51 protein-coding genes and 1 riboswitch (2 of these 52 running past the window's edge) are annotated in these 56,968 nt (G+C 72.5%); of the genes, 25 read left to right on the top strand and 26 right to left on the bottom strand.

Annotation, left to right across the window (positions count from 1 at the left end):
• Positions 1–201 carry the 5' end (the start) of a TerD family protein gene (locus H305_RS0125450; protein ID WP_028802891.1) on the bottom strand. It extends 375 nt beyond the left edge of the window, so the window shows 201 of its 576 coding nt (coding positions 1–201); it begins with the start codon at positions 199–201; the stop codon falls past the left edge of the window.
• A gap of 217 nt (positions 202–418) precedes the next feature.
• Here H305_RS0125450 and arfB point away from each other — a divergent pair, with 217 nt between their 5' ends.
• Both arfB and H305_RS47050 read left to right on the top strand, forming a co-directional pair.
• On the top strand, positions 419–856 hold the full coding sequence (gene arfB, locus H305_RS0125445; protein ID WP_028802890.1) for an alternative ribosome rescue aminoacyl-tRNA hydrolase ArfB: 438 nt from the start codon (positions 419–421) through the stop codon (positions 854–856).
• Between the two features lie 109 nt (positions 857–965).
• On the top strand, positions 966–1,871 hold the full coding sequence (locus tag H305_RS47050; RefSeq protein WP_051370953.1) for a sigma-70 family RNA polymerase sigma factor: 906 nt from the start codon (positions 966–968) through the stop codon (positions 1,869–1,871).
• 48 nt (positions 1,872–1,919) lie between these two features.
• On the opposite strand, the gene H305_RS0125435 is transcribed toward H305_RS47050, so the two are convergent.
• Positions 1,920–2,483, bottom strand: coding sequence for a flavin reductase family protein (locus H305_RS0125435; protein ID WP_078629240.1), 564 nt, complete (start codon positions 2,481–2,483; stop codon positions 1,920–1,922).
• 438 nt (positions 2,484–2,921) lie between these two features.
• On the opposite strand from H305_RS0125435, the gene cdgB reads away from it, so the two are divergent.
• Both cdgB and H305_RS0125425 read left to right on the top strand, forming a co-directional pair.
• Positions 2,922–4,649: a diguanylate cyclase CdgB gene (cdgB, locus tag H305_RS0125430; protein WP_028802888.1), complete on the top strand. Its 1,728-nt coding sequence runs from the start codon at positions 2,922–2,924 to the stop codon at positions 4,647–4,649.
• A 105-nt stretch (positions 4,650–4,754) separates the two neighbouring features.
• Positions 4,755–5,723, top strand: a complete 969-nt coding sequence (locus H305_RS0125425) for a carbohydrate-binding protein (RefSeq protein ID WP_028802887.1) — start codon at positions 4,755–4,757, stop codon at positions 5,721–5,723.
• 85 nt (positions 5,724–5,808) lie between these two features.
• Here H305_RS0125425 and H305_RS0125420 read toward each other — a convergent pair whose 3' ends face one another.
• The 4 genes from H305_RS0125420 to H305_RS0125405 all read right to left on the bottom strand — a co-directional run bounded on the left by H305_RS0125420 (position 5,809) and on the right by H305_RS0125405 (position 9,436).
• On the bottom strand, positions 5,809–6,162 hold the full coding sequence (locus H305_RS0125420; protein ID WP_028802886.1) for a hypothetical protein: 354 nt from the start codon (positions 6,160–6,162) through the stop codon (positions 5,809–5,811).
• Positions 6,163–6,257: 95 nt separating this feature from the next.
• Positions 6,258–7,187 carry a 1-phosphofructokinase family hexose kinase gene (locus H305_RS0125415; RefSeq protein WP_028802885.1) on the bottom strand — a complete coding sequence of 310 codons (930 nt, stop codon included), beginning with the start codon at positions 7,185–7,187 and terminating at the stop codon, positions 6,258–6,260.
• A gap of 144 nt (positions 7,188–7,331) precedes the next feature.
• Positions 7,332–8,477, bottom strand: a complete 1,146-nt coding sequence (gene nagA / locus H305_RS0125410; protein ID WP_028802884.1) for an N-acetylglucosamine-6-phosphate deacetylase — start codon at positions 8,475–8,477, stop codon at positions 7,332–7,334.
• Positions 8,477–9,436 (bottom strand): ROK family protein, encoded by a 960-nt coding sequence (locus H305_RS0125405; protein ID WP_037765244.1) that lies wholly within the window; start codon positions 9,434–9,436, stop codon positions 8,477–8,479. The genes nagA and H305_RS0125405 overlap by 1 nt, the downstream gene beginning before the upstream one ends.
• A gap of 193 nt (positions 9,437–9,629) precedes the next feature.
• Here H305_RS0125405 and H305_RS0125400 point away from each other — a divergent pair, with 193 nt between their 5' ends.
• The 3 genes from H305_RS0125400 to otsB all read left to right on the top strand — a co-directional run bounded on the left by H305_RS0125400 (position 9,630) and on the right by otsB (position 12,279).
• Complete coding sequence (locus H305_RS0125400; RefSeq protein WP_051370951.1) at positions 9,630–10,859, top strand: ABC transporter substrate-binding protein; 1,230 nt, start codon at positions 9,630–9,632, stop codon at positions 10,857–10,859.
• 194 nt (positions 10,860–11,053) lie between these two features.
• On the top strand, positions 11,054–11,281 hold the full coding sequence (locus H305_RS0125395) for a DUF3263 domain-containing protein (protein ID WP_028802881.1): 228 nt from the start codon (positions 11,054–11,056) through the stop codon (positions 11,279–11,281).
• Positions 11,282–11,424: 143 nt separating this feature from the next.
• The gene (gene otsB / locus H305_RS0125390; protein ID WP_028802880.1) at positions 11,425–12,279 is read left to right on the top strand and encodes a trehalose-phosphatase; all 855 of its coding nucleotides are present in this window, start codon (positions 11,425–11,427) and stop codon (positions 12,277–12,279) included.
• Here otsB and H305_RS0125385 read toward each other — a convergent pair.
• Complete coding sequence (locus H305_RS0125385) at positions 12,267–13,760, bottom strand: alpha,alpha-trehalose-phosphate synthase (UDP-forming) (protein WP_028802879.1); 1,494 nt, start codon at positions 13,758–13,760, stop codon at positions 12,267–12,269. The genes otsB and H305_RS0125385 overlap by 13 nt on opposite strands.
• Positions 13,761–13,868: 108 nt before the next feature.
• Positions 13,869–14,840 (bottom strand): glucosyl-3-phosphoglycerate synthase, encoded by a 972-nt coding sequence (locus tag H305_RS0125380; protein ID WP_028802878.1) that lies wholly within the window; start codon positions 14,838–14,840, stop codon positions 13,869–13,871.
• Between the two features lie 204 nt (positions 14,841–15,044).
• Positions 15,045–15,203: riboswitch (SAM riboswitch) on the top strand.
• Positions 15,204–15,220: 17 nt separating this feature from the next.
• Here H305_RS0125380 and thrC point away from each other — a divergent pair.
• The 5 genes from thrC (at position 15,221) to H305_RS0125355 (ending at position 20,827) form a co-directional block, all read left to right on the top strand.
• The gene (gene thrC / locus H305_RS0125375; protein WP_028802877.1) at positions 15,221–16,507 is read left to right on the top strand and encodes a threonine synthase; all 1,287 of its coding nucleotides are present in this window, start codon (positions 15,221–15,223) and stop codon (positions 16,505–16,507) included.
• A complete protein-coding gene (locus H305_RS0125370; protein ID WP_028802876.1) occupies positions 16,504–16,779 on the top strand; it encodes a MoaD/ThiS family protein in 276 nt (91 codons plus the stop codon). The genes thrC and H305_RS0125370 overlap by 4 nt, the downstream gene beginning before the upstream one ends.
• A 496-nt stretch (positions 16,780–17,275) precedes the next feature.
• On the top strand, positions 17,276–17,482 hold the full coding sequence (locus H305_RS0125365; protein WP_005486335.1) for a cold-shock protein: 207 nt from the start codon (positions 17,276–17,278) through the stop codon (positions 17,480–17,482).
• Between the two features lie 334 nt (positions 17,483–17,816).
• Positions 17,817–19,439, top strand: a complete 1,623-nt coding sequence (gene groL / locus H305_RS0125360; protein WP_028802875.1) for a chaperonin GroEL — start codon at positions 17,817–17,819, stop codon at positions 19,437–19,439.
• Positions 19,440–19,705: 266 nt separating this feature from the next.
• A complete protein-coding gene (locus tag H305_RS0125355) occupies positions 19,706–20,827 on the top strand; it encodes an NADH:flavin oxidoreductase (protein WP_028802874.1) in 1,122 nt (373 codons plus the stop codon).
• A 115-nt stretch (positions 20,828–20,942) separates the two neighbouring features.
• Here the strand turns inward: H305_RS0125355 and H305_RS0125350 are convergent, their stop codons facing one another.
• From H305_RS0125350 to H305_RS0125325, 6 genes are all read right to left on the bottom strand, one after another.
• Positions 20,943–21,206: a DUF397 domain-containing protein gene (locus H305_RS0125350; protein ID WP_028802873.1), complete on the bottom strand. Its 264-nt coding sequence runs from the start codon at positions 21,204–21,206 to the stop codon at positions 20,943–20,945.
• Entirely contained in the window at positions 21,187–22,032 is an 846-nt protein-coding gene (locus H305_RS0125345; protein WP_028802872.1) for a helix-turn-helix domain-containing protein, read from the bottom strand. The genes H305_RS0125350 and H305_RS0125345 overlap by 20 nt, the downstream gene beginning before the upstream one ends.
• Positions 22,033–22,160: 128 nt before the next feature.
• Positions 22,161–22,748: a hypothetical protein gene (locus tag H305_RS0125340; protein ID WP_028802871.1), complete on the bottom strand. Its 588-nt coding sequence runs from the start codon at positions 22,746–22,748 to the stop codon at positions 22,161–22,163.
• Positions 22,745–24,199: a PTS transporter subunit EIIC gene (locus H305_RS47045; protein WP_037765240.1), complete on the bottom strand. Its 1,455-nt coding sequence runs from the start codon at positions 24,197–24,199 to the stop codon at positions 22,745–22,747. The genes H305_RS0125340 and H305_RS47045 overlap by 4 nt, the downstream gene beginning before the upstream one ends.
• A gap of 16 nt (positions 24,200–24,215) precedes the next feature.
• Positions 24,216–25,163: an N-acetylmuramic acid 6-phosphate etherase gene (gene murQ, locus H305_RS0125330; protein WP_028802870.1), complete on the bottom strand. Its 948-nt coding sequence runs from the start codon at positions 25,161–25,163 to the stop codon at positions 24,216–24,218.
• A gap of 116 nt (positions 25,164–25,279) precedes the next feature.
• A complete protein-coding gene (locus H305_RS0125325) occupies positions 25,280–26,206 on the bottom strand; it encodes a MurR/RpiR family transcriptional regulator (RefSeq protein WP_028802869.1) in 927 nt (308 codons plus the stop codon).
• 56 nt (positions 26,207–26,262) lie between these two features.
• Between H305_RS0125325 and H305_RS0125320 the strand changes: the two genes are divergently transcribed.
• Both H305_RS0125320 and H305_RS0125315 read left to right on the top strand, forming a co-directional pair.
• A complete protein-coding gene (locus H305_RS0125320; protein WP_028802868.1) occupies positions 26,263–26,646 on the top strand; it encodes a hypothetical protein in 384 nt (127 codons plus the stop codon).
• On the top strand, positions 26,643–26,906 hold the full coding sequence (locus H305_RS0125315; RefSeq protein WP_028802867.1) for a DUF4031 domain-containing protein: 264 nt from the start codon (positions 26,643–26,645) through the stop codon (positions 26,904–26,906). Before H305_RS0125320 ends, H305_RS0125315 begins: the two co-directional genes overlap by 4 nt.
• A 170-nt stretch (positions 26,907–27,076) precedes the next feature.
• On the opposite strand, the gene H305_RS0125310 is transcribed toward H305_RS0125315, so the two are convergent.
• The 3 genes from H305_RS0125310 to H305_RS0125300 all read right to left on the bottom strand — a co-directional run bounded on the left by H305_RS0125310 (position 27,077) and on the right by H305_RS0125300 (position 30,290).
• The gene (locus tag H305_RS0125310; protein ID WP_051370940.1) at positions 27,077–28,165 is read right to left on the bottom strand and encodes a GNAT family N-acetyltransferase; all 1,089 of its coding nucleotides are present in this window, start codon (positions 28,163–28,165) and stop codon (positions 27,077–27,079) included.
• 20 nt (positions 28,166–28,185) lie between these two features.
• The gene (locus H305_RS0125305; RefSeq protein ID WP_028802865.1) at positions 28,186–29,400 is read right to left on the bottom strand and encodes a Cmx/CmrA family chloramphenicol efflux MFS transporter; all 1,215 of its coding nucleotides are present in this window, start codon (positions 29,398–29,400) and stop codon (positions 28,186–28,188) included.
• A 194-nt stretch (positions 29,401–29,594) separates the two neighbouring features.
• Entirely contained in the window at positions 29,595–30,290 is a 696-nt protein-coding gene (locus H305_RS0125300; protein WP_028802864.1) for a hypothetical protein, read from the bottom strand.
• Between the two features lie 123 nt (positions 30,291–30,413).
• On the opposite strand from H305_RS0125300, the gene H305_RS0125295 reads away from it, so the two are divergent.
• The 3 genes from H305_RS0125295 to H305_RS0125285 all read left to right on the top strand — a co-directional run bounded on the left by H305_RS0125295 (position 30,414) and on the right by H305_RS0125285 (position 33,487).
• The gene (locus H305_RS0125295) at positions 30,414–31,088 is read left to right on the top strand and encodes a maleylpyruvate isomerase family mycothiol-dependent enzyme (RefSeq protein ID WP_028802863.1); all 675 of its coding nucleotides are present in this window, start codon (positions 30,414–30,416) and stop codon (positions 31,086–31,088) included.
• A 250-nt stretch (positions 31,089–31,338) separates the two neighbouring features.
• Complete coding sequence (locus tag H305_RS0125290) at positions 31,339–32,034, top strand: copper homeostasis protein CutC (protein ID WP_028802862.1); 696 nt, start codon at positions 31,339–31,341, stop codon at positions 32,032–32,034.
• A gap of 238 nt (positions 32,035–32,272) precedes the next feature.
• Entirely contained in the window at positions 32,273–33,487 is a 1,215-nt protein-coding gene (locus H305_RS0125285) for a trypsin-like serine peptidase (RefSeq protein ID WP_028802861.1), read from the top strand.
• A 54-nt stretch (positions 33,488–33,541) separates the two neighbouring features.
• On the opposite strand, the gene H305_RS0125280 is transcribed toward H305_RS0125285, so the two are convergent.
• Positions 33,542–35,599, bottom strand: a complete 2,058-nt coding sequence (locus H305_RS0125280; RefSeq protein ID WP_028802860.1) for a HelD family protein — start codon at positions 35,597–35,599, stop codon at positions 33,542–33,544.
• A gap of 338 nt (positions 35,600–35,937) precedes the next feature.
• On the opposite strand from H305_RS0125280, the gene H305_RS0125275 reads away from it, so the two are divergent.
• Positions 35,938–36,132, top strand: a complete 195-nt coding sequence (locus tag H305_RS0125275) for a hypothetical protein (protein WP_028802859.1) — start codon at positions 35,938–35,940, stop codon at positions 36,130–36,132.
• Positions 36,133–36,835: 703 nt separating this feature from the next.
• A complete protein-coding gene (locus H305_RS0125270) occupies positions 36,836–37,891 on the top strand; it encodes a glycosyltransferase 87 family protein (RefSeq protein ID WP_078629243.1) in 1,056 nt (351 codons plus the stop codon).
• On the opposite strand, the gene H305_RS0125265 is transcribed toward H305_RS0125270, so the two are convergent.
• Both H305_RS0125265 and H305_RS0125260 read right to left on the bottom strand, forming a co-directional pair.
• Positions 37,849–39,492 carry a DNA repair helicase XPB gene (locus H305_RS0125265; protein ID WP_028802857.1) on the bottom strand — a complete coding sequence of 548 codons (1,644 nt, stop codon included), beginning with the start codon at positions 39,490–39,492 and terminating at the stop codon, positions 37,849–37,851. The two genes, H305_RS0125270 and H305_RS0125265, sit on opposite strands and share 43 nt — an antisense overlap.
• A 92-nt stretch (positions 39,493–39,584) precedes the next feature.
• The gene (locus H305_RS0125260) at positions 39,585–42,128 is read right to left on the bottom strand and encodes a helicase-associated domain-containing protein (protein WP_028802856.1); all 2,544 of its coding nucleotides are present in this window, start codon (positions 42,126–42,128) and stop codon (positions 39,585–39,587) included.
• Positions 42,129–42,428: 300 nt separating this feature from the next.
• Between H305_RS0125260 and H305_RS0125255 the strand changes: the two genes are divergently transcribed.
• Positions 42,429–43,445: a hypothetical protein gene (locus tag H305_RS0125255; protein ID WP_028802855.1), complete on the top strand. Its 1,017-nt coding sequence runs from the start codon at positions 42,429–42,431 to the stop codon at positions 43,443–43,445.
• A 29-nt stretch (positions 43,446–43,474) separates the two neighbouring features.
• Positions 43,475–44,101 (top strand): HAD family hydrolase, encoded by a 627-nt coding sequence (locus H305_RS0125250; RefSeq protein WP_028802854.1) that lies wholly within the window; start codon positions 43,475–43,477, stop codon positions 44,099–44,101.
• Between the two features lie 59 nt (positions 44,102–44,160).
• Here H305_RS0125250 and H305_RS0125245 read toward each other — a convergent pair whose 3' ends face one another.
• Positions 44,161–44,412, bottom strand: a complete 252-nt coding sequence (locus tag H305_RS0125245) for a hypothetical protein (RefSeq protein WP_028802853.1) — start codon at positions 44,410–44,412, stop codon at positions 44,161–44,163.
• A 196-nt stretch (positions 44,413–44,608) separates the two neighbouring features.
• Here H305_RS0125245 and H305_RS56105 point away from each other — a divergent pair, with 196 nt between their 5' ends.
• Positions 44,609–44,992 (top strand): cold-shock protein, encoded by a 384-nt coding sequence (locus H305_RS56105; RefSeq protein ID WP_028802852.1) that lies wholly within the window; start codon positions 44,609–44,611, stop codon positions 44,990–44,992.
• A 37-nt stretch (positions 44,993–45,029) separates the two neighbouring features.
• Here the strand turns inward: H305_RS56105 and H305_RS0125235 are convergent, their stop codons facing one another.
• The 4 genes from H305_RS0125235 to H305_RS0125220 form a co-directional block, all read right to left on the bottom strand.
• On the bottom strand, positions 45,030–45,884 hold the full coding sequence (locus tag H305_RS0125235) for a 1,4-dihydroxy-6-naphthoate synthase (RefSeq protein ID WP_028802851.1): 855 nt from the start codon (positions 45,882–45,884) through the stop codon (positions 45,030–45,032).
• Positions 45,868–46,662 carry a futalosine hydrolase gene (locus tag H305_RS0125230; protein WP_078629239.1) on the bottom strand — a complete coding sequence of 265 codons (795 nt, stop codon included), beginning with the start codon at positions 46,660–46,662 and terminating at the stop codon, positions 45,868–45,870. Before H305_RS0125230 ends, H305_RS0125235 begins: the two co-directional genes overlap by 17 nt.
• Entirely contained in the window at positions 46,626–47,117 is a 492-nt protein-coding gene (locus H305_RS0125225; RefSeq protein WP_051370938.1) for a hypothetical protein, read from the bottom strand. The genes H305_RS0125230 and H305_RS0125225 overlap by 37 nt, the downstream gene beginning before the upstream one ends.
• A gap of 83 nt (positions 47,118–47,200) precedes the next feature.
• Positions 47,201–48,625 (bottom strand): MFS transporter, encoded by a 1,425-nt coding sequence (locus H305_RS0125220; RefSeq protein ID WP_028802848.1) that lies wholly within the window; start codon positions 48,623–48,625, stop codon positions 47,201–47,203.
• A 524-nt stretch (positions 48,626–49,149) separates the two neighbouring features.
• Between H305_RS0125220 and H305_RS0125215 the strand changes: the two genes are divergently transcribed.
• The 3 genes from H305_RS0125215 to H305_RS0125205 all read left to right on the top strand — a co-directional run bounded on the left by H305_RS0125215 (position 49,150) and on the right by H305_RS0125205 (position 54,913).
• Positions 49,150–50,076: a DUF3027 domain-containing protein gene (locus H305_RS0125215; RefSeq protein WP_028802847.1), complete on the top strand. Its 927-nt coding sequence runs from the start codon at positions 49,150–49,152 to the stop codon at positions 50,074–50,076.
• A gap of 527 nt (positions 50,077–50,603) precedes the next feature.
• Entirely contained in the window at positions 50,604–53,759 is a 3,156-nt protein-coding gene (locus H305_RS0125210; protein WP_028802846.1) for a sacsin N-terminal ATP-binding-like domain-containing protein, read from the top strand.
• Between the two features lie 221 nt (positions 53,760–53,980).
• Positions 53,981–54,913: a hypothetical protein gene (locus H305_RS0125205; protein WP_028802845.1), complete on the top strand. Its 933-nt coding sequence runs from the start codon at positions 53,981–53,983 to the stop codon at positions 54,911–54,913.
• Positions 54,914–55,058: 145 nt separating this feature from the next.
• Here the strand turns inward: H305_RS0125205 and H305_RS0125200 are convergent, their stop codons facing one another.
• A protein-coding gene (locus tag H305_RS0125200; RefSeq protein WP_028802844.1) for a cation-translocating P-type ATPase crosses the window boundary here: on the bottom strand, positions 55,059–56,968 show its 3' portion. 490 nt of this gene lie beyond the right edge of the window; 1,910 of the gene's 2,400 nt are visible here — the last part of the coding sequence; its start codon lies beyond the right edge, outside the window; it ends in the stop codon at positions 55,059–55,061.

Raw genomic sequence — 56,968 nt, 5'->3', positions numbered from 1 at the left:
CTGCTTGTTGTTGAAGAAGACGAAGTGGGCGTCCGAGTAGACCTTGCCCTGCGTGTTGACCGCGATGGCCGAGGCGTCGAGGTCGAAGTCGGTACCCGTGGTGGTGCGGACGTCCCAGCCGAGGCCCACGGTGACGGCGGTCAGGCCCGGAGCCTCCTTGGTGAGCGAGACGTTGCCACCCTTGGACAGGCTTACAGCCATTGTTGGGAGTCCCTTCCCTCGTTGCGTACGCGGTGCTTGTGCCTCGTACGTATGGGTTTCGAACGGCTTCGTACGGTCACGAAGCTACAGCTACCCCTATGAACGCCGAGAGGGGTACGGAAGGTTCCAGCTCTCTTTACTTTCTTTACCTTCGGTTCGCTCCGACGGCGCAGGCGAGCGGAAAAACGGGTGACGCGGACCGGACATCCGCGCGACCATGAACCTCATGTCCGGTCCCTATGTCGTCCGTGGCTCCGTCTCCCTTCCCGAGGCCGAGCTGATGTGGCGTTTCTCGCGCTCCGGCGGGCCCGGAGGACAGCACGTCAACACCAGCGACTCGCAGGTCGAACTGCGCTTCGACCTGGCCAGGACCGAGGCGCTGCCGCCCGTGTGGAAGGAGCGCGCCCTCGCCAGGCTGGCCGGGCGGCTCGTCGACGGGGTCGTCAGCGTCCGGGCCTCCGAGCACCGGTCCCAGTGGCGCAACCGCGAGGCCGCCGCCGTGCGGCTCGCGGCCCTGCTCGCCGAGGCCACCGCTCCACCGCCCAGGCCTCGCCGCGCCACCCGCATCCCCCGCGGCATCAACGAGCGGCGGCTGCGCGAGAAGAAGCAGCGCTCGGACACCAAGCGCGGGCGCTCCGGGCGCGACTGGTCCTGACCCCCGCCGGGTCCCGGACGCACGGCCCGACGGCCCGCGTCACATTCGCGTCCCGCGATCCGTCATGTCTGTGACGGACCGCGACGAGGAGATGGGGCCCATGGGCGAGATGAGCGAAGCCGGCGAGCCGACCGGGCCGGCCCCCGGAGGGAACGAGTTCCTCGCCGAGCGGTTCGAGGCGCACCGCGGTCATCTGCGCGCGGTCGCCTACCGCATGCTCGGCTCGCTCACCGAGGCCGACGACGCCGTGCAGGAGGCCTGGCTGAAGCTCAGCCGGGCCGACGCGAGCCATGTCGACAACCTCGGCGGCTGGCTGACGACCGTCGTCGGAAGGGTCTGCCTGGACATGCTGCGCTCCCGCCGGGCCCGCGGCGAGGAGCCCCTGGAGGACCGGCCCGGGGTGCGCATGCCGGAGCCGGTGCTCAGCCCCGTCAGCGGCGTCGACCCGGAACAGCAGGCGCTGATCGCCGATTCGGTGGGCATCGCCCTGCTGGTGGTGCTGGAGACGCTGACGCCGGCCGAGCGGCTCGCCTTCGTGCTGCACGACCTGTTCGCGGTGCCGTTCGAGGAGATCGCGCTCCTCGTGGGCCGTACGCCGGCGGCGTCCCGGCAGCTCGCCAGCCGGGCCCGGCGTCGGGTGCAGGGCGGGGCGCCCGCGCCCGACGCCGACCTCGCACAGCAACGGGAGGCCGTCGACGCGTTCCTGGCGGCGGCGCGCGGGGGCGACTTCGACGCGCTCGTCGCGGTGCTCGACCCGGACGTCGTGGCGCGGTCGGAGGGCGGTGTGACGACCGGTGCGGTCGCCGTGGCCTCGGGCGCCATCGGTTTCGCCCATCTCGCGCACTCCGCGCGGCCCGCCCTCGTCAACGGCGTCGCGGGTGTCGTGGGCATCACCGACGGGCACCTGACCAGTGTTCTCGCCTTCACAGTCGTACACGGCCGGATCGCCGTGATCGACATCCTCAACGACCCGGAGCGGCTGGCCGCGCTCGACGTCACCGTCCTGGAGCGCTGACCGTCCCGCCCGTGCGGTGGGCGGACGGCGCCGTCCGCCGCGCGGGCGCTAACCCAGCTGCCGGTAGCGGCCCCTGAAGTACGTCAGCGGTCCTCCGTCGGCGCTCGGCACCTCGGCCGTGAGGACGCGGCCGATGACGAGGGTGTGGTCCCCGGCGGCCACCCGCTGCTCGGTGCGGCACTCCAGGGTCGCCAGGGCGCCGCCCACCAGCGGTGCCCCGGCCTCCTTGCCGCGCACGTACGGGATGTCCGCGAAGAGCAGCCGGTCGCTGATGCGGCCCTTCATGGCGAAGCGGCCGGCGATGTGGCGCTGGCTCTCGGAGAGCACGGAGACCGCCCACATCGGCTGTTCGGCGAGCAGGTCGTCCATGCGAGAGCCCTCGCGCAGGCTCACCAGGACCAGGGGCGGGTCCAGCGAGACGGACATGAAGGCCGTCGCGGTCATGCCGACGTCCTCGCCGCGCGGTCCGTCCGGGTCCAGTGCGGGCTCGTGGGCGGTCACCAGGACCACGCCCGCGGCCAGCCGGGTCATGGCGGCGCGGAACTCGTCGTTGCTCACCCCCTCAGCATGCCCGGATGCGGAGGGGGGAGCGGAGGGGGAAGTCTTCAGCACGCCGAAACGCTAGTCTCCGTTTCCCGGGCGGCGCATCGGCCCCCGGCCCGAGGCAGGTCCTAGGACCGGAGACGGAGATCGCGACCGCACACGTTCGCGTGGCGTCCGGCCACAATCGCTCACAGTGTCCGCACAGCTCCCCACCATGCGTTCAGTAAACGCACGGTGAAAATGCAGAAACCCCACTCAATTGTTCAACTTCAGCTGTGACTTGAGTCACAGGGGCCATATTTTGTTGACCCTGTGTACCGAGTGGGGAGCGCGCTGTGATTCAGTGGCGGGGAAGCTGAGCATGAAGCTACCAAGCAGTACGCGGGAAGGCACCCGGCAGTCCACCGAGCGGTACACCCAGTCGTAAGCGCGAGAGCAACGAAGAGCACCTGGTACGCCGAGAGAACCCTGGAGTTGCTGCGAGGTCTCGACGAGGGGGGAGGGCGAATGGAGACCGAGTCGGAGCCCTACGTCCGTCTGGCGACCCTGCGGCAGCTGCATCAGGTGATGGCGGACATGAACACCGCCCGCAGCCTGGCCGACACGCTGCAGACCGTCGCGGACGGCGTGGTCACCGGTCTCGGCTTCGAGCTCGCGTGCGTCAACCTCGTGCGCCAGGACGGCGACCTGGTCGTCGCCGCGCTCGCCGGGAACTCCGCCGCCGAGGCCCTGATCACCGGCCGCGTCGGGTCCCGCGCCTCCTGGGACCGCCGGCTGACCATGGGCGAGGCCTGGGGCGACCTCCGGTTCATACCGCACACCGAGGGCTGGGTCCTGGACGAGGACGACGTCCCGCAGTGGTACACCGACGGACCCGCGCCCCGCTTCGAGGACGAGTGGCACCCCTCCGACCGTCTCTTCGCGCCGATGTACTCGCCCGGCGCCTCCGGCGGCGGCGAGCTGATCGGCGTGCTGTCCGTGGACCGGCCGCGCAACGGCCGGCGCCCCGGTGCCTGGGGGCGCGAGGCGCTCCAGATGTACGCCTTCCAGGCCGCCATCGCGATCAGCAACGCCCGGCTGCGGGCGAACATGCAGCGCGCCCTGGTCCGCCTGGAGCGTGAGCAGCAGGCACTGCGCGCCAGCGAGGAGTCCTTCCGCCAGGCCTTCGAGTACGCGCCCAGCGGCATGGCGATCGCCGAGATGGGCGGCGACCAGCACGGCCGCATCCTGCGCACCAACGACGCGCTGTGCCGTCTGCTGGGCCGCCCGGCCTCCGCGATGCGCCGCTACTCCTTCTCCGACCTCGTGCACCCCGAGGACATCGGCACCCTGCTCAGGACGTCCGCCGAGGGCGGCCGGGCCGAGCTGCGCCTCGGCCGCCGCGACGGCACGTACGTCTGGGTCCACCTGCGCAACTCGGTCGTCGCGGACGCCGCCGACGGCCCCCGCTTCCTGCTCACCCACGTCGAGGACATCGAGGAGCGCAAGCGCCGCGAGCTCCAGCTCGCCCACCGCGCCTCGCACGACGCGCTGACCGGCCTGCCCAACTCCGCGGAGCTGCGTTCCCGGCTCGGCGCCCGCCTCTGCCAGCGCCCGCAGTCCCTGCCGCCCGGCGCCGTCGCCTCCCTGGACGCGGCGTACGGGCACGGCCAGTACACGGAGCCGCCGGCCGCCGCGAACGGCGGTTACGACGGCAACGGCGCCTTCGACGGGCACGCCCACCCCGCCTACGAGGGCAACGGCCACGGTTTCGACTTCCGCTCCGGCCCCGAGGCCTACGACGCCTTCGACCACCACGTGCACACGGTGGCGCCCGAGGGTGAGACCGACGACGGCACCAAGGGGCTCGCGGTGCTCTTCTGCGACCTCGACGGCTTCAAGTCGATCAACGACCGATTCGGGCACAACGCGGGCGACGAGGTGCTCATCGAGGTGGCGCGGCGGCTCACCAGCGGCGTCCGCGACGGTGACACGGTCGCCCGGCTCGGCGGTGACGAGTTCGTGGTGCTCGCCGACGGGCTCGGCCGGGCGGACGCCCAGGACCTCGCCGTACGGTTGCGGAACGCGATCATCCCGCCGATCCGGATCGACGGGCGGGCCGTCCGTGTGGGCGCCAGTTTCGGCATCGGATGGGCACACTGCGGGATGACGGCGGACGAGGTGTTGAAATCCGCTGACGAACGGATGTACGTCGAGAAACGATCTCGTCCCAAACAGCATCGGCGTGCCGGATAAAACCCAGGTCAGTGGGTTGATGCGGTGAAGACCCCCCGTTTGGTCCAGCGAGAGCGGGTAGGCTCGCCATTCACCGTGTACCGCATCTGCTGAGGAGACCAAGGGATGACGCCCGGCGACAACGGCGCGAGCACGCCCGAGGACGACGACCCGTTCGGCTACCTGTACGCCGACGGTCAGGCCAACGGAGCCACCCCGCCCACCGGGGGCGGCGGCTACGGCTACCCGGGCTCGGTCAACCGGACGCGACCGGTGGGCCAGCGCCAGTACGGGCAGCCGGCACAGACCGCGCAGTACGGCCAGCAGGCCGCGACCGCGCAGTACGGCCAGGTCCCGCAGCAGGGCTACGGTCAGCCGAACCCGCACTACGCGGCCCCCGAGACCGTCCCCGGCGGCGCGCCCACCACCCGGACGCCGCTGCCCGGCGACGGCGGCGGGCGTGGCCGCGGCCCCAACACCAGGGGCCTGCTCATCGGCGCGATCGCCGTGGTCGCGGCCGTCGTCATCGGCATCGGCATCGCCATGATGGGCGGCGACTCGAACGACGACGCCAAGGGTGACGACGGCGGCGCGGACCCGGCCACGTCGTCCTCCGAGAGCGCCGCACCGAGCCGGTCCGCCACGGCGCCCGCTTCCGAGACGGAGCTTCCGAAGATCGACGCGAAGGCCATGAACCTGGGCGCCGGAGTCACCACGGCCTCGGACGTCGAGGGCGCCGAGTCGGACGGCGGTGTCTACGTCACGGGCCTGAACACCCCCGGAGCCCAGGTCACCTGGACCGTCAACGGCATCCCCAAGGACGGCATCTACACGCTTTTCGCGCGCTACAGCACGGCGGGCCCCCACGCCGCGATGACGCTCACCGTCAATGGCAAGCCGTTCGGCAGCAAGCTGAGCATGAAGAACTACCGGCACGCCGCCGACGGCGACTTCGCGAAGGGCTGGACGAAGACCTTCGCGTGGCCCACCCTCAACAAGGGCACCAACACGATCTCCATCTCGTGCGGCGCCGGCGACAGCTGCAACGTCCTGCTCGACCAGCTGTACCTGAAGGCCGGCAAGGTCGACAAGTAGGGGCCCCTCGCGGTCCGCGCAGGCACCACGGTGACCCGAGGCGGTCGGCGCGCACACGCGTACCGACCGCCTCGGGTCACTCGTGTCAGATGCGTCCGCCCTCGACGCACATGATGGCCACCCAGCCGGTCCTGCCCGCCCAGCGCACCTTGACCCAGTCGTTGTCCCGGGGGCCGCCGCTCCAGCAGGTGTACGAACCGCCGCTGTTGTTCCGCGTGCACGGCGTCGTGGTGCAGGGAACCCGGGTATCGGGACTGGTGACGGTCACGATCTTGGCTGCGGTCGTGCTCGCGCTGGTGCGGATGGTGAAGGCATGGCCGTCCCGCATCCAGACGCCCGCCTGTTCCGCGGCAGAAGCCGTGGGACCGAAGGAGAAGGCGAGGCCCGCCGAGGCGGCGCCGATGGCCGCGAGGCGGGCGAACTTCCTTGCGCTGCGCATGAATTACCCCCATGTGGAAGCGGATCACTGGTCAGGTGATCCGTGGTCGCCGACGATCTTAACGAACACGTGATCGTGTGCGGGGTATGGGGTGATCACGCCGCGCTGACCGCCGGGGTCACCGTGACCCGGCCGAGCAGGTCCTCGAAGGCCGCGCGGTCGAAATCGCCCGCCGTGGGCGCCGTCACGGTCGCCGTCGACAGGGCGACGGCCCGGCTCAGCCGGGCCGGCCAGGGCAGGCCCTCGACGAGGCCCGACAGGAGGCCGGCGACGGCCGAGTCGCCCGCACCGGTCGGGTTGCCTCGGGCGCGGACCGGCGGGGCCGCCCGCCAGTGGCCGTCCGGGGTGTGGGCGAGCAGTCCGTCCGGGCCGAGAGAGGTGACCACCGCGTGGGCGCCGCGCCGACGGGCGTCCCGGGTCGCGCGCAACGGCTCGTGGGAGCCGGTGAGTTCGGCGAGCTCGTCCGCGTTCGGCTTGACTATGTCGGGACGGGCGGCGACCCCGCGGCGCAGCGGCTCGCCACCGGTGTCCAGCAGCACCGGGACCGCCAGGGCACGTGCGGTGCGGACGAGCCCCGCGTACGCGCCGACGGGCACTCCGGGCGGCAGGCTGCCGCACAGGGCCACCGCGGAGGCGGAGCGCAGCAGTTGCTCGTAGGCCGCTTGGAAGGCCGACCACTCGGCGGGGGTGATCGCCGGGCCGGGTTCGTTGAGCTGCGTCGTGTCGCCGGTGGCGGCGTCGACCACGGCTATCGTGCGGCGGGTCGAGCCGGTCACCGGCAGGAGCGCGTCCACCACACCCGCCGTCCGCGAGAGCAGTTCGCGCACCGTGTGGCCCGTGGCGCCGCCGGCGAAGCCCGTGACCGTCACCTCGTGGCCGAGGGCGGCGAGCACCCGCGCCACGTTCAGGCCCTTGCCGCCGGGCCGTTCGGTCACTTCGGTCACCCGGTGCGAGGAGTGCGGCCGCAGCGAGGGCACGCGATAGGTGACGTCGAGAGCGGTGTTCAGCGTGACCGTGAGGATCACCTGGGACGACCTCCCCCGAAGAAATTCATGGAATGGACGCCGACTGAGCGCCTGCCGGTTGTTCCGGCGGTTCGATCATGCCAAAGACAACGGCGGTCGGCCCAGACCCCCGGGCCAACCGCCGTGCGGCAACGACGTCGTGAATCATCCCAGTTGGGGATCGACCACCCATTCACCCCTGCGCATGACGCCCTTGAGAGCGAAGTCGGAGTCCAGGACGACCAGGTCGGCGTCCTTGCCCGGCTCCAGCGAGCCCACCTTGTCGTACATGCCGAGCAGGCGGGCGGGGTTGGCGGACAGGGCCGCCACGACGCCCTCGACGGGCAGCCTGTCGACCGTGACGGCGCGCTGGAAGGCGCGGTCGAGGGTGAGGGTCGAGCCCGCGATCGAGCCGCCCTCCACGAGCCGGGCGACGCCGTCGGCGACCTCGACCTCCAGCGGACCGAGCATGTAGCGGCCGTCACCGAAGCCCGCCGCGTCCATCGCGTCGGTGATGAACGCGACCCGGTCGGCGCCCGCGTGATGGAACGCCAGCTCCAGCGAGGCGGGGTGCAGGTGCACGCCGTCGTTGATGAGCTCGACCGTGATCCGCTCGTCCTCCAGTAGCGCCGCGATCGGACCCGGCGACCGGTGGCCGAGTGCGGGCATGGCGTTGAACAGGTGCGTCGCCACGGTCGCGCCCGCGTCGATGGCGTCCCGCGTCTGCTCGTACGTCGCGTCCGTGTGCCCGATCGCCGCGATCACCCCGTGCTCGGCCAGCAGGCGTACGGACTCGATGCCGCCCGGGAGTTCGGTGGCGAGGGTGACCATCTTGGCCCGGCCGCGCGCCGCGTCGATCAGCTTGCGGACCTCCGCGGGGTCCGGGTCGCGCAGCAGTTCCTCGGAGTGCGCGCCCTTGCGGCAGGGGGAGATGAACGGGCCCTCGAAGTGGATGCCGGCGATGTCGCCCTGCTCCGCCAGTTCGGAGAGCATCCCGGCGCGCTGGGCGAGGCCGTGCATGTCACCGGTGACGGTCGAGGCCACGACCGTCGTGGTGCCGTGCAGGCGGTGCGTGTGCACGCCCCGGAGGACCTCCTCGACCGTCCCCGAGGTGAAGGACGCGCCGCCGCCGCCGTGGTTGTGGATGTCGACGAAACCGGGGACCAGCCAGTGACCGGACAGGTCGAGGTGCTCGTGCTGCGGGGGAGCGCTCCCGGCGATCCGCGCGCCGTCCACGATCACGCGGCCGCCGTCCACGATCCCGGTGGGCAGTACCACCCGGGCGCCGGCGAGAACCTTGCTAGGGGCCATCAGGTGGTTACCTCCGAGCGGTCGATGGTGTCGGTCGTGGCGCCGGCCAGGAGATCCCAGGCCAGCAGGCCCGCGCCCAGGCAACCGGCGGTGTCGCCGAGGGCCGCCGGGACGATGGACGGCAGTTTCTGGAAGGTGACGCGCTGTTCCACGGCGGCACGCAGCGGTGTGAACAGGGTTTCCCCCGCCTCCGCGAGCCCGCCACCGATGATCAGTGTGCGCGGGTCCAGCAGGGTGAGCGCGGTGACGAGGCCGTCGGCGAGCGCGTCGACCGCCTCCTGCCACACCGCGACCGCCCTGGCGTCGCCCGCCGCCACGGCCTTCGCGCAGCCGGCCGCGTCCGCCGACGGGTCGTCCGACGCCTCGGCCCAGGCCTGGCTGACGGCCGAGGCGGAGGCGAACCGCTCCAGGCAGCCGAACTGCCCGCAGGGGCACGGTTTCCCTCCGGGGCGTACGACGATGTGGCCGATCTCGCCCGCGAAGCCGTGGGCGCCCTCCTCGACGCCGCCGTCGATGCCGATGGCTCCGGCGATGCCGGTGCCCAGCGGGACGAAGAGGAAACGGTCGGCGCCCTGGCCCGCGCCGATGCGCCCCTCCGCGAGTCCGCCGGTGCGCACGTCGTGTCCGAGGGCGACGGGCACGCCGCCGAGGCGGTCGCCGAGCAGACGGCGCAGCGGCACGTCGCGCCAGCCGAGGTTCGCGGAGTAGGCGGCGATGCCGTTGCGGGCGTCGACGATGCCGGGGACGGCGACTCCGGCGGCCACCGCGGGTTCGCCGAACTGCTCCTCGCCGTGGGCGCGCAGTTCGGCGGCGAAGCCGAGGATCGACTCGACGACCGCGTCCGGACCGCGTTCCCGTCCGGTCGCGCGGCGGGCCTGGTGGAGCAGCTCGCCGTCCGCGCCGACGAGGGCGGCCTTCATCCCGGTGCCGCCCACATCGAGGGCGATGACGTGTCTCACGGGGGACAGTGTCGCCCCTTACCCCAGGAGAGGTCTAGTCCACTCACGTGGTGTAGACCTTGTATCCGCATTCCGAGACGGATGCAACGGACGCAGAAGCAAAGTCACGGCCGGGGACGGTCCCGGGGTTGGGGAGAGCAACGCAGTGCAGCGGCATAGGACAGGACTGATCGCGGTGGCGTCCGCCCTGGGCATGACGGCGACCCTCGCGGGCTGCGGCGGCCCGGGCGGCTCCTCGGACGTCACGCTCAGACTGGTGGCCGCCGACTACGGCGACTCCAAGGCCAACAGTTCCCAGAAGTACTGGGACAAGCTGGTCGACGCGTACGAGGCGGGCCACCCGGGGGTCCGGGTGGAAGTCAGCGTCTATCCCTGGACCGACGTGGACCGCAAGGTCAAGGAGATGGTCGCGGCGGGCCACGCACCCGACATGGCACAGATCGGCGCGTACGCCGACTACGCAGCCAAGGGGCAGCTGTACAAGGTCGACGACGTGCTCTCCATACCCGTCCAGGCCAACTTCGAGTCGCAGCTCACCGACGCGGGCGAGATGGACCGGACCCAGTACGGCATGCCCTTCGCGGCCTCCACGCGCCTGCTCTTCTACAACAAGACACTGTTCTCGCAGGCCGGCCTCACGCCCCCGGAGACCTGGGACGAGCTCGCGGCCGACGCCAGGGCGCTCAAGGCCAAGGGCGTGAAGTTCCCGTACGCGCTGCCCCTCGGCCCCGAGGAGGCGCAGGCAGAGACCATGCAGTGGCTGCTGAGCGGCGGCGACGGCTACACCGACGACGTCGGCACGTACTCCATCGACTCCCCTCAGAACGTCGACACGTTCGACTGGCTCAAGGACGAACTGGTCGCCAAGGGCCTGATCGGACCCGTCGCACCTGCCAAGCTGAACCGCGCCGACGCGTTCGCGGCCTTCACCCGCGGTGAGGTCGGCATGCTCAGCGGGCACCCCACGCTGATGAAGACGGCCGCCGCGAAGGGCGTGAAGTTCGGCATGGTGCCGATGCCCGGCGTCGACGGGAGGGCCAAGGCCACCATGGGCGTCGCCGACTGGATGATGGCCTTCAAGAAGAACGGCCACGGCGAGCAGATCGGCGACTTCCTCGACTACGTCTACGACGACAAGAACGTGCTCGCCTTCTCCCACGAGTACGACCTGCTGCCGGTGACCTCGTCCGCGTCCGACGCCATGGCCGCGGACAAGGACGACGCGGATCTCGCCCCCTTCCTGGAGGAGCTCCCCAGCGCCGTGCTCTACCCGGTCGGCAAGACCTCCTGGGCCGGTGTCAGCGCCGATGTGAAGAAGCAGATCGCCAAGGCCGTGAGTCCCGGGGGCAGCCCGGCCGGAATCCTCGGCTCGCTCCAGATCGCCGCGACCACGGCCGACAGCGCGGCGCAGAGCCAGGGCTAGGGGGGTCGTCCGGGTCAGGCCGGGTCCGCGGCCCCGGCACGGCACCTCGCGGCGTTGTCGCCTCACCCGAGTACGCCCAGTACGCGGGTGAGGCTCCGTCCTGCGATGCAGCGCACCGGACGCCGCGGCCTGACCCGAACGGCACCCCCTGGGCGGTGTCGGCGGCGGGGGCTACGGTGCTGTGCATGGACGGCATGGATGAGCTCGGCGCCCGCGAGCGGGGAATTCTCGCCATGGAGCGGCGCGGCTTCTCCGGTCCCGGCGCGAAGGAGCGGGCGGTGCGGGAGCAGCTGGGCCTGGCCCCGGTCCGCTACTACCAGCTGCTCAACGCCCTCCTGGACGACCCCCGCGCCCTGGCCCACGACCCGGTCACGGTGAACCGGCTCCGCCGGGTGCGCGATTCCCGCCGCTCGGAGCGCTGAACCCGCGGGCGCGGCCCGGACAGGATCCCGAGGGCGGGGCCCCTGGTCCGTGGGCGGCCGTGACGCGAGGGCGCGACGGCAGGGCCCGGACGTGTCGCGATCAGCCATGGGTGAGCCCGCCCGTCCGTGGATAGGGTCGTCCCATGGGCAGCCCTACCAAATCCCCGGACTCCTTGCCGACGCCCGCGACCCCCGCGGGACGCGACGGCCTCGACGCCATCCTCGCCCGGCCCGGCCGGGCCCTGATCGCCCTCGACTTCGACGGGACACTCGCCCCGATCGTCCCCGACCCGGACCAGGCCCGCGCGCACCCGGACGCGGTCCCCGCGCTCGCGGCGCTCGCCCCCAAGGTCGCCTCCGTCGCCGTGATCACGGGCCGCCCGGCCGGGGTCGCGGTCCGCAAGGGCGGCTTCGCGGACGTGCCGGGCCTGGAGCACCTGGTGGTCCTCGGCCACTACGGCGCGGAGCGCTGGGACGCGGTGAGCGGCACCGTCACCGCCCCCGCACCGCACCCCGGCGTCGCCGCCGTCCGGGCCGAGCTGCCCGGGGTGCTCGACCGGGTCGGCGCCTGGCAGGGCACCTGGATCGAGGAGAAGGGCCGCGCGGTCGCCGTGCACACCCGCCGCGCGAGCGATCCGCAGGCCGCGTTCGAGGCCCTGCGCGAGCCGCTGACCGACCTGGCGACCCGGCACGGCCTGATCGTCGAGCCGGGCCGCATGGTCCTGGAGTTGCGCCCGCCGGGCATGGACAAGGGTGTCGCGCTCCTGGAGTACGCCCGTGAGATGGGCGCCGAGTCCGTCCTGTACGCGGGTGACGACCTGGGCGACCTGCCGGCGTTCGCCGCGGTCGACAAGCTCCGCTCCGACGGCGTCCCCGGCCTTCTCGTGTGCAGCGGTAGCTCCGAGGTCGCCGAACTGGCCGACCGGTCCGACACGGTGGTGGACGGCCCGGGCGGCGTCGTACGTCTGCTGGCGGCGCTGGCGGCTCAGCTCGGCTGAGTGCCGCCGAGTGCCTTTAGCGCGTGCAGCTGCTCCAGGAACCAACGGGAGGGCGGCAGCGCGGTCGCCGCGGCGGCCAGCCGCTTGGTGCGCTCCGCCCGCTCGTGGGCCGGCATGGTCAGCGCCTCGTGCAGCGCCTGCGCGGTGCCGGACACGTCGAAGGGATTGATCTCGATCGCGTCCTCGCGCAGCTCCTCGAAGGCGCCTGCCTCCCGGGACAGCACCAGCACGCAGCCCTCGTCGGAGACGACGGGGACCTCCTTGGCGACGAGGTTCATGCCGTCGCGGATCGGGTTGACGAGGGCCACGTCGGCGAGCCGGTAGGCGGCCAGCGAACGGGCGAAGTCGTCCTTGACGTGCAGCACGACCGGGGTCCATCCCGGCTTCCCGTAGCGGGAGTTGATCTCCTCGGCGAGCCGCTGCACCTCGGCGGTGTAGTCGCGGTAGACGGCCAGGTCCTGGCGCGAGGGGTACGCGAAGGCGACGTGCACGACGCGCTCGTGCCACTCGGGGTGGTCGTCGAGCAGCTGCCGGTACGCCAGCAGTCCGCGCACGATGTTCTTCGACAGTTCGGTCCGGTCGACCCGCACGATGGTCCTGCGGCCCTCGCCGATCTGCTCACGCAGCGCGGCCATCCGTTCGTCGACGTCCGGTTCGTGCGCGCGCCGGCGCAGGAAGTCGGCGTCCGCGCCGAGGCCGTGCACACCGATCTCGGTGGACCGCAGCGGGGGGCGGCCGGTCGGGGTGTGTTCGACGGCCCTGCGCGGGTCGCCGCTCGGCCAGCTGGGGAAGATCCGCTCGCCGTCGGTCTGTCCGGCGCAGGTCATGAAGGCGTGGGCCCAGCGCCAGGTGAGGAAGCCGAGCCGGTCCGCGCCGAGCATGCCCCACACCAGTTGGGCGCGGATGTCGTCCGGCAGCATCCGGAAGTACTCCGGCGGGGCCCACGGCGTGTGCGAGAAGTGGCCGATCCTGAGGTCCGGGCGCAGCTCGCGCAGCATGCCGGGCACCAGGCACAGGTGGTAGTCCTGCACGATCACCACGGCATCCTCGGCCGCGGCGTCGGCCAGGGCCTCGGCGAACGCACGGTTGTACGTCTCGTAGGCGGCCCACCGGCGCCGGAACTCCGCGTCGAAGACCGGCTCCAGGGGCGTCTGGTAGAGCATGTGGTGCACGAACCACAGGACCGAGTTGGCGATGCCGTTGTAGGCGTCGGCGTGCACGTCGGCGTCGATGTCGAGCATGCGCACGCCCTCCTCGGCGATCCCGCGGCGCACCGCCTCGCGGTCGCCGTCGCCGAGCGCCGAGCACACCCACAGGGCGCCCGCTTCCGGACCGATCGCGGAGAGGCCGGAGACCAGCCCGCCGCCTCCCCGCCGGGCGTGCAGCGAACCGTCCTCGCGCACCTCGTACGAGACCGGGCCGCGGTTGGACGCGACGAGAATGTGGTGGGCGGTGCCCTGCGCAGAAGCCGTGGAAGCCATACGCCTCAACCTAGCCCGGCCCGGAAACGCTCAAACGTACGGACGACGGTACGAACAGGCCGTATACGACCGGCGGAGTCGGTCACTCCGTGTTTTCGCAGACCGGGGCTATGCCACTTTGCGTGACTGGTATTCGGCGATGTCCGCCATCGGTGGCCGCTCCTCCGTGTCGACGGAGTAGGTGCGCGGCTCGAAGCCGTCCTCGCCCCGCTCGAACTGGGTGAGCGCGGGGCGGACGAGGTGCCCGCGGGCCAGCCGGAGCTGTGCGGTGCGGTAGATGGCGGCGGCCATCCGGCCGAGCGCCTGGCCGTCCTGGTGGCGGTGCTTGCGGACGCCGACGTCGACCTGGGCGAGGGCGTCCAGGCCCACCAGGTGCAGCGCGTCGACGAGCATGCCCAGTTCGACGCCGTACCCGACGGGGAACGGCAGCTGTTCGAGCAGGGAGCGGCGGGCCGCGTACTCGCCGCCCAGAGGCTGGACGAAGCCCGCGAGTTGCGGCCAGTGCATGTTGAGCAGGGGACGGGCCATGAGCTCGGTGACACGGCCGCCCTGGCCGGCCGCCGTCGGGCCGGACGCGGAACCGTCCGACACGGTCAGCGGCCGGTCGTACATGGCCTTGACGAGGTCCACACCCGGTTCGGTGAGCAGCGGGCCCACGATCCCGGCGACGAAGTCCGAGGAGAACTCCTTCAGATCGGCGTCGATGAAGCAGACGATGTCCCCGCTCGTCACGAGCAGCGACCGCCACAGGACCTCGCCCTTGCCGGGCACGGCCGGGATGCGCGGCAGGATGTCGTCGCGGTGCACGACCCGCGCGCCCGCGGCGGCGGCGACCTCGGAGGTGCGGTCCGTGGAGCCCGAGTCGACGACGACGATCTCGTCGACGAGGGGGACCTGTTCCATCAGGTCGTGGCGGATGATCGCGACGATGTCGCCGACCGTCTCCTCCTCGTCGAGGGCGGGCAGGACCACGCTGACCGTCGAACCGGTGGCGCGTTTCGCGGCCATGAGCTTGTGGAGCGGGCGATCGGACACGGACCAGGAGCGTGTGCCCAGCCAGCGCTCAACTTCTTCCAGCACAGTCTGCGGCTCCTCACTGTTTGATCACATGCTCTCATCGGCATGCCCGCCGTGGCAGCGGCTGATCGGCTAGGGCCGTCTCGCGGTTCGGACGACTGGCTCAACTGTCCTGGCCTTCGGTTACAGTCTTGAACAACGCGGGTGACCATCGCATGTCCTGGATCGTCCGCACATAAGCAGTTCAACAGTTCAACAATCGAATACCGCTCATCCAGAGGGGCAGAGGGATACGGCCCGATGAAGCCCCGGCAACCCTCCAGCCGGTCTCGTACCGATCGACATCTCGATCGCACCGCGAGGCTCCCGGCTCGGGAAGGTGCCAAATCCGTCTCACGGCGAGATGCGTCGTGAGGAAGATGAGGAGAAAGGGCCTCGCCTCCATGGCTGCGCAGACAGTTGCAACCACCACGAACTCCGTCGACCTCGGTCCCGCCGTCGCCCTCTCGTGCCGGGAGTGCGGCCACCGCGTGCCCCTCGGCCCGGTCTTCGCCTGCGAGGAGTGTTTCGGCCCGCTGGAGATCGCGTACGACTACTCGGCCTACGACACCGAGGAACTCCGCAAGCGCATCGAAGCGGGCCCCGCGAACATCTGGCGCTACGCCCCCCTGCTGCCCGTCCCCGCGGACGTCGCCGAGAAGCCGAACATCAACCCCGGCTGGACCAAGCTCGTCAAGGCCGACAACCTCGCCCGCGAACTGGGCGTGACCGGCGGCCTCTACGTGAAGGACGACTCCGGCAACCCGACGCACTCCTTCAAGGACCGCGTCGTCGCGCAGGCCCTGGAGGCCGCCCGCGCCTTCGGCTTCACCACCCTGTCCTGCTCCTCCACCGGCAACCTCGCCGGCGCCGTCGGCGCCGCCGCGGCCCGCGCCGGCTTCCGCTCCTGCGTGTTCATCCCGCACGACCTGGAGCAGGGCAAGGTCGTCATGGCCGCGGTCTACGGCGGCGAACTCGTCGGCATCCAGGGCAACTACGACGACGTGAACCGCTTCTGCTCCGAGCTGATCGGCGACCCGGCGGGCGAGGGCTGGGGCTTCGTCAACGTCAACCTGCGCCCGTACTACGCGGAGGGCTCCAAGACCCTCGCGTACGAGATCTGCGAGCAGCTCGGCTGGAAGCTCCCGGACCAGCTGGTCGTCCCGATCGCCTCCGGTTCCCAGCTCACGAAGATCGACAAGGGTCTCCAGGAGCTGATCAAGCTCGGCCTCGTCGAGGACAAGCCGTACAAGATCTTCGGCGCCCAGGCCGAGGGCTGCTCGCCGGTCTCCGTCGCCTACAAGGCCGGGCAGGACGTCGTCCGCCCGCAGAAGCCGGACACCATCGCCAAGTCGCTGGCCATCGGCAATCCGGCCGACGGCCCGTACGTGCTCGACATCGCGCGGCGCACCGGAGGTGCGGTGGAGGACGTGAACGACGAGCAGATCGTCGACGCGATCAAGCTGCTGGCGCGCACCGAGGGCATCTTCGCGGAGACGGCCGGTGGTGTGACCGTCGGCGTCACCCGCAAGCTGATCGAGAACGGGCTGCTCGACCCGGCCCTGACCACGGTCGTGCTGAACACCGGCGACGGCCTCAAGACCCTGGACGCGGTGGCCTCGGACACCGGCCTGACCGCGACCATCCGCCCGAACCTGGACTCCTTCCGAGAGGCTGGCCTCGCATCATGAGCGTCAACGTCCGCATCCCCACCATCCTGCGCACCTACACCGGCGGCCGGGCCGAGGTGAACGCCGAGGGCGCGACCCTCGCCGAGGTCATCGCCGACCTGGAGAAGAACCACACGGGTATCTCCGCGCGCGTCCTGGACGACCAGGGCAAGCTGCGCCGCTTCGTCAACGTCTACGTCAACGACGACGACGTGCGGTTCGAGCAGGGTCTCGAGACGGCGACGCCGGACGGTGCGGGCGTCTCGATCATCCCGGCCGTCGCCGGAGGCTGACGCCGGCGCGGCGACATGCCGGCGGCCGGGCGCGAGGTCTGCCGACGGCCGTCACCGAGGGTGAGATTATTACCAAGGGTAATGCCCATCACCGAGAGTTCATCGAATTGCCCCCTCCGTGAGAGAAACGGAGGGGGCAATTCTGCATGGTTGAGCACGGTACAGTTGGGGAACCCGCTCCGCATTTCATGCCGGACGCATATGAGTACCTGTGCGGCACCCGACAAGAAGCAGCCAAAGTGCCCCGCCTTTTTGAGCCGTTTATGGCATTTACGGGGCCCGACTTGCCCTGAATCTTCGCACATTCTCCGCATATTCCCGATCGGCCGTGCCCAGAATTCTCGTCCGATTGACCTGTTGCAGACGGCAGTTGGGCAGATACATTCAGCCGCGGTCGACGCGTTCCGGCGCACACCCCCAACCGTTGGGGGGTGAGGTCTGACCCGGATCCGCGAAGTGTGGATCTGTGCAAGGGCCAGTAATAGGGGAGTTAGGCATGGCTCAGGGCACCGTCAAGTGGTTCAACGCGGAGAAGGGGTACGGCTTCATCGCGGTCGACGGTGGTGCGGATGTATTCGTCCACTACAGCGCGATCCAGATGGACGGCTACCGCACCCTTGAAGAGGGCCAGCGGGTCGAGTTCGAGATCTCGCAGGGTCAGAAGGGGCCGCAGGCGGACATGGTCCGTTTGGCTGCCGGCTGAAGCACGCGCCGACTGATTGTTCGACGTGACGAAGGGCCCGTATCCCCATGGGGTACGGGCCCTTCGGTCTGTCCGCGGGCCGGGGCCGTCCCGTGCTCCGCTCCCGTGCGCCCCCGTGTTCACCTGGGGATCCGCTGGAGCCGCTTGCACTCGACAGGGGCGAGTGCTAATCATTGGCGTTAGCACTCTGAAGGTGAGAGTGACAACGAAGGACCGGGTCGGCGAGGCCCGCAGGCCAGGTGGGGCAAGGAACCACAAGGCAGGCAGGCCGTCCGTCGCGGGCGCCAGCGCGGTCCTGTGAGCTTTCCACCCCAGTCCGGGAGGACCACTTCACATGGCCAAGATCATCGCGTTCGACGAGGAGGCACGGCGCGGCCTTGAGCGCGGTATGAACCAGCTCGCCGACGCCGTCAAGGTGACCCTCGGCCCCAAGGGCCGCAACGTCGTCCTTGAGAAGAAGTGGGGCGCCCCCACGATCACCAACGATGGTGTGTCCATCGCCAAGGAGATCGAGCTGGAGGACCCGTACGAGAAGATCGGCGCCGAGCTGGTCAAGGAAGTCGCGAAGAAGACCGACGACGTCGCCGGTGACGGTACGACGACCGCGACCGTCCTCGCCCAGGCCCTGGTCCGCGAGGGCCTGCGCAACGTCGCCGCCGGTGCCAACCCGATGGCCCTCAAGCGCGGCATCGAGAAGGCCGTCGAGGCCGTCTCCGGCGCGCTGCTGGAGCAGGCGAAGGATGTCGAGACCAAGGAGCAGATCGCTTCCACGGCCTCCATCTCCGCCGCCGACACCCAGATCGGCGAGCTCATCGCCGAGGCCATGGACAAGGTCGGCAAGGAAGGCGTCATCACCGTCGAGGAGTCCCAGACCTTCGGTCTGGAGCTGGAGCTCACCGAGGGTATGCGCTTCGACAAGGGCTACATCTCGGCGTACTTCGCCACCGACATGGAGCGTATGGAGGCCGTCCTCGACGACCCGTACATCCTGATCGCCAACTCGAAGATCAGCAACGTCAAGGACCTGCTGCCGCTCCTCGAGAAGGTCATGCAGGGCGGCAAGCCGCTGCTGATCATCGCCGAGGACGTCGAGGGCGAGGCCCTGTCGACCCTGGTCGTCAACAAGATCCGTGGCACCTTCAAGTCCGTCGCCGTCAAGGCTCCGGGCTTCGGTGACCGCCGCAAGGCCATGCTCGGCGACATCGCCATCCTCACGGGCGGCGAGGTCATCTCCGAGGAGGTCGGCCTCAAGCTGGAGAACGCGGGTCTGGACCTGCTGGGCCGCGCCCGCAAGGTCGTCATCACCAAGGACGAGACCACGATCGTCGACGGCGCCGGCTCTGCCGACCAGGTCGCCGGCCGGGTCAACCAGATCCGTGCCGAGATCGAGAACTCCGACTCGGACTACGACCGCGAGAAGCTCCAGGAGCGCCTGGCGAAGCTGGCCGGCGGCGTGGCCGTCATCAAGGCCGGTGCCGCCACCGAGGTCGAGCTCAAGGAGCGCAAGCACCGCATCGAGGACGCCGTTCGCAACGCGAAGGCGGCCGTCGAGGAGGGCATCGTCGCCGGTGGTGGCGTGGCCCTGCTCCAGGCCTCCCAGGTGTTCGAGAAGCTGGAGCTCGACGGTGACGAGGCGACCGGCGCCAACGCCGTGAAGCTCGCGCTGGAGGCCCCGCTCAAGCAGATCGCCGTCAACGGCGGCCTCGAGGGCGGCGTCGTGGTCGAGAAGGTGCGCAACCTGGCCGTCGGCCACGGTCTGAACGCCGCGACCGGCGAGTACGTCGACATGATCGCCGAGGGCATCATCGACCCGGCGAAGGTGACCCGCTCTGCCCTGCAGAACGCCGCCTCCATCGCCGCGCTGTTCCTCACCACCGAGGCCGTCATCGCCGACAAGCCGGAGAAAGCCGCCGCGGCCGCTCCGGGCGGCATGCCGGGCGGTGACATGGACTTCTGATCGACCCCGGTCGATCACCGTCCTTCGTTCCGAGGGCGGCACCCTTTCCAGGGTGCCGCCCTCGGGCGTTTTCGGGGGGCGCGGTCCGGCTGTGTCCCCGGTGGGGCGTGGTCGGGATCACAGGTGGCGCGTGCGGGTGCGGCGGAATGCGGGGCCGGGGTTCGCGGGTTGACCCGGAAGGGTGGTTGATGCATGTGCACATACCACCCGGAATGTCCCGCTCGGCGTCAGAGTGACGCCTCTCCGACCCCCGAGGAGACCGCTCCGTGAGCGACACCGCCGCCTCCCGCGCCGCAGAGATCCTGTCCCGGCCCGTTTCCCTGAACGGGCTGACCGTCCCCAACCGGATCGTGATGGCCCCGATGACCCGCATGTTCTCCCCCGGTGGAGTCCCGGGCGAGGACGTCATCGGCTACTACGCCCGCCGCGCCGCCGCGGGCGTCGGTCTCATCGTCACCGAGGGCACCTACGTGGGCCACGACTCGGCCGGGCAGAGCGACCGGGTGCCACGTTTCCACGGTGCGCAGCAGCTGGAGGGCTGGACGAAGGTCGCCGACGCCGTGCACGCGGCGGGCGGCACGATCGTGCCCCAGCTGTGGCACATCGGCATGGTCCGCAACGCGGGCGAGCCGCCGTTCGCCGACGCCCCTGCGGTCGGCCCCTCCGGCCTCGCCTCGGCCGGCGCGGACGTCACCGGCAAGGCCATGACCCAGCAGGACCTCGACGACGTCGTCGAGGCGTTCGCCGAGTCCGCCGCCGCCGCGGAGCGCATCGGTTTCGACGGCGTCGAACTGCACGGCGCCCACGGCTACCTCATCGACCAGTTCCTGTGGGAGGGCACCAACCGCCGCACGGACGCGTACGGCGGCGACCCGGTGGCGCGCACCAAGTTCGCGGCCGAGATCGTGGCCGCCGTCCGCGCGGCGGTCTCGCCGGACTTCCCCGTCCTCTTCCGCTACTCGCAGTGGAAGCAGCAGGCGTACGACGCGCGCCTCGCCGAGACGCCGGAGGAGCTGGACGCGATCCTCACGCCGCTCGCCGCGGCCGGAGTGGACGCCTTCCACGCCTCCACCCGCCGTTACTGGCTCCCGGAGTTCGACGGCTCGGACCTGAACCTGGCCGGCTGGACGAAGAAGCTGACCGGCAAGCCCACCATCACCGTCGGCTCGGTGGGCCTGGACGGCGACTTCATCAAGGCGTTCCAGGGTGAGGGCGCCCCGGTGGCCGGCCTCGACAACCTGCTGGACCGCCTGGAGCGCGACGAGTTCGACCTAGTCGCCGTCGGCCGTGCGCTGCTCCAGGACCCTCAGTGGGCGGCGAAGGTCCTCGACGGACGGTTCGGGGAGCTGGCGCCGTACGACGCGTCGGCGCTGCGCTCCCTGAGCTGACCCCGCGCCGGCCGGGGCGGCACCCGTCGCGTGAGCCGCGGGTGCCGCCCCGATGCGTGCGCGTGAACTCCGTGACGTGAAGAGAGGCCTGCTGTTCGGCTGCTGCTCCCGGCGGTCAGCGCTTCAGGTTCTCGACGAAGGCCGTCCACGCCTCGGTCCGGAAGGTGAGTGCCGGACCGAGGGGGTTCTTGGAATCCCGGACCGGTACGAGGGTGGGGTGACCGTCGGCCACCTCCAGGCAGTCGCCGCCCTGCCCTCCGCTGTACGTCGACTTGCGCCACCGGGCGACCTCCAGGCAATTGCCGCCCTCGCCACCGCTGTAGCTGGACTTGTACCAGGTGGCCCTGCTCAGGTCGTACTCACGGGTGCTGTTCTCCATGCTCGTAATCCTGCGCCAGCGTCTCCAGCAGGGCCAGTGAATCCTGGGGTGAAAGTGCCGCCGCCTGGAGGAAGTTGAACATCAGCGCGTGACGGGCCACGGTGGCCGGGTCGTCGAGAAGTTTCCCCATGTCCGGGGCCTCGACGAAGGAGAGCGGTGGCGCGTCGGCGAACTCCATGAGCTTCAGCGGACCGTCCATCGCCGCGTGTGCTCCCGCGGCGAACGGGACCACCTGCACGATGATCCGGTGCTTGCGCGCCAGGCCCGCCACGTGCCGCAGAGCCTTCGCCATCACCGCGCCGCCGCCGACCTCCCTTCGCAGCGCCGCTTCGTCGAAGACCGCCCACAGCAGTGGCGTTGCCGGATCGTCGAGGAGGCGGGCCCGTTCGAGGCGGGCGGCCACCAAGGACTCGATCTCGTCGTCCGTCGACGTCGGCCTGTACGCGCGGAAGACGGCCTCCGCATAGGCCTTGGTCTGCAACAGGCCGGGGATGAGCAACTGCGCGTACTGCCTGATCGCCGTTGCGATCGCCTCCGCCTCCGCCGCCTCGGCGAAGTGGTCCGGGTACTTGGACTTGGCCAGCGCCCGGCAGTTGCGGGCGAAGAAGCCGTTCGTGCCGAGGAGCTCGTCTATCTGGACGGCGTATTCGAGGTGGAGTCGGCGGGTCCCGGCCTCCAGCTGACCGATGAACGAGCCGCTGACGAAGAGCGGTTCGCCCAGCTCGGCCTGGCTGAGGCCGGCGTTCTCGCGGGCGTGCCGCAGCTCCGCGCCGATCATGGCCCGGGGCGACGAGGACGGGTCGAGGTCCTTGGGGCGTCCTGGCATGGCAACTCCCTGTCGCGCAGGAGGGGTTGTTGAGGTGCCGTCCTCGGCCAGGTTAGAGAGCGGTCGGCCACACTGTGTGGTGAACGCCGATACTCGGAGTGAAGGGGAGCGGGGTCGCCGGACGCGGGCTACAGATTCCCCATCGGCTCGATGTCGACCCGGACGGGCGTGCCCCAGATGCGCAGGACCTCGTAGTCGGTGAACTCGTGGACCAGGCGGTAGGCCATGCCCGGGTGGGGCGTCCTGCGCTCGGCGGCGAGATAGCGCTCGGCCTCGTGGCGGTCGCGGCGCGGGGTGCCGCACAGCTGCCATTCCTGGCCGTTCCACATTTCCGGGAGCCAGCGCTGCTGGGGCTGGGGGCGGTCGCCGCGTACGCCGTAACGCGACGTGGCGCGCTCGGGGGACTCGTCGGGGCCGGGGCGGCGGGCGCGTCCGTACGCGTCGTTGACCTCGGTGCGGCGAGCGGTGCGGCGCCGGGTCTCGCAGAGCAGGCACAGATCGGGGGCGCCCTCGTCCACCGGCCCGTTCGGATGCTCGGAGCAGCGCGTCGCGGGCGCCGCGGTCGTCACCGTCTCGTCGAGCAGGTCCAGCGCCCGCTTCAGGTCCGCCTTGACCTCGTGCAGCTTCGCGTCGGGCGTGTCGGCGGTGAGCGCGTCGCCGTGCTCGCCGAGCAGGCGAAGGGCCCGGCCGAGGGCGGTCAGCTGTGCGTGGTTCATGGCTCCACCCTCGCACGCGCCACCGACAATCCGGCGAGGCCGTAGAAATAGGTGGCCGCGAAGCCGACGACGTACCCCGTGAGCAGGCCGCCCGCGTAGACCGCCGCGGCGAGGGCCGGGCCCCGGCTGCCGTTCAGGAGCGGGAACAGCGCCCAGCCCGAGGGGCCGATGGCCGTGGAGCCGACCTTGTCGCCCAGCATCGAGAAGAACCCGACGAAGGCGCCGCCCGCGGCTCCTCCCGCGCAGGCCGTGACGAAGGGGCGGCCGAGCGGCAGGGAGACGCCGTAGATGAGGGGTTCGCCGACGCCGAGGAGGCCGGCGGGCAGGGCCGACCTGATCGTCGTGCGCAGCGAGGTGTCGTGACGCAGCCGGACGTAGACCGCGAGGGCCGCGCCTACCTGACCCGCGCCCGCCATCGCCAGGATGGGCAGCAGGACCGTGTAGCCCTGCTGCTCGATGAGGGTGGTGTGGATGGGGATCAGCGCCTGGTGCAGGCCCAGCATCACCAGGGGGAGGAACAGGCCGCCCAGGACCAGTCCCGCGAGGGCGCCCGTGTGGTCGAGGAGCCAGTTCGCCGCCGTGCCGATGGCCGTGGCCAGTTCACCGGCCGCGTACATCAGGCCGTAGAGCGTCACCAGGCCGGTGATCAGGACGGTGAGCGTCGGGGTGACGAGGACGTCCAGCGCGTCCGGGACCCGGCCGCGGATCCGCTTCTCCACGTAGGTGCCCAGCAGCGCCGCGGCCAGTGCGCCCAGGACGCCGCCCTGGCCGGGGGACAGCGCCGTGCCGGACACCGTCACCCCGGCCACCCCCGCGTACACCACGACCGCCGCCACCGCGCCGCCGAGGACGGGCGTCCCGCCGAACTCCTTCGCCGTGTTGTAGCCGACGAAGACGGGGATCAGCGCCATGAAGCCGGAGGCGATCGCGGTCAGCGCCGGGGTGACGCCCGGAAGCCATCCGAGGTTGACCAGCAGGCCGTTGAGGCCGGCGACCACTCCGCAGCCGATCAGGGCCGGGATCAGCGGGACGAAGATGTCCGCGATCCGGCGCAGCATGATCCGGACGGGTGTGGAGTTGCGCCGGAGCCGGTCGGCCTTCAGCTCCGCGCCCCTGGCCGCCAGCCGTTCGGCGGTGCTGTCCGCCGGGGGGCCGGGCGTGGCGGTGGCGAGGACGCCGGGCGCGCCGGCCGGCGCCGCGGTCAGCAGGGCCTCGAACTCGGGGGTGACCCGGGCGACCGTCCCCGGGCCCAGGACGATCTGGTAGGTGGCGTCGTCGGCGACGACGCCGAGCACGGCGGGCAGCGCCCGCAGCGCCGCCTCCTGGACCAGGCTCCGGTCCCGCAGGCCCAGCCGGAGGCGGGTCATGCAGTGGGCGACGGAGACGACGTTCGCGGGGCCGCCCACGAGGGGCAGGATCGCTTCGGCGGTGATGCTGTCCGGTGTGCGCACTCCCCGAGGGTGCTGGTCAGCCGGCCGCGGCCGCCAGCGCGGCGCGCAGATGGCCGCTGCTCTCCTTCAGAAGGCGGGCGGCCGTGGGAGCGTCCACCTCGCCCAGGATCGTGAGGATCGCGTTCTTCACCTCGCCGTCCGTGGCGGCGAGCGCCCGCTCGATGTCCTCGTCCGGGGCGCCCGTCGCCAGCGCGACGATGCGGCGGGAGCGGGCCCGGAGCTTCTCGTTCGACGCGCGTACGTCGACCATCAGGTTCCCGTAGGTCTTGCCCAGGCGGATCATCGTGATCGTCGAGAGCATGTTCAGGACGATCTTCTGGGCCGTGCCCGACTTCAGGCGCGTCGAACCGGTCAGCAGTTCGGGGCCCACCACGACCTCGATGCCGTGGTCCGCGGCCGCCGCGAGCGGGCTGCCCGCGTTGCAGGACAGGCCGACCGTGAGGGCGCCCCGCGCGCGGGCGTGCTCGACCGCGCCGACGGCGTACGGGGTGCGGCCGGAGGCGGAGACACCGACCACCGTGTCGTCGGAGGTCAGCGACAGTGCCTCCAGGTCGGCCGCGGCCAGTTCCCTGGAGTCCTCCGCGCCCTCGATCGAGGTCACCATGGCGGTCGGGCCGCCCGCGATCAGGCCCACCACCTCGGACGGGTCGGTGTTGAAGGTGGGCGGGCACTCGGAGGCGTCCAGGACGCCGAGGCGGCCCGCGGTGCCCGCGCCCGCGTAGACGAGACGGCCGCCGCGGGACATGCGGTCCGCGATGTCGTCGATGGCGGCGGCGATGAGCGGCAGCTGAGCCGCGACGGCCGTCGGCACCGTCGCGTCCTCACCGTTCATGATCCGGGCGATCTCCAGCGTGGCCAGCTGGTCGATCTCGGAGAGTTCGGGGCGGAACGCCTCGGTGGTCATCGAGTCCAACTGGTCCCGCAGGTCACGGTAGTTGGAGGAGGCGTCGGCGGTTGAGGTCATGGAGGGAGGCTCTTTCCGGTGCGGTACGACGACTTCTGGTGCTGTGTGAAGAAGGGCCCCGTCGGTCAAGAGGTGCGGTGAGGCGGCCGGGTGCCGCCGCGGCCGGCCCTCCCCGGCTAGCGGGATCCGCCGCCGCGAGGGGTGTGCCGGTGCGCCAGCGCCTCGTACGAGGCGGACAGTGCCGGTGCCGCCTTCTCGTACGTCCGCTGTGCGACGCCCACGAACAGGCAGTCCACCACGAGGAGCTGGCTGGTGCGCGACGACATCGCCGCCGGACGCAGCTCGCTCTCGCGGGCGGTGGACGTGGTGAGGATGTGGTCCGCGTACTGCGTGACGGGTCCGCCCGGCCGGCCGGTGACGGCGACCGTCGTCGCCCCGTGCTCGAAGGCGACCCGGAGGGGTTCTATGACGTCGCCGGTGGAGCCGGAGTGCGTGATGGCGATCGCCACGTCCTTGGCCCGCAGTTGCACCGCGTTGGTGACGGCGAGGTGCGGATCGCTGTGCGAGTGGGCTATGAGGCCGATGCGCAGCAGCTTCTGGGCGAGGTCCTGGGCGACCAGACCGGAGGCGCCGACGCCATAGATGTCGATGCGGCGGGCCGCGGCGAGCGCGGTGACGGCGGCGCCGAGCTGGACGGTGTCGAGTCCGGCGGCGGTGTCGGCGAGGGTCTGCTGCTCGTCGTACGCCAGTTTCGCGACGACGTCGGCGATCGGGTCGTCGACCGCGATGTCGGCGGTGACGGCGGGCGCGCGGCCCGACTGCTGCTGGGCGGCGAGCCCGGCGAGTGCCAGCCGCAGGTCCCGGTACCCGGGGTAGCCCAGGAGGCGGGCGGTGCGGACGACGGTGGCCTCGCTGGTGCCGGTGAGCTCGGCGAGGCCCGTGACCGTGAGGGCCGCGCAGCCGGCGGGGTCGCCGGCGACGGCCTCGGCGACGCGCTGCATGGAGCGGGTCATCGAGGGGGCGAGTGTCCGCACCTTGGCCGCGAGGGCGGCGGGGGCGGGCGGCGCCTCTCCCGCGAAAATTTCCTTCACGTCATTGGTCACATGATGAAAGATATTTTCCTTTGGGGCATACGGTCAAGGGTGCGCACAATGGGGACATGGACCCCATCAGCCCCCTGGAGCAGGCCCTGCATGCCGCGCGCTCCCTCGTACTCGCCGACCTGGTCGCAGGTGAGGTCGCCGCGGCGGACGTCGTCAGCCTCGTGGAGGAGTCGGTGGTGCAGCGCCGCTGGTGGGTCGAGCAGTGGCCGGAGGGCGCGGGCTATGTCGCGGGCCTGGTCGCCCAGGACGTGCAGGACGCGCTGCTGGAGAAGCACGGACGGTGGCCGCTGTGCCCGGTGTGCGGCTCCGGCGATCCGCACGCCCTCGACGTGGAGCCCGAGTTGGGCCCCGACCCGCACTGGGTGTGCCACAAGGTGGGCGTGAAGGTGGCCTCGGTGGGCTCGCTGGGTTCGGCCGCGGGCGGGGGCCCCTCCTCGTGACGGTCTACATCGACCCGCCCACCTGGCCTGGGCACGGTCGATGGTGGTCCCACCTGATCAGCGACGTCTCCTACGACGAACTGCACGCGTTCGCCGCCGGGTTGGGCGCACCCCGGCGCGCCTTCGAGCGCGACCACTACGACATCCCCGAACACCGCTACGCGGCCGCCGTCGCGGCCGGTGCGGTGCAGGTCAGCAGCCGAGAGGTGGTGCGGCTGCTGCACGGGGCGGGGCTGCGCCGGCGCAAGCGGAGCACGTGACGGGGGAGTCCGGGCGGACCGAGCCCGCCGGAGCCCCGGTCCGTGAACACCGGGTCGAGCGCGTGCCACCAGCCGGTCAGCGCGGCGGGGTCCGCCCCGGTGACCTGGAACAGGGCCGGGCGGTCGTAGTACGTGGCGTCGCGGACCCGGGCTGATCCAAACGAAACCCCCTAGATCCGCAAGGAGCGGTCCTGGCCGCGCAGTTCGTACGCGTACTGCTCCACGTCCTCGCTCACCCGCGTGAACCCGGCGCGGGAGATCACGCCCTGGGAGGGGGTGTTGGCCCGGTCGATGGTGGCGAAGAGGGTCGTGACGTCGTCGCGGGCCAGGGCCTCGGCGGCCAGGGCGCGCAGCGCCTCGGTCGCGTAGCCGTGGCCGCGGGCGCGCTCCGCGAGGTCGTAGCCGACCTCGGCACGGCCCTCCTCGTCGGGTGCGCCGTGGAAGCCCATCCCGCCGACCGCACGGCCGTCCTCCCGGCGCACCAGGACGAACATGCCCCACTGCGGCCGGTGCACCCCGCCCTCGTACGCCTTCACGACCATCCCGGCGGCCTCGCGGGTGCCTTCGAACGGACCGCCCTCGATCCACGCGAAGCCGCCGGTGCCGCCCGTGCTCAGATCGGCCGCGGCGGCCGGGGTGACCCCCTGGAGGGTGAGCCGCTCGGTGCCGATCACCAGATTGTTGCTCCAGCGCCACTCGGTGACCGGGGCGCGGCCGGGCAGGTCGCCCCGGCCGGTCGCCCACAGCAGGGTGCGCCAGTGGTCGGGGCCGGGCCGGACGTGCGGGAAGATCCGGGTCAGCACGGACTCGCAGAGCTCGGCCGGGGGCTCGTAGGAGAGTCCGAGGCCTTCGGCGATGTCATGGGTGTGCAGGAGGACCTCGGCGACGCCCATCGCGGCGAAGCCCTCGCGGTTCGCGCTGCGGAACGGGTACGGGTGGAACGCGCGCACCTCGCGCGGCGTGGTGCGCACGGCGGCGGCCAGCAGCGCGCCCGTCGTCTCGATCACGTCGACGACAGCCGCGTGGCCGGTGCCGTCCTCCATCACGATCTCGAAGGGGACGTACGCCTCGGTGGCCCGCCCGGCCAACTGCCCCGCGTACGCGATCAGATCACCGGCGATGTGCTCCGCCGTCCGCCGGCAGTTCCATGCGAGACGCCCCGCCGGGGTCCCCTCCCAGTCCAGCCCGGCCGCGGCGCGAAGCACGGCCACGCTTCCCTCGACGGCCTCCGACACCTGATCCCCGCCCATGTCTGCCATGCGGGCGAGGATAGGTCCCCTCACGCCTTCGTACGTACCGAATTGTTCGCCGTGCCGGCCGCGGTCACGACCCGTGAATTCCCGTCCCCCGCACGGCGGTGCAGGGACAGCGAGAGCGCGGTCACGCCGATGGCCGCCGCGGCCAGGGCCGCTCCCGCCCACGCGGTCGACGCGTACCCGAACCCCGCGTCGATGACCGTGCCGCCGATCCAGGGACCGCCGGTGTTGCCCAGGTTGAAGGCGGCCGTCGTCGTGGCACCGGCCAGGGTGGGGGCCGCCGTGGCCACATTGAACATGCGGGCGTTGAGCGCGGGCGCCGTGCAGAAGCAGGCGATGCCGAGGAGGAAGGAGAGCACGACGGCGGCGAGCGCCCACCGTCCGAGGAGGGCGAGCGCGACGAGGACGACCGTGTCGGCCGCGAGGCCGCCGAGCAGTACGCCGAACAGGTGCGCGTCGGCGAGGCGGCCCCCGATCGCCGTACCGATGAACGCGCCGACCCCGAAGAGGGCCAGCACGGTCGGCACCCAGCCGTCGTCCAGTCCGGCGACATCGGTGAGAAGCGGGGCGAGATAGCTGAACGCGCAGAAGACCGCCGCCGCGGCGAGCGCGATCACGCAGATGGACAACCAGACCTGACGGTCCCGGAAGATCCGCAGTTCCCGCCTCATGCGCGGCCTCTTCTCGGGGAGCGGGATGCGCGGTACGAGCGTGACGACCCCGACGAGGGCGAGGGCCGAAGCGGCGGCGACGGCCCAGAAGGCGGCCCGCCAGCCCAGGCCGCCCCCGAGGAACGCGCCGGCCGGCACGCCCAGCACGTTGGCTATCGACAGTCCGCCGATCATCACGGCGAGCGCACGGGCCCGGTTGTCCGGCGGGACCATCGCGACGGCCACCGCCGCCCCGACCGCCCAGAACCCGGCGCAGGCGAGCGCGCTGACGACGCGCGACACGAACAGCGTCGCGTAGGTCGGCGCGAGCGCGCCCGCGACCTGGCCCAGCCCGAAGAGCGCGAGGAGACCGACGAGGGTGGTGCGGCGGGGCAGCCGCAGCGTCGCCACCGCGAGCAGCGGCGCCCCCACGACCATGCCGATCGCGAACGCGGAGATCAGCAGGCCCGCCCGCGGGATCGTGACGTGCAGATCGTCCGCGATCGGCGGCAGCAGGCCGGAGAGCATGAACTCGCTGGTGCCCAGGGCGAAGACGGAGAGACCGAGGACGTACACGGCCAGCGGCATGCGAGGCCGGCGCACGGCGGGAGCCGGGCCGGACGCGGGGGCAAAGGCGGCGGCCCGCTCGGGGTCCGACGGGCGGGGTATCGGGGGCATGCCCCCTTCGTACGTCGTCCGGGGCTCACCGTCGAACCGGTTTTCCGCTCCCCGGCCCCCAGGCCCTGTCCGGCCGGCCCCGCCGGACCCGGTGGAGCGGGAGGTCACGCGCCGAGGCGTTCCAGCTCGGCGCCGATGTTCCGGCGCGCCCGCTCCTCCCACTCGCGTTCCCCGTAGGGCGTTTTGAACAGCTTCGGGAGCGCCAGGAGCTGCCGCAGGACGTCGGAGCGGCCCGCGCGGAACGCGTCGTCCGGGACGAAGCCGTACTCCTCGCGCACGGCCGCCGCGTACGCGGCGTACGCCTCCGGCGGAGCGGCCAGGACTGCCAGGTCGGCGTCGCACAGCACTGCGCCGTCGGCGTCGTCGGGCGCGGGGGAGTGGGTGACGGTGAGCCGGACGAGCCGGACGACCTCGTCGGTGCGGGCCGGGCCGACGCCCAGTTCGCGCAGGGCGCGCTCGGCGAGCCGGGCGGACCGCTCCTCGTTCTCGGAGCGGTCGGGGAGGTAGACGGCGTCGTGGAACCAGGCCGCCAGCCGCACGGCGGCCGGGTCCTCGGCGTACTCCTCCAGGACGTCGATGTGGCCGAGGACCGCGACGAGGTGATCGGTGGTGTGATAGCGGCGCTGGGGTTCCGCCCAGCGGGCCAGCAGGTTCGCCGCGTAGGGGTGCGGCGAGGGTGCGGCACCGGCGAGGGGGTCGTGCTCCCCGGTGTCGCGGGCGGCCCGGACCGTCGCCTCCCAGCGCTTCTCCAGGTCCTCGTGGGCCGGGTGCCGCCGCCCGCCGGCCGCCGTCTCGTCCATCGCGTCCAACCCGCCCCACTCCTCGGTCCTGTCCCTCACACCGGTCCTCGCCGGTCCCGGCGCGGCCCGTTCGTGTCGTCATTGTCCTCGCCGTCGCGCGGGTGCGGTGCCTAGCGTGGAGCCATGGTTTCTGAAGATGCGTACGACGTGAGGGATCCCGAACTCCCCGGGCGGCTCCTGCTCGCCGAGCGCGACGCGCTGCTGCCGCTGCTGCGCGCCCGCCCGGACGCGGACTTCGCGCTGCCGACGGCCGCGTGTCCGGGCTGGAGCGTGCGGGACCTGCTGGCGCACTGTTCGGCCGCGCTGATGCGGGTGGTCGAGAGCCGCTTCGAGCCCGGGGTGTTCAGTCCCGAGTCCAACGACCGCGACATCGCCGACCGCGCCGGCTGGTCCACGGCCGAGGTCGTCGACGAACTGGAACGGGGCATGACCGAGGCCGGGCCGGTGATCGCCGGGGCCGGAGGCGTCCTCGACGGCATCGCGCTCGGCGAGTGGGTGCACGCCGGGGACGTGCGCGAGACGTTCGGCGCGCCCGGGGCCTACGGGGGCGTGGGGCTGCCGTACGCGCTGACGCTGCTCGTGCGGGTCAGCCGGGAGAAGGAGCGCGTGCCGCTGCACGCCGACCTCGACGACGTCGACGAACCGCTGCGGCTGGGAAGCGTGCCGGGGGACCGGCCGCCGGCCCGGTATCTCGGCGACTCCGCCACGCTCGTACGGCTGTGCTCCGGGCGGCCGGTCGACGGGGCGCGGTACGAGCTGGCGGGCGCGAAGGAGGAGGAGCTGAACATCTTCGGCTGACGCCGGCGGCCGTCGCGGCCGGGCCCTGCGGGGTTCCGGTCCCGGACCGGGCCCACGGGCTCCGCCTCCGCCGTTCACGCTCCGCGTCCGCGTCCGGGTCCGGGTCCGGGTCCGGGTTCAGGTCTGCATCGGTCCGCGTCCCGGCCGGGGCCGGGCCGGGGTTTCGGCAGGGGCGGAGGGGACGAAGAACATCGCGGACGCGTACTCTGGGATTGGACTAGACCTGTAGCCGCCCGAGGGAAGGGGTCCGATGAGCGAGCGCAAGAGCGCGGTCCTGGAGGTGATCGCCCTCGGCGTGGAGGACGCGGTCGCCGCCCAGACGGGAGGCGCTGACCGGCTGGAGCTGGTCACCGACATGGCCGCCGACGGACTCACCCCGCAGGTGAAGACCTTCGCCGGCATTCGCGCCTCCGTCGACATCTCGCTGCGCGTGATGCTCCGCCTGGCGGACGGCTTCGCGGCGGGCGACGTCGACACGCTCGTCCGCGTCACCGGTGAGATGCGCTCCGCGGGGGCCGACGAGTTCGTGCTCGGCTTCCTCGACGAGCACGGCGGTCCCGACCTGGCCGCCGTGGAGCGGATCGTCGCCGAACTCGACGGCTGCCGCTGGACCTTCCACCGCGCCATCGACCGCGCCGCCGACCGCGACGCCCTGCGCAAGCAGCTCGCGGACCTGCCGGGCCTGGACGCCTATCTGACCGCCGGTTCCGCGGCGGGCGTGGACGACGGGCTGGTCACCCTCGTCGCCGAGGCCGCGCGGAGCGGCGAACCGGGCTACGAGCCGCGGATCATGGTCGGTGGCGGGCTGCGCCTCGACCATGTGCCGCGGCTGCGCGCCGCCGGCGTCGACGCCTTCCACATCGGCGGTGCCGCGCGCCCGGGCGGCTGGAGCGGACCCGTCTCGGCGGACGCGGTCCGGCAGTGGCGGACGGTCCTGGACGCTTAGCGGGCTCGGGCGGGGGCGCTGCCCTGCCGGCCTCCGGCGGGCGGTGCGAGGTCACGGATCCATATCCGCCGCGTAGTTGTTGTGTGCTGAGTGCTCCCCGGCGATCTCCCCGCGGGCCCGTGCGTGCATAGTAAAGACGCCCCGGTCTGATCCGGGTCATGACAATACGTACGTGGCGCAAGCGGCCCGGGCGGGTGCGCGCGGCACGAAGCACGCAGCAACAGGGGGAAAGAGCTCCATGCCATCCATACGCAGCCGCTCGCTCGCGGCCGCCGCAGCCGTGATCGCGGCCGTCATGGTCACCGCCACGGCCTGTGACAGCAAGAAGGACGACGACGCGGCCGGTTCGCAGCCCACGTCGTCCGCCCAGGCCGACAAGAACGTCGACACCGGTGACGACGACGGCTCCACCTCGCTCGGCGGTTACAAGCTGCCCGCCGGTATCCCCACCGACCTGAGCGGCGACGCCCTGGACAAGTGGAAGAACGGCGGCTGGAAGGACTTCGGCGACTGGGCCTCCAAGGCCGAGGACTTCGCCAACCCGTACATCAAGGACTTCTGGACGCCGGAGCGGATGGCGCAGGCGAAGGCGAGCATCCCGGTCGCCCAGGCGGGCAGCACCAGTTCCGGTTCCGGCAGCAGCGCCACCTCGTACCTGCCCGACGGCAAGGTGAAGCGGAAGGCCGCCACCAAGGTGAAGGCGACCTACCACCACTACGCCCCGCCGGTCGGCAAGCTGTTCTTCACCTCGCCCCAGGGCAGCATGGTGTGCTCCGCTGCGGTCGTCACCGACCCGGCGCACCCGGGCAAGTCGAACATGGTGTGGACCGCGGGTCACTGCGTGCACGCGGGCAAGGGCGGCGGCTGGTACCGCAACATCGCCTTCGTGCCCTCCTTCAACAACGGCGCGAAGCTGAGCAACCGGCAGATCACCGACCCGCGCGCCAGGTCCGTCTCCCCGTACGGCATCTGGTGGGCGAACTGGGCGACCACGTCCTCCCAGTGGATCGCCGGTGGCGGGCACCAGGGCAACGCGGCCGCCGGCTACGACTACGCCGTGCTGCACGTGAAGCCCGAGAACGGCGGCAAGTCCCTCCAGGAGCGCCTCGGTTCGGCCCTGCCGGTCTGGTTCAACGCCCCGGCTGCCAACAAGGTCAAGAACATGAAGGTCCGCGGCTACCCCGCCGAGGCGCCCTACGACGGGTCGAAGATGTACGACTGCCGGGGCGCGGCCAAGCGCTTCGTGCTGGCGCGCGACGTCCCCGCCCAGTTCATGATCGGCTGCACGATGAACGGCGGTGCCTCGGGCGGCCCCTGGTTCATGTCGCACAACGGCCGGACCTATCTGGTCTCCAACAACTCGCTGAGCGACCGCAAGTCGTTCATCACCGGGCCGCGCCTCGGCAAGAACGCCAAGCAGGTCTATCTGGCGACCAGCCGCAAGTTCAAGTAGCGGCACCCGCAAGGATCTCGGTGGCCCCCGGCGCGACGCGCCGGGGGCCACCCCCTAGCCCAGCTGCTGCGGCAGTGGTGCGGCGTGCGTGACGATCAGGCCCGAGACCGCACGGGTCAGCGCCACGTACAGCCGGCGCAGTCCCGTCCGCTCGTCCGGCTCCCCGTCGACGACGGCCCGCGGCTCGTCGAGCACCACGTAGTCGTACTCCAGGCCCTTCGCCAGCGAGGCCGGCACCAGGGTCAGCCGGGTCTCTGCGGTCGTCTCCTCGCCCGGGCCGAGATACGCCAGCCCCGCCGCCGCCAACTCCTCGGCCAGGACGGGGATCCGGGCGTCGGCGGCGATCAGCCCGATCGAGCCCTCGTGGCCGAGCAGCTCCCGGGCCGCCCGGACGACGTCGGAGTCGCCCGAACTCGTCCGCACCTCGAAGAAGCCCGGGTTCTCACGCACCGACGCCACCGGCGCCAGCCCGGGCGCGATGTGCGGCAGCAGCCGGGACGCGTAGGTGATGACCTCAGTCGGCACACGGAAGCCCGCCGTCAGCTCCTCGATCACGGCCTCCTGCTTGCCCAGGTGGCGCAGGGCCTCGTCCCAACTCCGCGTCGCCCAGGGGGTCGTGCCCTGCGCGAGGTCCCCGAGCACCGTCGCCGAACCGGTCGTGCAGCGACGCCCCACGGCCCGGTACTGCATCGGGGAGAGGTCCTGCGCCTCGTCGAGCACCACATGCCCCAGGGAGTGCGTCCGCTCGACGAGGTCGGTGGCCTCGTCGACCAGCACCGCGTCCGCCGGCGACCACTTGGCCGACTTCACGCTCCGCGCCGGCTTCTCCCAGAGGATCTCCTTCTGCTCGGTCTCGTCGAGGAGCCCCTCCGCGTGCGCGGCGAGGAAGTCGGCGTCCGACAGCAGCCGCAGCACCAGCTTGGCCGGGTCGACCGGCGGCCACACCGCCTTGACCGCGGCCTTCACCGCGGCGTTGCGGGCGACCGCGTCCTGCACCCGGTCGTCCGGCGCCTCGCCCGAGCGCTCCATCTGGACGAGCACGGCATGCGCGATCCGCTGCGGAAGGGCGTCCCGCGCGGCGCCGTACCGGATGTCCCGGTCGAGCAACTCCCGGACGATCTCCTCCAGTTCGTACGCGGGCAGCCGCCAGCGCCGGGAGCCGCGCACCACCACGACCGGCTCCGTCGGCAGGGTCACGTGGGAGCGCACGGCCCGGCGCAGCACCTCGGCCATCCGGGCGTCGCCCTTGATCACGGCGGCCGCCGCGCCGTCGCTCCCGCGCACCTCGACATGCGCGACGAGGTCGTCGACCGTCGCCTGCCGCGCCTCCAGCTCGCCCAGGGCCGGCAGGACCTGCTCGATGTAGTGCAGGAAGGACTTGTTCGGCCCGATGACGAGGGTGCCGGTGCGCGCCAGCCGCTCCCGGTGGGCGTACAGCAGGTAGGCGACCCGGTGCAGGCCCACCGCGGTCTTCCCGGTGCCGGGACCTCCCTGTACGCACACCGACCCGGACAGCCCGCTGCGGACGATCTCGTCCTGCTCGGGCTGGATGGTCGCCACGATGTCGCGCATCGGGCCGACGCGCGGGCGCTCGATCTCCTGCTGGAGCAGTCTGCTGGTGGTCGCGGCCTCGGCCGGGTCGGAGAGGTGCTCGTCTTCGTACGCCGTGAGGTCGCCGGCGGTGTAGCCGAAACGACGGCGCAGGCCGACGTCCATCGGGTCGTTCTTCGAGGCGCGGTAGAACGGCTGCGACACCGGCGCGCGCCAGTCGATCACCATCGGATCGCCGTCGGCGTCGTGCACGTGCCGTCGCCCGATGTAGAAGCGCTCGCCCTCGGCGCCCTCCGCCCGGTCGGCGCCCGGGGCGTGCAGGTAGTCGAGCCGCCCGAAGAACAGCGGCGTGTGACTGAGATCGGCCAGGGCCTTGATGCGTTCGTCGATCTGCCGGTGCAGAACCTCGGCGTTCACCCAGTTCGCGGTGACGTCGCTGATGTCGAGGTTCTCCACGTCCTCGCGCATCGCGCGCAGGGCGGCGCGGGACCGGGTCAGGTGGCTTCGCTCGCGGGAGAGGGGGTCGTCGGAGCCGAGCGGATGGTCGGACGGGGTGGACAAGGCGATGCCTCCGGAAACCTGCTGCGTGAGTGGTACCTCGTGGGTGATTCCTGGATGCCGTCCGGTTTCCGGCCGGGCGGCGGCACTCCACGACGGGAGGCGGGCAAGAGCGGAGATTGTAGGCGAGGGGGCGCGGCCTGGGCCAATGCTTTTCCGGGGACCCGTGGGCGCGGCGACGGGGCCGGACGCCGCGGCCTCAGGGGCGCCGGCCCCGGGTCCCTAGGGGGCGGGGTCCGTCGCGAGGCGTACGAGGGGTACCCCGGGGGTGTACCTGAGGGGTGTCCAGGTTCGGTCCATGGGCCGAGGCCGTTCGAGGCCCGGGAACCCACCATGGATACATGAGCGCAGCGACCTTCAACCCAGCCTCCGGCCCTCACGGTCCGCACCGCGGCGCGACCGCCCTCTCCTCCGGCGCGCACCACCGCCACCGCCTCGGCGACGCCCTGCGCGCGGTCAAGGTGTTCGCGGAGGCGGCGTTCGGAGTGGTGCTCCTCGGCGAGTACGGCGAGGAAGCGGGCGTACGACGGCGGTGACCCGCCGCGCGGGCCCGGGCCCCCGGCACCTGCCCCCGCACGTGGGGCCTGCCTGCGGCACGGTGACCCGCACACGGGCTTCGTGCCTGCGGGCTCGTGCCCGCGACGCGGTAACCCGCGCGCCGGGCCGTGCCTGCGGTGCGCCGAGCCGCACGCGGGCCCGGCGGCCAGGCGCGGCGGGCGGCGGGCCGCGTGCCGGTGGGGAGCCCCGCGACGGCCTGCGTGGCCCGAGGCGGCGGGCCGGTGCCCGGGTGCCCGGGTGCCTGAGAGTCGCCGGCCCGGGGCCGTGTGCTCGCCGGTTTCGGCGAGGGGGGTGTCGGGGCGGGTGGCCCGATGGGGTGAGCCGCGCGCGGGGGCGGGGACTTCGGCCCACTAGGGTCACTTCGTGCCGCTACGGAAAGTGCCCGTCCGACGACTGCTCGGAGCCGCCGCCGCGGACCCCGAGCCCGCACCCACGCACCCGAGCCCCGCTCCCGTGCGTCCCGTCCCCCCGCGCCCGCACCCCGGCGCCGTGCCCGCCCGCTCGTCCGAGGTGTCCGAGCAGGGCACCGAGCCCGCTCGCACGGCTGCGGGCGCCGGGTCCCCGCGGACCGAGCCGCGCGCCCGGCTCGTCCCGCGCCTGCCCGCCGGTCCCCGCGCCGGTCTTCTCGCAGGCTGCTCGGTCCTCGCCTTCTGTCTGCTGTGCGTCGGCACGCACGCCCCCATGGCCGACGTGCTGGTCTACCGGGCCGAGGGCGCGGCCGTGCTGGGCGGCCGGGACCTCTACAGGTTCACCGTCACCGAGTGGCGGCTGCCCGCCACCTACCCGCCCTTCGCGGCGCTCCTGTTCGTCCCGGCCGCCCTGCTCCCCGTCGGCGTCCTCAAGGCGGTCTTCGTCGTCGGAAACCTCGCGCTGCTGGCCGTGCTGGTACGGCTCTCCTGCCGGCTCGCGGGGCTGCCGGTGCGGCTGCCCCTCCTCGGCGCGGCCACCGCGCTCGCCCTGTGGCTGGAACCCGTCTTCCAGACGGTCCTCTTCGGGCAGGTCAACCTCGCCGTCGTCTGCCTGATCCTGTGGGACCTGACACGGCCCCCCGGCGCCCGGGGCAAGGGCATCGCGCTCGGCATCGCGGCCGGAGTGAAACTGACCCCGGCCGTCTTCGTCCTCCACCTGCTGCTCACCCGCCGCCACCGGGAGGCGGCCACCGCCGCGACGGCCTTCGCCGGCACGGTCCTGCTGGGCGCGCTGGTGCTGCCCGACGCCAGCGTCGGCTTCTGGACCCGGCGCCTGTTCGAGACCGGCCGCGTGGGCAGGGCGTGGATCGTCGACAACCAGTCGCTCCAGGGGATGATCGCCCGCGCCCTCGGGGACCCGGCGCCCGGCCCGCTGTGGGCGGTGCCCGCGCTGGCGGTCGCCCTGGCGGGACTGTGGCTGGCCCGCCGGGCGCGCGACGACCGTCGTGGCGTCCTCGTCACCGCGCTCACCGCCTTGCTGATCTGCCCGATCAGCTGGTCGCACCACTGGGTGTGGTGCGTTCCGCTGATCGCCGTGCTGTACGCCGGGCACGGCCCGCGTGCGGCGGGCGCGGTCGCCGCCGTCTTCGCGGCCCGCACGCTCTGGCTGGTGCCGCACCAGGGGGACCTGGACCTCCGGCTCCCCTGGTGGCAGCAGCCGCTCGCCTCGCCCTACCCGCTGCTCGCTCTGGCCCTGCTGGCCCTGGCGGCGCTCCCGGCGCCGGCTCAGTCCTCCGCGAGCAGTTCGTCCGCGTCGACGATCCGGTAGGCGTACCCCTGCTCCGCCAGGAACCGCTGCCGATGCGCGGCGAAGTCCTGGTCGATGGTGTCGCGGGCGACGACCGAGTAGAAGTGCGCCTGGTGGCCGTCGGCCTTCGGCCGCAGGACGCGGCCCAGCCGCTGGGCCTCCTCCTGGCGCGACCCGAACGTCCCGGACACCTGGATGGCGACGGTCGCCTCCGGCAGGTCGATGGAGAAGTTCGCGACCTTCGACACGACGAGCACGCTGATCTCGCCCTCACGGAAGGCGTCGAACAGCTTCTCCCGCTGCGCGTTGCTCGTCTCGCCCTTGATGACCGGCGCGTTCAGGTGCTCGCCCAGTTCGTCGAGCTGGTCGATGTACTGGCCGATGACGAGGATCTGCTGCCCGGCGAAGCGGCGCACCAGCGCCTCGGTGACCTTCCGCTTGGTCGCCGTCGTCGCGCAGAAGCGGTACTTCTCCTCGGTCTCGGCGGTGGCGTACGCGAGCCGCTCCGACTCGGTGAGGTTGACCCGCACCTCCACACAGTCCGCCGGGGCGATGTACCCCTGCGCCTCGATCTCCTTCCACGGCGCGTCGAACCGCTTGGGCCCGATCAGCGAGAAGACGTCCGACTCGCGGCCGTCCTCGCGGACGAGCGTCGCGGTCAGGCCGAGGCGCCGCCGGGCCTGGAGGTCGGCGGTGAACTTGAAGACGGGGGCCGGCAGCAGGTGCACCTCGTCGTAGACGATGAGGCCCCAGTCGCGGGAGTCGAAGAGTTCGAGGTGCGGGTAGACACCCTTCCGCCTCGTGGTCAGCACCTGGTACGTCGCGATGGTGACCGGCCGGATCTCCTTGCGCGTACCGCTGTACTCGCCGATCTCGTCCTCCGTCAGCGAGGTCCGCTTGACCAGTTCGTGCTTCCACTGGCGGGCGGAGACCGTGTTGGTCACGAGGATGAGGGTGGTGGCCTTGGCCTGCGCCATGGACCCGGCGCCGACCAGCGTCTTTCCGGCACCGCAGGGCAGGACGACCACGCCGCTGCCGCCGTGCCAGAAGTTCTCCACCGCCTGCTTCTGGTACGGCCGCAGCGCCCAGCCGTCCTCGGCGAGCTCGATCGGGTGGGCCTCGCCGTCGACGTACCCGGCGAGGTCCTCGGCCGGCCAGCCGAGCTTCAGCAGCGTCTGCTTGATCTGCCCGCGCTCCGAGGGGTGCACGGCGACGGTGTCCGGGTCGATCCGGGCGCCGACGAGCGGGATGATCCGCTTGGAGCGCAGGATCTCTTCGAGGACCGGCCGGTCGGTGGTGGTCAGGACGAGCCCGTGGGCGGGGTGCTTGCTCAGGGTGAGCCGCCCGTAGCGGTCCATCGTCTCCGCGATGTCCACCAGCAGGGCGTGCGGCACGGGGTAGCGGCTGAACTCCACGAGCGCGTCGACGACCTGCTCGGCGTCGTGCCCGGCGGCGCGTGCGTTCCACAGACCGAGCGGCGTCACCCGGTAGGTGTGGATGTGCTCGGGCGCGCGCTCCAGCTCGGCGAACGGCGCGATGGCCCGGCGGCAGGCGTCCGCCATTTCGTGATCGACTTCGAGCAGCAGCGTCTTGTCGCTCTGGACGATGAGGGGTCCGTTCACGCCCGTCCCTTTCTGCGTGCCGGCGTCCCGCGCGGACGACCGGCCAAACGTCCAGTGTGCCGCACCGCCGGGCGATCATGCCGGGCCGTCGCTCAGGCCTCCTCGTCCGCCAGCTCCGCCACGCCCGTCACCCGGTGCAGCGGGTACGTGCGCACCTCGTCGGCCGTGTGGTCGTACGCCGTCACGAAGCCGCCCTCGACCCGGACCGGGGCGATGACGCGCTGGCTGGCCGCACCCTCGGCGTTGACGTAGCCGATCCACAGGGACTCGCCGGTCAGGACCGCTGCCTGCATGGTGGCGAGAGTCTCGGCGGAGCCGGTGCGCGGCAGGTCGCCGCCGGGGTGGTCGCCGGCCGGGTCGGTCTGCTTGCGCGGGGTCGTGGACGCCATGTCGCCGGCGCGGATCGCGCGGATCGCGGCGCCGATCAGGGTGGCGTCCGGGACCGGAGGGCCCTCCGGGACGGGCTCGGGCGCGGTGCGCGGCGGGGTGCGGTGGGCGTGCGCCCGGGTGATCACGACATCGCCCTCCGCGGACTCGGCGGCGGGCGCGAAACCCATGGACCGCAGGCCTTCGAGGAGCGCCGCGGGATCGGCCTGGGCGGCCAGGACGGTGGGCGCGAGACGGCGCAGCCGCAGCCCCTGCGAGCGCTTGTCGGCGAGGATCTCGCTCAGCAGCGCGTCGTCGTCGCAGCGGACGTACGCCGAGGCCGCGCCGATCCGCAGATGGCCGTGCCGGCGTGCCACGTCGTCGATCAGATAGGCGAGCGGCTGCGGCACCGGTGTCCGGGAGTGGGCGGCGAGGAAGGCGTGCAGGTCCGACGCCGAGCGGCCCGCGTCGAGCGCGCGGCGCACCGAGCCGGGCGTGAACCGGTAGACCGTCGCCCCGCCCTTGGACTCCACGTCCGCGAGGACGCCCAGCGTGTCCGCCAGCGGTCGTAGCAGCGGGCCCGGAGCGACCGCCGTCAGGTCCGCCTGGAGAAGGACGTGGTCCAGCGGCTCCGGCAGGAGCGGGGCCAGGAGCCGGGCGGCCCGGGAGGCCGCCTCGGCCTGTTCGGCGGGGGAGTGCGGCCCGGCGGGCGCGGGGTGGTGGTGCCGGTGCGCGGGGAGCTTGTCGCCGGGCCCCGCCGGTTCGCGGTGCCCGGCCTTCGAGGAGGGCGACGGCAGCCCGAGCAGCGCCCGCCCGGCCGGGGACAGCGCTCCGCGGCCCGTGACGCCCAGCAGCTCCGCCTCGGACAGGGTCCACCGGGCCAGGCGCACCCGCAGATCGTCCGTGGCGGACTGGCCGCCGCGCAGCGGGCGCTCCCAGCGCAGCCGGCCGAGGAGCGAGTCCGGTGCGGGGGACGCGCCCTCGGGGAGGCCGGCGAGAAGGGTGAGGACCCGGCGGCGGACCTCGGGCGCCGCCGACCGGTCCAGGCCGGGGCCGAGGGCCGACAGGGCGCGGTCCTTCGCGTCCCGCCCACCGACCAGGCCCGCCGTCCGGGTCGCGGTCAGCCAGGCGGAGACGAGCCCCACCCAGCGCTCGGCGGCGGGCAGTTCCAGCCACTCGTCGTAGGCGGGCGTCGCCGCGTACCGTTCGTCGGCCTCGCCGTCCGATGCCAACAGGCCCGCCGCGTAGGCGAGTTCCACCCAGAACGCGGCCATCGGCTCCGCCACGTCCAGCGCCACCGCCGTCCGCTTCAGGTCCCGGACGCTCAGCCCGCCGGCCCGCAGCACGGCGGGTCCGCCCTCGTGCCAGTCCTTGAGCAGCTCCTCGACGGTCGCGAGAGCGGTGTACGCCTGTCCGGCCGCCGCCGCGTCCACAACCTGTGGACGGTGTGCCGCCGCGGCCTCGACCGGGGGCGCCACCGGCTCGGCCACCCGGTGCGCGCGGCCCGCCCGCAGGTGCAGGGCGACCTCCCGGGGCAGCACGACCGTGCCGGGCGCCGTGGGCAGCAGCAGTCCGTGGTCCGTCAGCCAGCGCAGATGGCGTGCCGGGTCGGCTGTCACCTGCCCGTAGGGCGGACCCCACACCAGCCGTGACAGCACGTCCACCGACTCGGCGGGGGCCTCGTCCAGGAGCGCCGACATCCGGACCCGGTCGGTGAACAGGCCGGTCAGTGACGCGACCGCCGACACGGAGTCGTGGGTGGTCGCGAGTCCGGCCTCCGCCACGATCTCCTGGATACGCCCCGGCGACATGCCGGCCGTGGCCTCCGCGACGGTCGGGCCCAGGCCCGTCGGGGACGGGTGCTGCGGGGACGGAGCGAGCAGCTCCCGTGCCGTGCGCACGAGGCGGAGGCGCTCGTCGGGGCCCCAGACGAGCGCCTGCTCGCGCAGCGTGGCGAGCGCGCCCGGGAACGCAGCCGTGACCGCCGGATCGCCGTCGTCCCCCGCCATCAGGCCGAGCAGCTCGTCGTACGTCGCCGGGTCCGCCGCCACTGCGAGGGCCTCCGCGGTCTGGAGCGCGAACCGGTCCAGGCGCTCCAGGGCCCGCACCACCGAGGCACGGGTGCCCGCGCGGGTCGCCAGCTGGGTCAGGTCCGTGGGGACGGGCGTGATCAGGTCGGGGCGGGAACGGAGGAGGGCGGAGAGCGAGACGTCGTCCCGCGCGCGCAGGGCTTCCGCCAGGGAACGCGGAGCGGTCGTCTCGGGGCTCATCCTGCCAACGGTAGCGGTTGCTTCCGGCCACAGAGCCGGTTCGCCCCCTCCGCCCTCGCCCGTCCCTCGTTCCTGGGGGCTCCGCCCCCGGACCCCCGTATCGGCCTGGACGGCCTCGTCCTCAATCGCCGGACGGGCTGGGACTCTCCGGCCCTGGACGGCACAGTCCAGCCCCTCCGGCGATTGAGGAGCGGGGTCCGGGGCGGAGCCCCGGGTGCGGGACGGGCTGGGGCGGAGGGGGCCGAAAAACCGGTACCGTCACCACCGGGCATCCAACGCGACCACCCCGGAGGGGACTTCGTGGGGATTGAGAGCGACCAGCTCGTCTTCGACTACCTGAGCCGGGTCGGCGACCTGGCCCAGCAGCGCCAGCTGCCGTCCGCGACACGGATGCGCCTGGTGTCCGAGCTGCGCAACGAGATCGACCGGCGCCGGTCGAAGGCCACGGTCGACAGCCCCGCCGCGGTCCGCCGCATCCTCGACCGTCTCGGCACCCCGGACGAGATCGTCGCGGCGGCCGGGCGTGGCGGCGGGGCCGGCCCCGCCGCGGAGCCCCGCGCCGCGGTCCCCACCCAGCGCGCCGCCGAACCGGACGAGCGGCCCCGGGGCCGCCTGCGCCGCGTCGTGCCGCGACCCCGCCCCGCGGAGCCGGAGCCGACCGGGGCGACCGAGGCCGACGTCCCGTCCCCGCCGCACCTGGCGAGCGCGGCGGAGCTCGGCGACAGCGCGTCGCAGCCCGACTGGTGGCGGGTGGACAGCAGCGTCTTCGGGCCCGGCGAGAGCGTGCCGGGGTTCGTCGGGGGCGTGGAGATCCCGGAGCTGCTCAAGCCGCCGCCCGGGGAGAAGGCCGACGGGGTGGCGAAGCCCGCGGCGGAGGCGGTGCCCGAGGCCCGGGACGCCGTGGCGGCCGGGGAGGCCGAGAAGGCCGCGCAGCCCGCGGAGGAGGAGGCGGGCCGGCGCCGCCTGCTTCCCCGCCTGAGCGGTTACGGCAACCCGCTGCTGCTGTTCGCCGCGGGACTCCTCGTCGCCGGGGCCGTCCTCGGCAACTGGTTCGCCCTGGCGCTGGGCTGGCTCATCGCCTACGCCTCACGCCGGCTGACGCCCGCCGAGTCGAAGTGGGCCGTCCTCGTCCTGCCCGGCCTGTCGGTCGCGGGCGGCCTCGTGTGGCTGTGGGGCCGTACGAACGGCCGCTGGGGCGAGCCCATCGCCGAGGGGCACATGAAGGACGCGCTCGCCGGGACGTGGCCCTGGGTGGTCCGCGCAGCCGCCGTGGCCTCCGCCCTGTACCTGGTGTGGCGGTCCCGGCGCCGAGGCTGACCTCAGGTCGCCCGGAGCCGGTGGGCACAATGGCCCATATGACTTCCCCCGCGCCGACCGTCGGCTTCGACCTCGACATGACCCTGATCGACTCCCGTCCCGGTATCCAGGCCTGCTACCGGGCGCTCTGCGCGCGCACGGGCACGTACATCGACTGCGATCTGGTGATCACGCGGCTCGGGCCGCCGCTGGAGGAAGAGCTCGTCAACTGGTTCCCCGCCGAGGAGGTCGCGGCCGTCGCGGACCTCTACCGCGAGATGTACCCCGAGCACGCCATCACCGGGACGCCGGCGATGCCCGGTGCCCGGGAGGCGATCGCGGCGGTGCGGGCCGCGGGCGGCCGGGCCCTCGTGGTCACCGCGAAGTGGGAGCCCAACGCCAAGATGCACCTGGAGCACCTGGGCATCGAGGCGGACGCCGTCGTCGGCGATCTGTGGGCCGAGCAGAAGGCACAGGCGCTGCGCGAGTACGGCGCGAGCGTGTACGTCGGCGACCACACCGGAGACGTACGCGGCGCCCGCACGGCGGACGCGTACTCCGTCGCCGTGACCACCGGGCCGTGCGACGAGGCGGAGCTGCGTGCGGCGGGCGCGGACGTCGTCCTCACCGACCTGACGGAGTTCCCGGCGTGGCTGGAGAGCTACCGCCGGCGGTGACGGGGGCACACCACCGCCCGGGGTGGCGCCGCGCGGCGCCACCCCGTCGTCCGGTGTCGTCAGGAACGCGCGGCGCGTGCCCGGCGGCGGCCCGCCGCGATCGACTGGAGCACCCCGGCTCCGGCCAACAGGAATCCGACCCCCATGAGCATGCTCAATCCGAACATGTAGGTCGGAAATGGAGTCGTGCCGAGCAGTAGTGGGGCCACGGTGACCAGTGTGGCCAAAGCTCCGACGAAGAAGACGATGGCACCGACACGGATCAGCCGGTCACCGGCTTCGGCGGAATTCGCTTGGGTTTTGTCACGCACCCGACCAGGGTAGTTCCCAGCGCGAAGGAACAATCCAGCGACGTCTTGTCACCAGCCGCCGGACCATTAGCCTTGGTACCGGCGGGTCCGACGACCCGCTGTAGTGCTATCCAGAGCCGTTTACGGGCAGTTGCACTCGCGACGGCCCGAGCAGTTTTCCGAGCAGTTTCCGACGAGTACGAGGACGAGGACAGACGTGCCTACCGGCAAGGTCAAGTGGTTCAACAGCGAGAAGGGCTTCGGCTTTCTCTCCCGCGACGACGGCGGCGACGTCTTCGTTCATTCCTCGGTCCTGCCCGCCGGAGTCGATGCTCTCAAGCCCGGCCAGCGCGTGGAGTTCGGTGTCGTCGCCGGTCAGCGGGGCGATCAGGCGCTCTCGGTGACTCTGCTGGATCCGACCCCCTCGGTCGCCGCGGCCCAGCGTCGCAAGCCGGACGAACTCGCCTCCATCGTCCAGGATCTGACGACCCTCCTGGAGAACATCACGCCGATGCTGGAGAAGGGCCGTTACCCCGACAAGACGTCCGGCAAGAAGATCGCGGGCCTGCTGCGGGCGGTCGCCGACCAGCTCGACGTGTGACCCTTCCGAGCCCCGTCCCGCGGCCGCCCGCGGTCCGTCAGGGGAAGTCCAGCGAGTCCGGTCCGAGGGGCGGCACCAGCCCCTCGGCCGCCGCGCGCGTGAGGAGGCCGCGGACCGCCGCGTAGCCGTCGTCGCCGAGGTCCGCCGTGAACTCGTTGACGTACAGGCCGATGTGCTGGTCCGCGACCTTCGGGTCCATCTCCTGGGCGTGCTCCAGCACGTAGGGGCGGGAGGCCTCCGGGTCGTCCCAGGCGGCACGGACCGAGGCGCGCGCCGCCCGGGCCAGGTCCTGGAGCCGTTCGTCGCCCAGCGAGCGCTTGGCGATGATCGCGCCGAGCGGGATGGGCAGCCCGGTGGTCCGCTCCCAGTGCTCGCCCATGTCGGCGAGCTTGTGCAGCCCGTAGTTCTGGTAGGTGAAACGCGCCTCGTGGATGACGAGTCCCGCGTCGACCTTCCCGTCCCGCACGGCAGGCATGATCTCGTGGAACGGCATGACGACGATCTCGCCGACCCCGCCCGCGACGGTGTCCGCCGCCCACAGCCGGAACAGCAGGTACGCGGTCGACCTCTCGCTCGGCACGGCGACGGTGCGGCCGGTGAGGTCGGCGTCGGCCTCGCGGGTCAGCACGAGCGGCCCGCAGCCCCGCCCCAGCGCGCCCCCGCACGGCAGCAGCGCGTACTTGTCCAGGACGTAGGGGAGCACGGCGTACGACACCTTCAGCACGTCGAACTCGCCGCGCTCGGCCATGCCGTTGGTGACGTCGATGTCGGCGAAGGTGACATCGAGCGCGGGCGCGTCCGGCACCCGGCCGTGGGCCCAGGCGTCGAAGACGAAGGTGTCGTTCGGGCAGGGCGAGTAGGCGATCTGCAGGGACTCAGTCGGTGCGGTCATGATGGTTCCAACTCTCCAGTACGGGCGCGAGCTTCCCGAATCCCTCGGTGAGGGCTGCGAGAGCGTCGCCGATGCGCCAGGCGGCGCGGTCGCGCGGGCCCACGGGGTTGGAGACCGCGCGGACCTCCAGGACGGGCACACCCTGGGCCGCGGCGGCCTCGGCGACCCCGAAGCCCTCCATCGCCTCCGCCAGGGCACGGGGATGGAGGGTGCGCAGTTCGGCGGCGCGGGCGGCGCTGCCGGTCACGGTGGAGACGGTGAGCACCGTCCCGGACCGTCCACCCGTGGCCGCCGTGAGCTCTCGTACGAGTGATCCCGGCGGACGGTGGCTGACGGTGCCGAAGCCGAGGCCGGTGACCGGGACGAAGCCGTCCGCGGTGTCCGCGCCGAGGTCGGCCACGGTGATCTCGTCGGCGACGACGAGCGACCCGACGGGTGCCTCGGGCTGGAAACCACCGGCGATGCCGGCACAGACGACGAGGTCGTAGGGGGTACCGGTGAGGGCCGCCGCGGTCAGCGCGGCGGCGGTCGAGGCGGCGGCGAGGGCGGGGCCGACGCCCGCCGCCAGCAGATCGAGGGTGACACCCGCGTCAGCCGGACCGCAGACCTCGGGGGACAGCCGCTCCAGGACCGCCCCGGGCAGGCGCACCTGGTGTGGCCGGGCCGCGAACGCCCCGGCCACCGCGTCCCGCTCGACCGGGACCGCGGTGGCCACCAGAACGTGCGGCCCCGTGACGGCGATCAGGCGTCCTTGTCCTTCTTGAGCTTGAAGGACCACAGGCCGGTCACGTCCTTCTCGCCCGCCTTGATGGAGACGAGCGTCGAGTCGCCGCTGGCGCCGTACTGCGCGTTGAAGAACACGCTGCCCGGGATGGTGCGGTACGTCTTCTTGCTGGAGTCGGTCAGCGGCTGACCGTTCATCAGGATCGTCCAGCCCTGGTCCGCGACGTCCGGGTCCACGCCGAACCGGACGGTCTCGTCGGGGTCGACCGTGATGGACTTGATGTCCTTCGACTTCAGGCACTTCGCCAGGTCCGCGGTCTTCACCGCGTTGCCGTCGTTGTAGCAGTCGGTCTCGGAGCTCACCGAGTTCCTGCCGACCGTGACGGTGGTCAGCGGCGTCGGCTTGTCACAGGCGGACAGGACGAGGAGTCCGGCGGAAACGGCGCCGAGAGCGGCAACGGCGCGACGGCGATGTCCATTGGCGGCTCTGCCGCGGGGCAGGGAGGTCATGGCCGAAGGCTATCGGGCACCCGCACCGCTCTCCCCACCTGGGGTACGGCGTGCCGTCCCGGGCCCCCGGCCGGACCTGCGGCTCACGCCACCCTGGGCCGGGCCTGCCCGCCGTGGCGCGCCGCGCTCAGCAGGCCCCGCACCGTCGTGAGCCAACCCGTGGCGACGATCGCCGCCGCCACCGACAGTCCGAGCGTGCCGTTGAGCGGCAGGGCGATGCCGATCCCGCCACCGATCACCCACGCCATCTGGAGCAGGGTCTCGGAGCGGGCGAAGGCCGAGGTGCGGACGAGTTCCGGGACGTCCCGCTGGATCAGCGCGTCCAGCGACAGCTTGGCGAGTGCCTGCGCGAACCCGGCGACCGCGGCGAGGCACGCCACCAGGAGGGCGCCGAAGAAGATCGCCGCCGTGATCGCGGCGCCCAGCACGAACGCGACGACCGTCACGATGATGATCTCCGGAGCGCGCTGTTTCAGCCAGGCTCCGACCGCGGTCCCGAGCGCGTTGCCGGCACCCGCCGAGACTCCCACTATCCCGAGCGAGACGGCCGCGCTCTCACCGGTCAGCGGGTGCTCGCGCAGCAGGAAGGCCAGGAAGAAGATCAGGAAGCCGGAGAGACAGCGCAGCGAGGCGTTGGCGGCCAGCGCGTGCGTCACGGCCGTGCCGACGGTCCGCAGTCCGGGACGCGGCGCCTTCTTCGCGTGCGGCCCGTGCAGATGGTCCGCGTCCGCGGCCAGCAGGGCCTTGTGCTCGCCCTTGGCCGAGTCGACCTTGGGCGGCAGCGAGAACGACAGGAACGTACCCGCGACGAAGATCAGGAAGGCGCCGTAGAGCGGGTAGCGGGGTCCCAGCGCCTGGAGGCCCGCACCGATCGGCGCGGCGATACCGGTGGCGAGGAGACCACCGAGTGTGACCCGGGAGTTCGCCTTGACCAGGGAGAACTTCGGTGGCAGCAGCCGGGGCACGACCGCGCTGCGCACCACTCCGTACGCCCTCGACGCGACCAGCACCCCGAGCGCGGCCGGGTACAGCTCGATGCCGCCGGTCACGACCGCACTGGACAGCAGCAGCGCGAGGAGGGCCCGCGCGAGCATGGCGCCCGCCATCGCGGCCCGGCGGCCGTGCGGCAGCCGGTCCAGCAGCGGGCCGATCACGGGGGCGAGCAGTGTGAACGGCGCCATCGTGATCGCCAGGTAGAGGGCCACGCGGCCGCGGGCCTCGTCCGTCGGGACGGAGAAGAACACCGTGGAGGCGAGGGCGACGGTGATCATGACGTCGCCGGCGCCGTTCACCCCGTGGAGTTCGATCAGTTTGCCGAGCCCCGACTCGCCCGCGCCGTGTGCGTGCGTCGCCTTGCGGATGCCGCGCGCCGTCCCCGTGACCGGGAGGTGCAGGGCACGCCCGACCGCACGGACGGAACCGCTCACCCGGCCCGATCCGCCGCTTCGACTGCTCCCCTTGGTGCCACCGACCCCGGTGGCTCCCTGGGACGACCTTGCGCCTGCCACTCCGTCATAGTGCCCCGAGTCGGCGGATCGTAGCGGGGTTACCGCGCGTATGCCCGCGGAGTGGCGTTCCGGAGGATCGTGTGAGTAGGGGGAACGGCCCGGTCTGCGGCGGCGAGGGCGGCCGGCGTGCCCGTGCGCCGGGGGAGGTGCCGGAGTTCGGGCGCGGGAGGACGTCTTCGCGCCATGCCGGACCTCTCCTGCGGCGGTCGGGGCGCCCGTGGCGGCGGCCGAGAACGTGCGGCGGGGCGGGTCCAGGACCGGCCGCCGAGCACGAGAACCCGGCGCGGAGCGCCGAAGACGCCCGCCGGTGTGGGCCCAGAGGCCGGGAGAAGGTAGCGTGCGTAGCGCGCCCACGGCGAAAGTTCTCGGCCGCGCGCCTCTCGGCCATCCCGCAGAATGGATGGTGTAGGTGCGCCCGAGTGCGATCGGGCGCGGACGTCGACGCGGTCCTCCGGTCCGCTCCGTCCGCACTCCCGCCGAGGAATGGCGCACCCGTGAGACGGCGTAGGAGAGAAGCGATACCTGTGAGCGCAGCGACAACGCGAAGCCGCACCCCCGACCGCCTGTGCGCCGAGGCGGTCGACCTCGCCCGCGCCGCCGCCGAGGAGGTCGCCGCACCCGGCGTCATCGGCGAGCACGTGGGGCTGGTCTCCGAGGGGGACCGCGTTGTCACGCACTTCTTCGAGTGCAAGGAGCCCGGGTACCGCGGCTGGCGCTGGGCGACGACGGTGGCCCGCGCCTCCCGCGCCAAGGTCGTGACGCTCGACGAGACGGTGCTCCTGCCCGGCCCCGACGCGCTGCTCGCGCCGGAGTGGGTGCCGTGGAGCGAGCGGCTGCGCCCCGGGGACATGGGCCCGGGCGACCTGCTGCCCACGGACGCCGACGATCTGCGGCTGGAGCCCGGATTCTCGGGCGAGGAGGAGCCCCCGCCGAACTCCGCGGTCTCCGAGGAGATGGCCGAGCTGGTGGAGGCCGAGGACGCGGAGGTCGCCGGCGGGGCACCGGCCTCGTTGCCGGTCGCACCCCGGCGCGGGTCGATCAGCGCCGTCGCCGAGGAACTCGGCATGCGGCGCGCCCGGGTGCTGTCCCGCTACGGCCTGCATGTGGCGGCGGACCGCTGGGAAGAGGCGTACGGTCCGAAGACCGCCATGGCGCAGGCCGCGCCCGCCACGTGCTTGAGCTGCGGCTTCCTCAATCCGATCCGCGGCTCGCTCGGCCAGGCGTTCGGTGTCTGCGCCAACGAGTTCTCGCCGGCGGACGGGCGGGTCGTGTCCCTCGCCTACGGCTGTGGCGGCCACTCGGAGGCGGCGGTCATGCCGAAGCCCCCGCGGCCGGCACCTCCGGTGATCGACGAGACGAAGGTCGAGCCGTTCCCGCTGCGCCCGGCCCCGGATTCCGGTTCGGTGTCGGTCACCACGGACGAGTCGGCGGCGGAACTGGGCCACTCCTAGCGGACTGCCGTCCCGGCCGGGTACGCGGTGGGGCTGTGCCTGGTCCCGGTGCGTGGTGCGCCGCGGGTGCGTTGGGCCGAGCGCGCAGTTCCCCGCGCCCCTGACGGGGCCCGGCCGAGTACGGCGGTTCGTGGGTGGGGCTGTGCGTGGTTCGGTTCGTGGTGTGCCGCGGGTGGGTGGGGGCTGGTCGCGCAGTTCCCCGCGCCCCTGACGGGGCCCGGCCAGGGGCGCGAGGAACTGCGCGCCGAGCCACGGGGCACCCGCACAGGACCGCGAGGCCTCAGCCGCATACCCCCAGGGGCGCGAGGAACCGCGCGACCAGCCCCCGCCGACCCACGCAGGGCGACGGGCCCCCACCCCTGTGGCCTGATCCGGACGACACCCGGCCCTCAGGCGTTTCCTCGGCGCCGTCGCCCCGGGACGAGGGACGGCGAGGCCAGGGCCCTTCCCGGCGCGCGGTACCTTCGTGCCGCGACCGGGCGCGGCGCAGCACTCGCGGTCGCGCCAGCCGAGAGGGAGAGTGAACCGTGAGCAAGTTCGTGCGGCCGGCAGCCGAGGGCGCGGACCCGTTCGGGACGGCGCGCCTGCGACGGGGCGTACTGGACGCCTGGGCGACGAGCCCGGCCCGGTTCCGGGAGGACGCCAACGCGGAGGAGGACCTGGTCCTCGGTGGTTACCGCGACCGGCTCGTGGTGGAGCTCGCGCAGAACGCGGCGGACGCGGCGGCCCGGGCGGGCGTGCCCGGCCGGCTGCGGCTGACCCTCCGCGACGGCGTGCTCGTCGCGGCCAACACGGGTGCCCCTCTCGACGCGGCGGGTGTGGAGTCGCTGTCGACGCTGCGCGCGTCCGCGAAACGGGACGCTCCCGACACGGCGGTCGGCCGGTTCGGCGTCGGCTTCGCGGCCGTCCTCGCGGTGACCGACGAGCCCGCCGTGGTGGGCCGGCACGGCGGTGTCCGCTGGGCCCTCGCGGAGGCCCGGGAACTGGCCGCCGACACGGCTCGGCACAGCCCTGGACTGGGCGACGAGATCCGCCGCCGGGACGGTCATGTGCCCCTGCTGCGCCTCCCGTTCGCGGCGGAGGGCACCGCTCCGGACCCGTACGACACGGTCGTGATCCTGCCGCTGCGGGACCCGGCGGCCGAGGCTCTCGCCGAGCGGCTGCTGAAGAACGTCGACGACGCTCTGCTGCTGGCCCTGCCGGGCCTGGAGGAGGTGGTCGTCGAGGCCGGGGCCGAGGAGGTCCGCACCCTGCGGCGCCGCGCCGAGGGCGACGACGTCGTGGTCGAGGACTCCCGGGACGGCACCAGCCGCTACCGCACCGTCTCCCGCCAGGGCCCGCTGGAGACGTCGCTGCTCACCGACCGCCCGGTCGAGGAGCGGCTGCGCCCGCACTGGTCGGTGACCTGGGCGGTGCCGGTCGACGGCGACGGTTCGCCGGCCCGGCCCCGCACCAGCCCGGTCGTGCACGCGCCCACCCCCAGCGACGAGCCGCTGGGGGTTCCCGCGCTGCTGATCGCCTCGCTCCCCCTGGACACGGCCCGGCGCCACGCGGCGCCGGGCCCGCTGACCGACTTCCTGGTGCAGCGCGCGGCGGACGCGTACGCGGAGCTGCTGGCGGCCTGGCGGCCGGTGGACACCGGGATCATCGATCTGGTGCCCGGCCCGCTGGGCAAGGGCGAACTGGACGGGGCGCTGCGCCAGGCGATCCTGGACCGGCTGCCGCGCACCGCGTTCCTGCCGCCGGCGGCCCCGCTCGACCGGACACCCGAGGTTCCGGCCGACTGGCCGGAGGGCACGGCGGAGAATCCGGCCGCGCTGCGGCCCCGGGACGCCGAGGTGGTCGAGGGAGCGGGCGCGGAGACGGTCAGGGTGCTCGCCGAGGTGCTGCCCAGTCTGCTTCCTGCCGGACTCGAACGACGGGTGGAGCTGCGGACCCTGGGCGTCGCCCGGGTGCCGCTGACGGAGGTGGTGGACCGGCTGGCGGGCCTGGAGAAGGACCCGGCGTGGTGGCACCGGCTGTACGACAGCCTCGCGGGCGTGGACCCGGACCGGCTCTCCGGGCTGCCGGTGCCGCTCGCCGACGGCCGGACGACGATCGGACCCCGGCAGATCCTGCTGCCCACCCCCGACGGCACGGGGTCCGCCGCTCCGGACACCCTGGCCCGGCTCGGCCTGAAGGTCGCGCACCCGGATGCCGCCCATCCGCTGCTGGAGAAGCTGGGCGCCCTCCCGGCGACGCCGCGTGCCGTGCTCACGACCCCGCAGGTGCGGGCCGCCGTCGCCGCCTCGCTCGACGACGAGGGCGTGGCGTGGGACGAGGACGCGCCGGACGCCGAGGAACTGGCGGACACCGTGCTCGCGCTGGTCCGCGACGCCGGTCTCGAACCGGGCGACGAGCCCTGGCTGGGCGCGCTCGCCCTCCCGGACGACGAGGGGGAGCCGGCGCCCGCCGGTGAGCTGGTGCTGGCCGGCAGCCCGTTCGCGCAGGTCGTTCGTGAGGGTGAAGTCGGCTTCGTGGACGCGGAGTTGGCGGAGCGATGGGGCGAGCAGCCGCTGGCGGCCTGTGGCGTGCTGGCCGACTTCGCGCTCGTGCGTGCCACCGATGTCGTCCTCGACCCGGACGAACTGGAGCCGCGCGACGGGGACTTCGCCGAGCCCGACGACGCGGGGCTGCTCGACGCCGTCGACGTGTGGTGCGAGGACGTCCTCGACCGGCTTCCCGACACGCCCGTGCCGCCGGTGGCCACGGAGATCGTCGCCGTGCGGGACCTGGACCTGGTGGACGACGAGCGGTGGCCGCAGGCACTCGCCCTGCTCTCGCAGCCGCCGCTGCGGGACGCGCTGACGCAGCCGGTGCGCATCCTGCTGCCGGACGGGACGCACGAGATCGTCCGGCCCTACACGGCGTGGTGGCTGCGCGGGCACCCCGTCCTGGACGGGCGCCGCCCGGCCGGACTGCGGGCCGCCGGCGGCGATCCGCTGCTGCACGGCCTGTACGACGAGGCCGACGCCACCGGATTCGACGACGAACAGGTGCTGCGGGCGCTGGGCGTCCGCACGTCGGTGGCCGCCCTCCTCGACGAACCCGGCGGCGCCGCGGAGCTGCTCGACCGGCTCGCCGATCCGGACCGCGAGGTCTCCGGCTCGCAACTGCATGCCCTGTACGGCGCGCTGGCGGATCTCGATCCCGAGCAGGTGACGCTGCCGGACGAGCTGCGGGCCGTCGTGGACGGGGCGGTGCGGGTCGTGGACGCGGCCGACGCCGTGGTCGTCGACTCGCCCGACCTGCTGCCCTTCACGGACGGTGTCCCGCTGCTGCCGGTACGGCCGTCGCGGGCCGCCGATCTCGCCGAGCTGTTCCAGGTGCGGCGGCTCAGCGAGTCGGTGACGGGCGAGGTGACGTCCGAGGGAGCCGAGCACGAGGTGCCGGAGTCCGTGCGGCTCCTGCTGGGGCCGTCTGTGCCCACGTCGTACGTCGAGCACGAGGAACTCGTCGTCGACGGTGTCGAACTCGACTGGCGGCGGACACGGGACGGGGTGCTGCACGCCTCCACCCTGGAGGGCGTGGCGGCCGGGCTGGCCTGGGCGGCCGGTCAGTGGCCGCGCCGCTTCGAGGTGGCCGCCCTGCTGGAGGACCCCTCGCGCACCGAAGAGCTCGCGCGGGACCGCTGGTTCGACTGAGCCGGCACGGCCGGGACGGGGAGGCGCCGGGCGGCGTTTCCCCGTACGTCGCCGCGGCGTTGGTAATACGCGCACAAAGTCTTCATCTGCCGTACAACCTTTCGCCGCAGTCGCAGATCTGATCTTCGAGTCAACAGACTCCACGATCACTTGGGCCCCGTGTGAAGACGAGCCGTACGGAACGAAAGCCGTCGGGGCCCCTTTCTCCACTTGGGGAACGCATGCGCATACGAGCCACCGTGGCCGCCGTCTCCGGCGCCCTGGCCCTCACCGCCTTCGCCGTCCCGGGCGCCCACGCCGCCGACTCCGCGCCCTCCTACCGCGCGGGTGTCACCAAGGCGCAGGAAGCCGCCCACGCGGACGGCAAGGCCGCGTTCAGCACCTCCGCCGCAGCCGACACCGGCACGCCGTACGCCCTCGACGCCACCTTCTCCAACATCAAGGTGAACGGCGGCAAGGCGATCGCCGTCGGCATCAGCAACCACGTCACCGTGCCGGTCACCTACACCATGACCCACGGTGCCGACGTCGACATCGACGCCGCCGACTTCCTGACCGGCCCCTACATCTACAAGGGCTCGTTCGACATGCCGGACAACATGCTGTTCGGCGACGACGCGGCGACCTGCACCGCCACCTCGTCGACCGTCGCCACCTGCAAGGGCGACATCGACATCTACCCGGCCGAGGGCGAGCTGCTCAACTCGGACGCCGGCACCTGGCACGCCGCGGCGCTGGCCGTCGCCTACAACGGCGAGGACTGGACCAGCGACGACATCAACTGGGACAACGTCGGCATCGCCGACCAGGGCGGCTTCACCTCCCCGAACGTCCAGCGCTACTCCAAGCTGACGGTCAACGCCTCGCCGGAGCCGGTGAAGAAGGGCAAGACCATCACGGTCACGGGCAAGCTGTCCCGCGCCAACTGGGAGGACAACCTCTACCACGGCTACACCGGCCAGTCCGTGCAGCTGCAGTTCCGCAAGAAGGGCAGCGACACCTACACCACCCTCAAGACCATCAAGACGGACAGCACGGGCAACCTGAAGACGACCACGACGGCCTCCGTCGACGGTTACTACCGCTACAGCTTCGCGGGCACCTCGACCACCCCGGCCGTCAAGGCCACGGGTGACTTCGTAGACGTCCAGTAGTCGCTCGTCCGACGTCCCCGCGCGCCGTCACGAGGCGCGGGGACGCCGCACGTCCGGATCGTGACGTCCCGGCGGCGCCGTGGGGAGCGCCGCCCGTAGTGACGGCGTCGACGTGCAGTGGACGCCCCGCGGGACGACACCCGGATCACGCGGGGAAGCGGCGGTCGACCCACTTCCACAGGAACTCCAGGGCGGCCGCCGCCACCACCGAGATGCCCACCGCGAGCCACGGCATCGTGGCGCCGACCAGTTTCAGCGCGAAGAAGTGCTGCAGCCCCGGCACCATGAGCACCAGCAGGAACGCCCCGCCCATCGCGGCGACGAGGCAGATCCGCCACCAGGTGTAGGGCCGGGCGATGATCGCGAGGACCCACATCGAGATCAGGAAGAGCGTCAGCGTCGCGGCGCTCGTCTCCGCGTCCAGCGCGCCCTCGCCCGTGTAGTGGTGGCGGGCCAGCAGATAGGTGATGAAGGTGGCCACCGCGGCGACCGTGCCGCCCGGGATCGAGTACCGCATCACCCGCCGCACGAAGTTGGGCCTGGCCCGCTCCTTGTTGGGGGCGAGCGCGAGGAAGAACGCCGGGACGCCGATGGTGAGGGTCGACAGCAGGGTCAGGTGGCGGGGCAGGAACGGGTACTCGACCTGCCAGCACACCACCAGCACGGCCAGCAGGACCGAGTAGACCGTCTTCACGAGGAAGAGGGTCGCCACCCTGGTGATGTTGCCGATGACCCGGCGGCCCTCGCCGACCACCGAGGGCAGCGTGGAGAAGCTGTTGTTGAGGAGGACGATCTGGGCGACGGCCCGGGTCGCCTCCGAGCCCGAGCCCATCGACACACCGATGTCGGCGTCCTTGAGCGCGAGGACGTCGTTCACGCCGTCGCCCGTCATCGCGACCGTGTGCCCGCGCGACTGGAGGGCGCCCACCATGTCCCGCTTCTGCTGCGGGGTGACCCGCCCGAACACCGTGCCCTTCTCCAGCGACTTCGCCATCTCCTCCTTCTCGTCGGGGAGGCGGCGTGCGTCCACGACCGAACCGGTCAGACCGAGCTTTCCGGCCACCGCGCCCACCGACACCGCGTTGTCGCCGGAGATGACCTTGGCCTTGACGTCCTGCTCGGAGAAGTAGCGCAGGGTGTCCGCCGCGTCCGGGCGCAGCCGCTGCTCCAGGACGACCAGGGCGGTGGGCCGGGCGCCGGCCGCGACCTGCGGATCGTCGAGTTCCTTGGTGGCGCGGGCGAGCAGCAGCACCCGCAGCCCCGCCTCGTTGAGCCGCTCCGTCTCGTCGAGCGCGGGGTCCCCGTCGGGCAGCAGGACGTCGGGGGCGCCGAGGAGCCAGGTGCTGGACTCGCCGTTGCCCTCGCTGAAGGAGGCGCCGCTGTACTTGCGGGCCGAGGAGAAGGGCAGCGACTCGGTGCAGCGCCACTCCTCGCTGTCCGGGTAGGCGGCGATGACCGCCTGGAGGGAGGCGTTCGGCCGGGGATCCGATTCGCCGAGCGCGCCGAGCGCTTTGCGTGCGTACGCCTCCTCGGCGTCCTGGAGGGTCCGCAGCTCGGTGACGTCCATGCCGCCCTCGGTGAGGGTGCCCGTCTTGTCGAGGCAGACGGTGTCGATGCGGGCGAGGCCCTCGATCGCGGGGAGCTCCTGCACGAGGCACTGTTTCCGGCCGAGCCGGATCACGCCGATGGCGAAGGCGACAGAGGTGAGCAGGACCAGTCCCTCGGGGACCATCGGGACGATGCCGCCGACGGTGCGCGCGACGGAGTCCTTGAAGCCGTGCTGCTTGACGACGAGCTGGCTGATGACGAGGCCGATCGCGGTCGGGATCATCATCCACGTCACGTACTTCAGGATCGTGGAGATGCCGCTGCGCAGTTCGGAGTGGACGAGGGTGAAGCGTGACGCCTCTTCGGCGAGCTGGGCCGCGTAGGCCTCCCTGCCGACCTTCGTGGCGGTGAACGCGCCGCCGCCCGCGACGACGAAGCTGCCCGACATCACCTCGTCGCCGGGGTGCTTGACCACGGGGTCGGCCTCACCGGTGAGCAGCGACTCGT

The sequence above is a fragment of the Streptomyces sp. 142MFCol3.1 genome (genome assembly GCF_000424945.1).
Classification (GTDB): Bacteria; Actinomycetota; Actinomycetes; order Streptomycetales; family Streptomycetaceae; genus Streptomyces; species Streptomyces siamensis.
Note: the sequence above shows the minus strand (reverse complement) of the source record. Positions and strands in the feature narration are given on the sequence as shown.

Coding starts and splice junctions, on each gene's coding strand:
- cdgB (WP_028802888.1), top strand. CDS start 2,922: ATGGAGACCGAGTCGGAGCCCTACGTCCGTCTGGCGACCCTGCGGCAG.
- H305_RS0125205 (WP_028802845.1), top strand. CDS start 53,981: ATGCGCATACGAGCCACCGTGGCCGCCGTCTCCGGCGCCCTGGCCCTC.
- H305_RS0125300 (WP_028802864.1), bottom strand. CDS start 30,290: ATGGACGAGACGGCGGCCGGCGGGCGGCGGCACCCGGCCCACGAGGAC.
- murQ (WP_028802870.1), bottom strand. CDS start 25,163: ATGACCTCAACCGCCGACGCCTCCTCCAACTACCGTGACCTGCGGGAC.
- H305_RS0125370 (WP_028802876.1), top strand. CDS start 16,504: ATGAGCGTCAACGTCCGCATCCCCACCATCCTGCGCACCTACACCGGC.
- H305_RS0125400 (WP_051370951.1), top strand. CDS start 9,630: ATGACGGCGACCCTCGCGGGCTGCGGCGGCCCGGGCGGCTCCTCGGAC.
- H305_RS0125275 (WP_028802859.1), top strand. CDS start 35,938: ATGAGCGCAGCGACCTTCAACCCAGCCTCCGGCCCTCACGGTCCGCAC.
- H305_RS0125395 (WP_028802881.1), top strand. CDS start 11,054: ATGGATGAGCTCGGCGCCCGCGAGCGGGGAATTCTCGCCATGGAGCGG.
- groL (WP_028802875.1), top strand. CDS start 17,817: ATGGCCAAGATCATCGCGTTCGACGAGGAGGCACGGCGCGGCCTTGAG.
- H305_RS0125290 (WP_028802862.1), top strand. CDS start 31,339: ATGAGCGAGCGCAAGAGCGCGGTCCTGGAGGTGATCGCCCTCGGCGTG.
- H305_RS0125285 (WP_028802861.1), top strand. CDS start 32,273: ATGCCATCCATACGCAGCCGCTCGCTCGCGGCCGCCGCAGCCGTGATC.
- otsB (WP_028802880.1), top strand. CDS start 11,425: ATGGGCAGCCCTACCAAATCCCCGGACTCCTTGCCGACGCCCGCGACC.
- H305_RS0125310 (WP_051370940.1), bottom strand. CDS start 28,165: ATGGCAGACATGGGCGGGGATCAGGTGTCGGAGGCCGTCGAGGGAAGC.
- H305_RS0125305 (WP_028802865.1), bottom strand. CDS start 29,400: ATGCCGCTGGCCGTGTACGTCCTCGGTCTCTCCGTCTTCGCCCTGGGC.
- nagA (WP_028802884.1), bottom strand. CDS start 8,477: ATGGCCCCTAGCAAGGTTCTCGCCGGCGCCCGGGTGGTACTGCCCACC.
- H305_RS0125340 (WP_028802871.1), bottom strand. CDS start 22,748: ATGAACCACGCACAGCTGACCGCCCTCGGCCGGGCCCTTCGCCTGCTC.
- H305_RS0125425 (WP_028802887.1), top strand. CDS start 4,755: ATGACGCCCGGCGACAACGGCGCGAGCACGCCCGAGGACGACGACCCG.
- H305_RS0125225 (WP_051370938.1), bottom strand. CDS start 47,117: ATGACCTCCCTGCCCCGCGGCAGAGCCGCCAATGGACATCGCCGTCGC.
- H305_RS0125270 (WP_078629243.1), top strand. CDS start 36,836: ATGGCCGACGTGCTGGTCTACCGGGCCGAGGGCGCGGCCGTGCTGGGC.
- H305_RS0125295 (WP_028802863.1), top strand. CDS start 30,414: ATGGTTTCTGAAGATGCGTACGACGTGAGGGATCCCGAACTCCCCGGG.
- H305_RS47050 (WP_051370953.1), top strand. CDS start 966: ATGAGCGAAGCCGGCGAGCCGACCGGGCCGGCCCCCGGAGGGAACGAG.
- H305_RS0125250 (WP_028802854.1), top strand. CDS start 43,475: ATGGCCCATATGACTTCCCCCGCGCCGACCGTCGGCTTCGACCTCGAC.
- H305_RS0125345 (WP_028802872.1), bottom strand. CDS start 22,032: ATGCCAGGACGCCCCAAGGACCTCGACCCGTCCTCGTCGCCCCGGGCC.
- H305_RS0125385 (WP_028802879.1), bottom strand. CDS start 13,760: ATGGCTTCCACGGCTTCTGCGCAGGGCACCGCCCACCACATTCTCGTC.
- thrC (WP_028802877.1), top strand. CDS start 15,221: ATGGCTGCGCAGACAGTTGCAACCACCACGAACTCCGTCGACCTCGGT.
- H305_RS0125235 (WP_028802851.1), bottom strand. CDS start 45,884: ATGACCGCACCGACTGAGTCCCTGCAGATCGCCTACTCGCCCTGCCCG.
- arfB (WP_028802890.1), top strand. CDS start 419: ATGAACCTCATGTCCGGTCCCTATGTCGTCCGTGGCTCCGTCTCCCTT.
- H305_RS0125420 (WP_028802886.1), bottom strand. CDS start 6,162: ATGCGCAGCGCAAGGAAGTTCGCCCGCCTCGCGGCCATCGGCGCCGCC.
- H305_RS0125350 (WP_028802873.1), bottom strand. CDS start 21,206: ATGGAGAACAGCACCCGTGAGTACGACCTGAGCAGGGCCACCTGGTAC.
- H305_RS0125320 (WP_028802868.1), top strand. CDS start 26,263: ATGGACCCCATCAGCCCCCTGGAGCAGGCCCTGCATGCCGCGCGCTCC.
- H305_RS0125365 (WP_005486335.1), top strand. CDS start 17,276: ATGGCTCAGGGCACCGTCAAGTGGTTCAACGCGGAGAAGGGGTACGGC.
- H305_RS0125260 (WP_028802856.1), bottom strand. CDS start 42,128: ATGAGCCCCGAGACGACCGCTCCGCGTTCCCTGGCGGAAGCCCTGCGC.